Annotated in this window: 52 protein-coding genes (2 of these 52 cut by a window edge); 26 read left to right on the top strand and 26 right to left on the bottom strand. The window is 60.4% G+C overall.

What is annotated here, in order from left to right:
• The 9 genes from iolD to AC1RAC_RS04420 all read left to right on the top strand — a co-directional run.
• Positions 1–1,249, top strand: partial view of a 3D-(3,5/4)-trihydroxycyclohexane-1,2-dione acylhydrolase (decyclizing) gene (iolD, locus tag AC1RAC_RS04460; RefSeq protein ID WP_294157141.1) — the 3' portion only. The gene continues 683 nt to the left of window position 1, outside the view; the window shows 1,249 of its 1,932 coding nt (coding positions 684–1,932); its start codon lies off the left edge, out of view; it ends in the stop codon at positions 1,247–1,249.
• A 19-nt stretch (positions 1,250–1,268) separates the two neighbouring features.
• Positions 1,269–2,279 (top strand): bifunctional inositol 2-dehydrogenase/D-chiro-inositol 1-dehydrogenase, encoded by a 1,011-nt coding sequence (gene iolG, locus AC1RAC_RS04455; protein WP_072447792.1) that lies wholly within the window; start codon positions 1,269–1,271, stop codon positions 2,277–2,279.
• Positions 2,280–2,429: 150 nt separating this feature from the next.
• Entirely contained in the window at positions 2,430–3,458 is a 1,029-nt protein-coding gene (locus tag AC1RAC_RS04450) for a Gfo/Idh/MocA family protein (protein WP_054897784.1), read from the top strand.
• A 126-nt stretch (positions 3,459–3,584) separates the two neighbouring features.
• The gene (locus AC1RAC_RS04445) at positions 3,585–3,761 is read left to right on the top strand and encodes a hypothetical protein (RefSeq protein WP_003191673.1); all 177 of its coding nucleotides are present in this window, start codon (positions 3,585–3,587) and stop codon (positions 3,759–3,761) included.
• A 49-nt stretch (positions 3,762–3,810) separates the two neighbouring features.
• Positions 3,811–4,746 (top strand): sugar ABC transporter substrate-binding protein, encoded by a 936-nt coding sequence (locus AC1RAC_RS04440; protein WP_057977503.1) that lies wholly within the window; start codon positions 3,811–3,813, stop codon positions 4,744–4,746.
• Between the two features lie 64 nt (positions 4,747–4,810).
• Positions 4,811–6,364 (top strand): sugar ABC transporter ATP-binding protein, encoded by a 1,554-nt coding sequence (locus AC1RAC_RS04435; protein ID WP_057977505.1) that lies wholly within the window; start codon positions 4,811–4,813, stop codon positions 6,362–6,364.
• Between the two features lie 26 nt (positions 6,365–6,390).
• On the top strand, positions 6,391–7,413 hold the full coding sequence (locus AC1RAC_RS04430) for an ABC transporter permease (RefSeq protein ID WP_003191668.1): 1,023 nt from the start codon (positions 6,391–6,393) through the stop codon (positions 7,411–7,413).
• A gap of 433 nt (positions 7,414–7,846) precedes the next feature.
• Positions 7,847–8,251: a TraR/DksA family transcriptional regulator gene (locus AC1RAC_RS04425; protein ID WP_003191666.1), complete on the top strand. Its 405-nt coding sequence runs from the start codon at positions 7,847–7,849 to the stop codon at positions 8,249–8,251.
• Positions 8,252–8,408: 157 nt separating this feature from the next.
• Entirely contained in the window at positions 8,409–8,612 is a 204-nt protein-coding gene (locus AC1RAC_RS04420) for a hypothetical protein (protein ID WP_034125690.1), read from the top strand.
• Here the strand turns inward: AC1RAC_RS04420 and AC1RAC_RS04415 are convergent, their stop codons facing one another.
• The 3 genes from AC1RAC_RS04415 to AC1RAC_RS04405 form a co-directional block, all read right to left on the bottom strand.
• On the bottom strand, positions 8,613–8,855 hold the full coding sequence (locus AC1RAC_RS04415) for a DUF2789 domain-containing protein (RefSeq protein WP_034125689.1): 243 nt from the start codon (positions 8,853–8,855) through the stop codon (positions 8,613–8,615).
• Positions 8,856–8,923: 68 nt separating this feature from the next.
• On the bottom strand, positions 8,924–9,154 hold the full coding sequence (locus tag AC1RAC_RS04410) for a hypothetical protein (RefSeq protein WP_034125688.1): 231 nt from the start codon (positions 9,152–9,154) through the stop codon (positions 8,924–8,926).
• A gap of 110 nt (positions 9,155–9,264) precedes the next feature.
• Complete coding sequence (locus AC1RAC_RS04405; protein ID WP_032872432.1) at positions 9,265–9,540, bottom strand: phospholipase A2 family protein; 276 nt, start codon at positions 9,538–9,540, stop codon at positions 9,265–9,267.
• 394 nt (positions 9,541–9,934) lie between these two features.
• Between AC1RAC_RS04405 and AC1RAC_RS04400 the strand changes: the two genes are divergently transcribed.
• Complete coding sequence (locus AC1RAC_RS04400) at positions 9,935–10,384, top strand: hypothetical protein (protein WP_052199932.1); 450 nt, start codon at positions 9,935–9,937, stop codon at positions 10,382–10,384.
• Positions 10,385–10,515: 131 nt separating this feature from the next.
• Complete coding sequence (locus tag AC1RAC_RS04395; RefSeq protein ID WP_054918511.1) at positions 10,516–11,523, top strand: ABC transporter substrate-binding protein; 1,008 nt, start codon at positions 10,516–10,518, stop codon at positions 11,521–11,523.
• A 156-nt stretch (positions 11,524–11,679) separates the two neighbouring features.
• Here AC1RAC_RS04395 and AC1RAC_RS04390 read toward each other — a convergent pair whose 3' ends face one another.
• Positions 11,680–13,806 (bottom strand): TonB-dependent receptor, encoded by a 2,127-nt coding sequence (locus AC1RAC_RS04390; RefSeq protein ID WP_198791066.1) that lies wholly within the window; start codon positions 13,804–13,806, stop codon positions 11,680–11,682.
• Between the two features lie 91 nt (positions 13,807–13,897).
• Positions 13,898–14,287, bottom strand: coding sequence for a DUF2946 domain-containing protein (locus tag AC1RAC_RS04385; protein ID WP_060763661.1), 390 nt, complete (start codon positions 14,285–14,287; stop codon positions 13,898–13,900).
• Between the two features lie 93 nt (positions 14,288–14,380).
• On the opposite strand from AC1RAC_RS04385, the gene AC1RAC_RS04380 reads away from it, so the two are divergent.
• From AC1RAC_RS04380 to AC1RAC_RS04355, 6 genes are all read left to right on the top strand, one after another.
• Positions 14,381–14,818, top strand: a complete 438-nt coding sequence (locus AC1RAC_RS04380; protein WP_034125683.1) for a DUF3995 domain-containing protein — start codon at positions 14,381–14,383, stop codon at positions 14,816–14,818.
• 317 nt (positions 14,819–15,135) lie between these two features.
• On the top strand, positions 15,136–16,302 hold the full coding sequence (locus AC1RAC_RS04375; RefSeq protein WP_198791065.1) for an efflux RND transporter periplasmic adaptor subunit: 1,167 nt from the start codon (positions 15,136–15,138) through the stop codon (positions 16,300–16,302).
• A complete protein-coding gene (locus tag AC1RAC_RS04370; protein ID WP_034125681.1) occupies positions 16,299–19,475 on the top strand; it encodes an efflux RND transporter permease subunit in 3,177 nt (1,058 codons plus the stop codon). Before AC1RAC_RS04375 ends, AC1RAC_RS04370 begins: the two co-directional genes overlap by 4 nt.
• Positions 19,472–20,923: an efflux transporter outer membrane subunit gene (locus AC1RAC_RS04365; RefSeq protein ID WP_492616291.1), complete on the top strand. Its 1,452-nt coding sequence runs from the start codon at positions 19,472–19,474 to the stop codon at positions 20,921–20,923. Before AC1RAC_RS04370 ends, AC1RAC_RS04365 begins: the two co-directional genes overlap by 4 nt.
• A gap of 503 nt (positions 20,924–21,426) precedes the next feature.
• Entirely contained in the window at positions 21,427–22,533 is a 1,107-nt protein-coding gene (gene zapE / locus AC1RAC_RS04360) for a cell division protein ZapE (protein WP_054897794.1), read from the top strand.
• A gap of 165 nt (positions 22,534–22,698) precedes the next feature.
• Positions 22,699–23,190, top strand: coding sequence for a GNAT family N-acetyltransferase (locus AC1RAC_RS04355; RefSeq protein ID WP_034127723.1), 492 nt, complete (start codon positions 22,699–22,701; stop codon positions 23,188–23,190).
• Between the two features lie 101 nt (positions 23,191–23,291).
• On the opposite strand, the gene AC1RAC_RS04350 is transcribed toward AC1RAC_RS04355, so the two are convergent.
• The 4 genes from AC1RAC_RS04350 to AC1RAC_RS04335 all read right to left on the bottom strand — a co-directional run bounded on the left by AC1RAC_RS04350 (position 23,292) and on the right by AC1RAC_RS04335 (position 28,087).
• Entirely contained in the window at positions 23,292–23,504 is a 213-nt protein-coding gene (locus AC1RAC_RS04350; protein WP_034127722.1) for a hypothetical protein, read from the bottom strand.
• Positions 23,505–23,644: 140 nt separating this feature from the next.
• Positions 23,645–25,882 (bottom strand): TonB-dependent siderophore receptor, encoded by a 2,238-nt coding sequence (locus tag AC1RAC_RS04345; protein WP_492616290.1) that lies wholly within the window; start codon positions 25,880–25,882, stop codon positions 23,645–23,647.
• A gap of 128 nt (positions 25,883–26,010) precedes the next feature.
• Positions 26,011–27,753: a phosphoethanolamine transferase CptA gene (locus AC1RAC_RS04340; RefSeq protein WP_032892095.1), complete on the bottom strand. Its 1,743-nt coding sequence runs from the start codon at positions 27,751–27,753 to the stop codon at positions 26,011–26,013.
• 157 nt (positions 27,754–27,910) lie between these two features.
• The gene (locus AC1RAC_RS04335) at positions 27,911–28,087 is read right to left on the bottom strand and encodes a DUF6026 family protein (RefSeq protein ID WP_198834001.1); all 177 of its coding nucleotides are present in this window, start codon (positions 28,085–28,087) and stop codon (positions 27,911–27,913) included.
• 259 nt (positions 28,088–28,346) lie between these two features.
• Between AC1RAC_RS04335 and gnd the strand changes: the two genes are divergently transcribed.
• From gnd to AC1RAC_RS04320, 3 genes are read left to right on the top strand one after another with little or no spacing between them, the layout of a single operon-like run.
• Positions 28,347–29,330, top strand: coding sequence for a phosphogluconate dehydrogenase (NAD(+)-dependent, decarboxylating) (gene gnd, locus AC1RAC_RS04330; RefSeq protein ID WP_019817573.1), 984 nt, complete (start codon positions 28,347–28,349; stop codon positions 29,328–29,330).
• Positions 29,327–30,850 carry a glucose-6-phosphate dehydrogenase gene (gene zwf / locus AC1RAC_RS04325; protein WP_032892093.1) on the top strand — a complete coding sequence of 508 codons (1,524 nt, stop codon included), beginning with the start codon at positions 29,327–29,329 and terminating at the stop codon, positions 30,848–30,850. The genes gnd and zwf overlap by 4 nt, the downstream gene beginning before the upstream one ends.
• The gene (locus AC1RAC_RS04320; protein WP_034127719.1) at positions 30,847–31,671 is read left to right on the top strand and encodes a Cof-type HAD-IIB family hydrolase; all 825 of its coding nucleotides are present in this window, start codon (positions 30,847–30,849) and stop codon (positions 31,669–31,671) included. The genes zwf and AC1RAC_RS04320 overlap by 4 nt, the downstream gene beginning before the upstream one ends.
• Before the next feature lie 66 nt (positions 31,672–31,737).
• Here AC1RAC_RS04320 and AC1RAC_RS04315 read toward each other — a convergent pair whose 3' ends face one another.
• On the bottom strand, positions 31,738–31,998 hold the full coding sequence (locus AC1RAC_RS04315) for a hypothetical protein (protein WP_034127718.1): 261 nt from the start codon (positions 31,996–31,998) through the stop codon (positions 31,738–31,740).
• A 344-nt stretch (positions 31,999–32,342) separates the two neighbouring features.
• On the opposite strand from AC1RAC_RS04315, the gene AC1RAC_RS04310 reads away from it, so the two are divergent.
• Positions 32,343–33,665, top strand: coding sequence for a sigma-54 dependent transcriptional regulator (locus tag AC1RAC_RS04310; protein ID WP_034127717.1), 1,323 nt, complete (start codon positions 32,343–32,345; stop codon positions 33,663–33,665).
• Positions 33,666–34,027: 362 nt separating this feature from the next.
• Here the strand turns inward: AC1RAC_RS04310 and fapF are convergent, their stop codons facing one another.
• The 7 genes from fapF to AC1RAC_RS04275 form a co-directional block, all read right to left on the bottom strand.
• Positions 34,028–35,335, bottom strand: a complete 1,308-nt coding sequence (fapF, locus tag AC1RAC_RS04305; RefSeq protein ID WP_034127716.1) for a fibril amyloid transporter FapF — start codon at positions 35,333–35,335, stop codon at positions 34,028–34,030.
• Positions 35,336–35,384: 49 nt separating this feature from the next.
• The gene (gene fapE, locus AC1RAC_RS04300) at positions 35,385–36,128 is read right to left on the bottom strand and encodes a fibril amyloid subunit FapE (protein WP_034127715.1); all 744 of its coding nucleotides are present in this window, start codon (positions 36,126–36,128) and stop codon (positions 35,385–35,387) included.
• Positions 36,129–36,165: 37 nt separating this feature from the next.
• Positions 36,166–36,846 (bottom strand): fibril amyloid maturation endopeptidase FapD, encoded by a 681-nt coding sequence (gene fapD / locus AC1RAC_RS04295; protein ID WP_019817800.1) that lies wholly within the window; start codon positions 36,844–36,846, stop codon positions 36,166–36,168.
• Positions 36,847–36,906: 60 nt separating this feature from the next.
• A complete protein-coding gene (gene fapC / locus AC1RAC_RS04290) occupies positions 36,907–37,641 on the bottom strand; it encodes an amyloid-like fimbrin subunit FapC (protein WP_003190893.1) in 735 nt (244 codons plus the stop codon).
• 68 nt (positions 37,642–37,709) lie between these two features.
• A complete protein-coding gene (gene fapB / locus AC1RAC_RS04285; protein WP_054897483.1) occupies positions 37,710–38,261 on the bottom strand; it encodes a fibril amyloid subunit FapB in 552 nt (183 codons plus the stop codon).
• A complete protein-coding gene (fapA, locus tag AC1RAC_RS04280) occupies positions 38,261–38,719 on the bottom strand; it encodes a fibril amyloid chaperone protein FapA (protein WP_054897482.1) in 459 nt (152 codons plus the stop codon). Before fapA ends, fapB begins: the two co-directional genes overlap by 1 nt.
• Positions 38,720–39,033: 314 nt before the next feature.
• A complete protein-coding gene (locus tag AC1RAC_RS04275) occupies positions 39,034–40,032 on the bottom strand; it encodes a FecR family protein (RefSeq protein WP_259284172.1) in 999 nt (332 codons plus the stop codon).
• A gap of 148 nt (positions 40,033–40,180) precedes the next feature.
• Between AC1RAC_RS04275 and AC1RAC_RS04270 the strand changes: the two genes are divergently transcribed.
• Positions 40,181–40,450, top strand: a complete 270-nt coding sequence (locus AC1RAC_RS04270) for a PepSY domain-containing protein (protein ID WP_014718736.1) — start codon at positions 40,181–40,183, stop codon at positions 40,448–40,450.
• 19 nt (positions 40,451–40,469) lie between these two features.
• Here AC1RAC_RS04270 and AC1RAC_RS04265 read toward each other — a convergent pair whose 3' ends face one another.
• Both AC1RAC_RS04265 and AC1RAC_RS04260 read right to left on the bottom strand, forming a co-directional pair.
• On the bottom strand, positions 40,470–40,832 hold the full coding sequence (locus tag AC1RAC_RS04265) for a hypothetical protein (protein ID WP_492616289.1): 363 nt from the start codon (positions 40,830–40,832) through the stop codon (positions 40,470–40,472).
• A 24-nt stretch (positions 40,833–40,856) separates the two neighbouring features.
• Positions 40,857–45,611, bottom strand: a complete 4,755-nt coding sequence (locus AC1RAC_RS04260; RefSeq protein WP_492616288.1) for a dermonecrotic toxin domain-containing protein — start codon at positions 45,609–45,611, stop codon at positions 40,857–40,859.
• A 170-nt stretch (positions 45,612–45,781) separates the two neighbouring features.
• Between AC1RAC_RS04260 and AC1RAC_RS04255 the strand changes: the two genes are divergently transcribed.
• The gene (locus tag AC1RAC_RS04255) at positions 45,782–46,816 is read left to right on the top strand and encodes an Ldh family oxidoreductase (RefSeq protein ID WP_034127709.1); all 1,035 of its coding nucleotides are present in this window, start codon (positions 45,782–45,784) and stop codon (positions 46,814–46,816) included.
• Positions 46,817–46,847: 31 nt separating this feature from the next.
• Here AC1RAC_RS04255 and AC1RAC_RS04250 read toward each other — a convergent pair whose 3' ends face one another.
• Positions 46,848–47,168: an ElaB/YgaM/YqjD family protein gene (locus AC1RAC_RS04250; protein WP_019817806.1), complete on the bottom strand. Its 321-nt coding sequence runs from the start codon at positions 47,166–47,168 to the stop codon at positions 46,848–46,850.
• A 164-nt stretch (positions 47,169–47,332) separates the two neighbouring features.
• Here AC1RAC_RS04250 and AC1RAC_RS04245 point away from each other — a divergent pair, with 164 nt between their 5' ends.
• Positions 47,333–47,587, top strand: coding sequence for a hypothetical protein (locus AC1RAC_RS04245; RefSeq protein ID WP_003190904.1), 255 nt, complete (start codon positions 47,333–47,335; stop codon positions 47,585–47,587).
• On the opposite strand, the gene AC1RAC_RS04240 is transcribed toward AC1RAC_RS04245, so the two are convergent.
• Complete coding sequence (locus tag AC1RAC_RS04240; RefSeq protein WP_054897478.1) at positions 47,559–48,479, bottom strand: LysR family transcriptional regulator; 921 nt, start codon at positions 48,477–48,479, stop codon at positions 47,559–47,561. The two genes, AC1RAC_RS04245 and AC1RAC_RS04240, sit on opposite strands and share 29 nt — an antisense overlap.
• A gap of 91 nt (positions 48,480–48,570) precedes the next feature.
• Here AC1RAC_RS04240 and AC1RAC_RS04235 point away from each other — a divergent pair, with 91 nt between their 5' ends.
• Complete coding sequence (locus AC1RAC_RS04235) at positions 48,571–49,497, top strand: carbon-nitrogen hydrolase family protein (protein ID WP_057977527.1); 927 nt, start codon at positions 48,571–48,573, stop codon at positions 49,495–49,497.
• Between the two features lie 117 nt (positions 49,498–49,614).
• Here AC1RAC_RS04235 and AC1RAC_RS04230 read toward each other — a convergent pair whose 3' ends face one another.
• Positions 49,615–50,076 carry an LEA/WHy family protein gene (locus tag AC1RAC_RS04230; RefSeq protein ID WP_003190908.1) on the bottom strand — a complete coding sequence of 154 codons (462 nt, stop codon included), beginning with the start codon at positions 50,074–50,076 and terminating at the stop codon, positions 49,615–49,617.
• Between the two features lie 12 nt (positions 50,077–50,088).
• A complete protein-coding gene (locus AC1RAC_RS04225) occupies positions 50,089–51,519 on the bottom strand; it encodes a nucleobase:cation symporter-2 family protein (RefSeq protein WP_032901653.1) in 1,431 nt (476 codons plus the stop codon).
• Positions 51,520–51,719: 200 nt separating this feature from the next.
• Here AC1RAC_RS04225 and AC1RAC_RS04220 point away from each other — a divergent pair, with 200 nt between their 5' ends.
• The gene (locus AC1RAC_RS04220) at positions 51,720–53,378 is read left to right on the top strand and encodes a methyl-accepting chemotaxis protein (protein WP_492616287.1); all 1,659 of its coding nucleotides are present in this window, start codon (positions 51,720–51,722) and stop codon (positions 53,376–53,378) included.
• 534 nt (positions 53,379–53,912) lie between these two features.
• On the opposite strand, the gene AC1RAC_RS04215 is transcribed toward AC1RAC_RS04220, so the two are convergent.
• The 3 genes in view from AC1RAC_RS04215 to AC1RAC_RS04205 are tightly spaced (at most 45 nt apart) and all read right to left on the bottom strand, a layout consistent with a single transcriptional unit that may run on beyond the window.
• Entirely contained in the window at positions 53,913–54,890 is a 978-nt protein-coding gene (locus AC1RAC_RS04215) for a 2-hydroxyacid dehydrogenase (RefSeq protein ID WP_492616286.1), read from the bottom strand.
• A complete protein-coding gene (locus AC1RAC_RS04210) occupies positions 54,887–56,179 on the bottom strand; it encodes an MFS transporter (protein WP_034127684.1) in 1,293 nt (430 codons plus the stop codon). Before AC1RAC_RS04210 ends, AC1RAC_RS04215 begins: the two co-directional genes overlap by 4 nt.
• 45 nt (positions 56,180–56,224) lie before the next feature.
• On the bottom strand, positions 56,225–56,861 hold the 3' portion of the coding sequence (locus AC1RAC_RS04205; RefSeq protein WP_054897473.1) for a sugar kinase. 305 nt of this gene lie beyond the right edge of the window; the window shows 637 of its 942 coding nt (coding positions 306–942); its start codon lies off the right edge, out of view; it ends in the stop codon at positions 56,225–56,227.

Here is a 56,861-nt window from a genome sequence, read left to right as displayed (position 1 = left end):
CAAGCGCAAGCCGCTGATCATTTGCGGCGGCGGGGTCAAATACTCCGGCGCCAACCAGGCACTGCAAGCCTTTGCCGAGCGTTTCGATATTCCTTTCGCGGAAACCCAGGCGGGCAAGAGCGCCGTGGTGTCCAGCCATCCGCTGAACGTCGGCGGCATCGGCGAAACCGGCTGCCTGGCGGCTAACCTGCTGGCGCCTGAGGCGGACTTGATCATCGGTGTCGGCACCCGTTATACCGACTTCACCACCTCCTCAAAATCGCTGTTCAAGCACCCCGAGGTGAAGTTTCTCAACCTCAATATAAGCCCCTGCGATGCGTTGAAGCTGGACGGCGTGCAAGTGCTGGCCGATGCAAAAGTCGCCCTTGAAGCACTGGCCGATGCCCTGGGCGATTACCGTTCGGGCTGGGGCGAGCAGATCGCCGACGCCAAGGCGCAACTCGACGCTGAAGTGGACCGCGTGCATCAGGTGCACTACCAGGGCGATGAGTTTGTCCCCGAAGTCGACGACCACCTGGACCGTGCCGTGCTGCGGGAATTCATCGAGCTGACCGGTTCGTGCCTGACCCAGAGCGCTGTGCTCGGCGTGCTCAATGCACGCCTGGCCGATGACGCAATCATCGTGGCCGCCGCTGGCAGCCTGCCCGGCGATTTGCAGCGTGCCTGGCGCAGCAAGGGCGTCAACACCTACCACGTCGAGTATGGCTATTCATGCATGGGCTACGAGATCAATGCCGCCCTGGGCGTGAAGCTGGCCGAGCCGAGCAAGGAGGTGTACGCCCTGGTCGGCGATGGCTCCTACATGATGCTGCACTCGGAGCTGGCCACTTCGATCCAGGAGCGCCGCAAGATCAACGTGGTGCTGTTGGACAACATGGCGTTCGGTTGCATCAACAACCTGCAGATTGGCAATGGCATGGACAGCTTCGGCACCGAGTTCCGCTACCGCAACCCCGAGAGCGGCAAGCTCGACGGTGGCCTGGTGCCAGTGGACTTCGCCATGAGCGCAGCGGCCTACGGTTGCAAGACCTACAAGGTCAGCACGCTGGAACAGCTGGAAGCGGCGTTGGCGGATGCCCGCACGCAAAGCGTCTCCACGTTGATCGATATCAAGGTGCTGCCCAAGACCATGATCCACGGCTACCTGTCGTGGTGGCGGGTGGGTGTGGCGCAAGTGTCCACCAGTGAACGTACGAATGCAGCGGCAAAAAAACTCAATGAACACCTGGCCCAGGCCCGGCAGTACTAACAACAAGAGGAGTGTTTGCATGTCTTTGAAACTTGGAGTGATTGGTACGGGCGCCATTGGCCGGGACCATATTCGTCGTTGCAGCCAGGCCTTGCTCAACAGCCAGGTGGTGGCCGTCACCGATATCAACCTTGAGCAGGCGGCCCAGGTGGTGGCGGACTTGAAGCTGGACGCCGAGGTGTACCCGGACGGCCATGCATTGATCAACGCGCCAGAGGTCGAAGCGGTACTGGTGACGTCCTGGGGGCCGAGCCACGAAGAGTTTGTGCTGGCCGCGATTGCTGCCGGCAAACCGGTGTTCTGTGAAAAACCGCTGGCGGTGACGGCCGAGGGCTGCCGCAACATTGTCGAGGCCGAAGTGGCACACGGTAAGCGCCTGGTCCAGGTGGGTTTCATGCGCCCGTACGACCAAGGCTATCGTGCCCTCAAGTCGGTGATCGACAGCGGCCAGATTGGCGAGCCGTTAATGCTGCACTGCGCGCACCGTAACCCCACGGTGGGCGAGAACTACAACACCGGCATGGCGATCACCGACACCCTGATCCATGAGTTGGACGTGCTGCGTTGGCTGCTCAACGACGACTACGTGTCCGTGCAGGTGGTGTTCCCGCGCAAGACCAGCAAGGCGCTGGCGCACCTGCGCGACCCGCAGATCGTGCTGCTGGAAACTGCCAAAGGCACGCGTATCGACGTGGAAGTGTTTGTGAACTGCCAATACGGCTACGACATCCAGTGCGAAGTGGTAGGGGAGAGCGGCATCGCCAGGTTGCCGGAACCATCTCAGGTGCAACTGCGCAGCGACGCGAAGCTGTCCAACGCAATCCTGATGGATTGGAAGGATAGGTTTATCGGTGCCTATGACGTGGAGTTGCAGGCGTTTATCGACAGCGTGCTGGCCGGGCAGGTCGGCGGGCCGTCGGCCTGGGATGGGTTTGCGGCGGCGGTGGCGGCGGATGCGTGTATTGAAGCCCAGGGCAGTGGGCAGATTGTGAAAGTCAGCCTGCCGGATCGCCCGCGCTTCTACGGCTAACTCACTGCAGAAAAGTGGTTGACACTGTGGGAGCTGGCTTGCCTGCGATAGCGGTCTATCAGTGACAGATTGATTGCCTGACTCACTGCTATCGCAGGCAAGCCAGCTCCCACAGTTGATTGGGTTTCCAAATCAATTCTGGAGTTGAACATGCGAATCGGACTAGTGGGCTACGGCCACGGCGGACGCTTTTTTCATGCGCCGTTGATCGCCACCCTGCCTGGCGCCACCTTTGTCGGCGTGGTGACGCGTTCACCCGAACGTCGCAAGCAACTGAGTACTGACCTTCCGGGTGTCAAAGCCTTCGACTCCATCGGCCAGATCGTCGAAGCCGGCGTCGATGCCCTGGTGATTTCCACCACCCTCAAAGGTCGCCCGGCCCTGGTGCTGGAAGCCATCGAGCACGGGGTGGCGGTGGTCAGCGATAAACCCTTTGCCGCCAACGCCGAACAAGCCCAGGCCCTGATTACCGCTGCCGAACGTCAGGGCTCGTTGCTCAGTGTTTATCAGAATCGGCGCTGGGATTCGGATTACCTGACCCTGCGCAAACTGATCGACGCTGGCGCCCTGGGCACCATCACCCGCTTTGAATCCCGTGTGGAACGTTACAGTCCGCAGGCCGTGGGCAATGCCAGCGGTGGAGGATGGCTGCGTGACCTGGGCAGCCATCTGGTGGACCAGGCGTTGCAACTGTTCGGCCCGGTGGAGCGGGTGTTCGCTCAATTGCACTACACACCAGAACATCCCACGGTGGACCACGGCTTCTTTGTCTCCCTCACCCATGCCAATGGCGTGATTTCGCACCTGTGGGGCAACGCGTTGCAGAACAGCCAGGCGCCGCGATTTCGCGTCAGTGGCAGCCTGGGCTGCTACACCGTCGACGGATTGGATGGCCAGGAAGAAGCGCTGCTGGCCGGCAAGTCACCGAAAACCGAAGGTGAACACTGGGGCGCCGAGGAGCATCGGCGCTGGGGCTGGTTTGAGCAAGGGCCGGAGCGTGAGCGGGTGCCGTCGGAGAAGGGCTGCTGGCCCCAATTCTATCGGCAGTTGCAAGCGGCCGTGGTGGGGCAGGGACCGCTGCCGGTCAATGCCTATGACGCCCTGGAAACCACCCGTATATTGGACGCCGCGCGCCTGAGTGCCGAGCGCCAGCAGGTGGTTTCGACGAAAATAGAATAAAATTCTAAAACAGGTTGATATGGAAATTATTTTCTAATACAGTCTTTTCCAGGTTGCATAAAGTACGTCCCGGAACCTACGGGCGACTCAACAAAAACAAGATCAAAAACAACCAGGTACCGTCAGATGAAAATCTTCAACGCTGTACTGCGAGTTTTACGCCCCCTCCAAGCGCCACGCGGACTGCCCCGCGCCCGGCCGTTCTACTTCTCCTTCCTGAATGTGCTGTGCGTCGAAAACCAGGGCGCGCTGGTGTGCTGCATTCCAGGCGCGCCGGTGGTGCGACTGACAGCCGAGTCCTGATCAACGCAACGTCGAAAAAAACCAACAAGAAAGTGGAGACAGACCGTTCATGAAGACCCCGATCCGTTTTACCGCCCTGGCCTTGTCCATGCTGCTGGCCAGTGGCGTTGTCGGCGCCGCCGATCTCAAGGTGGGCGTGACGATGTCCGCGTTCGATGACACCTTCCTCACCTACCTGCGCGAGGATATGGATAAGCAAGCCAAGTCCTATCCAAAAGGTGATGGCGTGCAACTGCAATTCGAAGATGCCCGCGCCGATGTGGTCAAGCAATTGAGCCAGGTCGAGAACTTCATCAGCCAGAAGGTCGACGCGATTATCGTCAACCCGGTCGATACCGCGTCGACCAAGAACATCATCAGTGCCGCCACCAAGGCGGGTATACCGCTGGTGTTCGTCAACCGCCGCCCCGACCAGAAAGACTTGCCCAAGGACGTGGTGGCCGTGACCTCCGATGACGTCGAGGCCGGCCGCCTGCAAATGCAATACATCGCCGAAAAACTCGGCGGCAAGGGCAAGGTCGTGATCCTTTTGGGTGACCTGGCGAACAACTCCACCACCAATCGCACCAAGGGCGTGAAGGAAGTGCTGGCCAAGTACCCGGACATCAAGATCGAGCAGGAACAGACCGGCATTTGGTTGCGTGACAGGGGCATGACCCTGGTCAACGACTGGCTGACCCAGGGCCGGGAGTTCAATGCGGTGCTGGCCAACAACGATGAGATGGCGATCGGGGCGTCCATGGCCCTGAGATCGGCCGGCAAGGAAAAAGGCAGCGTGTTGATTGCCGGTGTCGACGGCACGCCCGATGGCTTGAACGCGATCACCAAGGGCGACATGACCGTGTCGGCCTTCCAGGACGCCAAGGGCCAGGCGGTAGGTTCGGTGGAGGCAGCGCGCAAAATGGCCAAGAAGGAGCCGGTCGAGCAGAACGTGGTGATCCCGTTCCAGTTGATCACCCCGGACAACGTCAAAGATTTCAAGTAGCCCCAACATAACAACAAAAGCTGGCAGGGCGGCCACGGCCGCCCTGCAGATGGAGTACCTCCCTATGCTTGCTCAAGCCGCCACGTCTCAGCCCGTCGCCCACCCGGCGCTGGCGCTGGACGAACCCTACCTGCTGGAAATCCTCAACATCAGCAAAGGCTTTCCCGGTGTCGTGGCCCTGGACGATGTGCAGCTGCGGGTGCGCCCCGGCACGGTGCTGGCGTTGATGGGCGAGAACGGTGCGGGCAAGTCGACGCTGATGAAAATCATCGCCGGCATCTACCAGCCCGACGCCGGCGAAATTCGCCTGCGTGGCAAGCCGATCACCTTTGAAACGCCGCTGGCCGCGCAAAAGGCCGGGATCGCGATGATCCATCAGGAACTCAACCTGATGCCCCATATGAGCATCGCCGAGAACATCTGGATAGGCCGCGAACAGCTCAACAGCCTGCACATGGTCAACCACCGCGAAATGCACCGCTGCACCGCCGAGTTGCTGGCGCGCCTGCGCATCAACCTCGACCCCGAAGAACAGGTCGGCAACCTGAGCATTGCCGAACGGCAGATGGTCGAGATTGCCAAGGCAGTGTCCTACGACTCCGACATCCTGATCATGGATGAACCCACCTCGGCCATTACCGACAAGGAAGTGGCCCACCTGTTTTCGATCATTGCCGACCTCAAGTCCCAGGGCAAAGGCATCGTCTATATCACCCACAAGATGAACGAAGTGTTCGCCATCGCCGATGAAGTGGCGGTGTTCCGCGACGGCCAATACATCGGCTTGCAGCGGGCCGACAGCATGAACAGCGACAGCCTCATCTCGATGATGGTCGGGCGTGAATTGAGCCAGCTGTTTCCGGTGCGCGAAACGCCTATTGGTGAACTGCTGCTGTCGGTGCGCGACCTGAGCCTGGACGGCGTATTCAAGGATGTATCGTTCGACCTGCACGCCGGGGAGATCCTCGGTATCGCCGGGCTGATGGGCTCCGGGCGCACCAACGTGGCGGAAACCATTTTTGGCATCACCCCAAGTTCCAGCGGGCAAATCACCCTGGACGGCAAGGCGGTGCGCATTACCGACCCGCATATGGCCATTGAGAAGGGCTTTGCGCTGTTGACCGAGGACCGCAAGCTCAGCGGCCTGTTCCCGTGCCTGTCGGTGCTGGAGAACATGGAGATGGCGGTGTTGCCGCACTATTCGGGCAACGGTTTTATCCAGCAGAAAGCCTTGCGTGCCTTGTGTGAAGACATGTGCAAGAAGCTGCGGGTGAAAACCCCGTCACTGGAGCAATGCATCGACACCTTGTCCGGCGGTAATCAGCAAAAGGCCTTGCTGGCGCGCTGGCTGATGACCAACCCACGCTTGCTGATCCTGGATGAGCCGACGCGTGGTATCGATGTGGGCGCCAAGGCTGAGATCTATCGCTTGATCGCCTTCCTCGCCAGCGAGGGCATGGCGGTGATCATGATTTCTTCCGAACTGCCCGAAGTGCTCGGCATGAGCGACCGGGTGATGGTGATGCACGAAGGTGAACTGATGGGCACCCTGGATCGCGCCGAGGCGACCCAGGAAAAAGTCATGCAGTTGGCTTCCGGGATGACCGCAGTCCACTGATCTATAGAATAAGAAGGTGATGGGTTATGAACGCAATAACAGACAACAAGCCGGCAACCGCGCCGGTCAAGAACCGTCGACGCATGCCCACCGAGCTGAGTATCTTCCTGGTGCTGATCGGTATCGGCCTGGTGTTTGAATTGTTCGGTTGGATCGTGCGAGACCAGAGCTTTCTGATGAACTCCCAGCGTCTGGTGCTGATGATCCTGCAGGTGTCGATCATCGGCCTGCTGGCCATCGGTGTGACCCAGGTGATCATCACCACGGGCATCGACTTGTCGTCCGGCTCGGTGCTGGCCTTGTCAGCGATGATCGCCGCCAGCCTGGCGCAGACCTCCGACTTTTCCCGGGCGGTGTTTCCGTCCCTCACCGACTTGCCGGTGTGGATCCCGGTGGCGATGGGTTTGGGCGTAGGGCTTTTAGCGGGGGCAATCAACGGCAGCATTATCGCGGTCACCGGCATCCCGCCGTTTATCGCAACCCTGGGCATGATGGTCTCGGCCCGTGGCCTGGCACGCTATTACACCGAAGGCCAGCCGGTGAGCATGCTCTCGGACTCCTACACAGCGATCGGCCATGGCGCGATGCCGGTGATTATCTTCCTGGTGGTGGCGGTAATCTTCCACATTGCCCTGCGTTACACCAAGTATGGCAAGTACACCTATGCCATCGGCGGCAATATGCAGGCGGCGCGTACTTCGGGGATTAACGTCAAGCGTCACCTGATCATCGTCTATAGCATCGCCGGTCTCCTGGCGGGCCTGGCCGGCGTGGTGGCCTCGGCACGTGCAGCGACGGGGCAGGCCGGCATGGGCATGTCCTACGAGCTGGACGCGATTGCCGCCGCAGTGATCGGCGGCACCAGCCTGGCCGGTGGAGTAGGGCGCATCACCGGCACGGTGATCGGCGCGCTGATCCTCGGCGTCATGGCCAGCGGGTTTACCTTTGTCGGGGTGGATGCGTATATCCAGGACATCATCAAGGGCCTGATCATTGTGGTGGCGGTGGTGATCGATCAATACCGCAACAAGCGCAAGCTCAAGCGCTGAGTACCTGCCCTTGTAGGAGCGAGCTTGTGTGGCGAGCAAGCTTGCTTGCGGCGGGCGAAGCCCCCCCAAAAAGCCGGAGACTGCTGCGCAGTCGGCGGGAGCAAGCTCCCTCGCCACAGCAAGCTCGCGCCTACAGGGGATCAGGCACTTTCAACCGTTTGTCTTCTATATAGCTCCACAACACTGAATTTCTTGCTATAAACGCACTCCGATGACCGTTCGCCAAGCCCGTCCTGGTGCTTTTGGGGGTTGATCGGGAAAAAATGCCTGTCTTTTCAGTTGCTGCGCCCTCAAGTCGGCCTTAGACTGCCGCCCCTCGTAAATTGAGTGCCGGGTGGCGCTTGGAATGGATGGCGCCCTTCCGAGACCTGCACAGGTCGGCCGGAACGCTCCCTAATTCGCCTTAATGCACGTATTTTTTATAGAGAAATCAATGACAAAGGAAAAGTTGCTGGCCATGCCGGCGGATGACTACATGAATGCCGAACAGCACGCTTTTTTCGAGAAGTTGCTGCAAGACATGAAGGTGGAGCACCACGAGCGCATTGAGCAGAACCGTATCGCCATTGAGAGCCTGGACACCCCGGCCGACCCGGCTGACGCGGCTTCTGTCGAAGAAGAGCGCACCTGGCTGGTAAACGCCATTGACCGCGACCAGCGCATGCTGCCGCAACTTGAGCGTGCTCTGGAACGCATCAAGGAAGATTCCTTTGGCTGGTGTGACGACAGCGGCGAGCCTATCGGCCTCAAGCGCCTGCTGATCAGTCCTACCACCAAGTACTGCATCGAAGCGCAAGAGCGCCACGAGCAGATCGACAAGCACCAGCGTCAAGCCTGATGCGGTGAAGGGGGCGGCTCTCTAGCTGGCCGCCCTGGATCGGCATTGTTGCTGTTTATGCAATGAAGCTATTCCGTGGATAGCTTTTTCCAACTGGAATAAAGCCGTAGCATGGCCAACATTGTTAGCCAGCTAACTAATGCTGCGGAGAAGCTCCATGCAAAACAAAGTCGATGTGGCCGTAATGATCGGCAGTGGCGTACCCCAAACCCTGCGAGCCCTGGGCCAGCGAGCTTGCTGGGTGGTGTTGCTCAACGGTGAGCAGCGCGGCACTGCATTCGCCAGCCGGGACGAGGCGCAGGAATGCCAGGCTGCCTGGCAAGCGCTATTGCGCAGGGAAGCGTCAGACAGCCTGCATTGATCAAGCGCGGGGAGGCTCATGCAGCAACGCATTGAGGTCATCCACTGCGGGAGCCCATTCTGCGTCGACCTGCAATTGTTCCCTGAGGAAGTTCGCCTGCTGTTCGCTCCAGAATGGCGCGTCGATGAGTTTTACATCATCGGGCAGTCGATGTTCGGCGGTAAAACGTTCGATGGCTTCCTGGCTGGAATCCAGCCCCAGTTGTTCGAACAGGGTTTCAAGGGTTGGGGTGGTGGTGTCCATAGCGTTCTCCATGCGGGCTTATCGTCATGCATGTGAGGGGCAGGGCACGCCAGAGTTCTATCGGATTGTCAGGTATTGAGCGCGCCGCAATCCACGGCGGTTTTCAGTGCCTTGGCCGCCTCTTTGCCAGCCACGGCCGCTGCGTCGGCGGTTTTGAACCAGCGGTCTTTCTCCACCTGGTGCGCGGTGACCTTGTTCAGCGGTGGTTTTGCTCGCATGATGATGACCGCTTGAAACTCACCGTCTACTTCCCTCGCATCGCCGTGGATAATAAATTCGCCAATATCAAATTCCGTCACGTATGGCTTTCCCTTCAAGGTAACTGCGTTGATGAAACCTGACCCGCGGGGGGCAAACTTCCATGGACAGGCCAGTATGGCAGTTGTTGAGGGGCAGTGGCGCGGTAAAGTCATCCAGGCGACGAAACGATCCCGCCGCCTGAGGCGTATAGCTTGGCTTCAAGGGACTTGGCCAGTTCGCAGGCTTTGATGTGATCGCTGCGAAACCCCTTGATCTTGCCGCTGGGCACTTCAAGAATATGAAAAAAGTTCTTTCCTGCGGGTACAACTTGGTAAAGCACCGAATTGGAGTACCCATTCAGGTTCAGCAGGCAGTAGTATTGCTGTTCGTCGGGACATGGTGAACGAGTGTGGAAAGACGTAGCGTCGTGTTGACGTCGTTGCATGCTCAGCTCCTGTCGATCGATCCTGATAGCTTGTCTGCGTTGTTTCGGGTGGTTTTCACCCTGGTTGCTGTTCTAGTATTGTCGTCGGTAGTTCGTGACTGGTTCCATGCCCAGATGTTTTTTTGTGTTGGGGTGTCGGAAAACTGCATTTTTAATTGGGTTATTCTCTGAAGTCGGCAGACCCGTATTCTCGGGTCGTTGAACCTGTGATTTGCTGTATCGCGGTTGACTTCCCATGAGGTCCGCCGTTGAGGTTTGTACTAGCCTTACGAGTTCTCTTCAGTTTTTTAATGACTCTGTATCGTGTCGTAACGGCCATTTTTTGTGCTGTTCGCTTTGGCGGTCAGTGCTTTTTTGATGTGGGGGCGTTTCCTTGGCAGTCAGTAATCTGGATATGCACGCGTTATTCGTGCTGGGTGATTTGCGCGCAAAGTTGGTCAAGCAGTTTCAATCTCGGTTTGTCTACGTCACTGAACAGACGCCGGAAGGTATTTATATCGCCGAAATCGATACCGAAACGGCGCTGGTCGTGGACGACAAGCCACGTCTGGAACTCAAAGTAGGTGACCATTTTCGCGCAGCGGTATTACCCAGCCGCGAAGGTGGCAAGTTCGAATTGAGGTTTCGCGATATCAAGTTGACCGTCTACGGCCTCGGCGACTATGCCTTTGTGTCGTCGAACGAAGGCCAGGGTATTGTGTTCAAGGAAGGCCACAGCGTGATGCTGGTATTCGCCGCCCATGAGCAATTGCAGGAAGGGTTGACCAAGACCCTGAAGGCCGTGACTGGCAAAGCCGCCAAATGGCGCAAGGGTGAACTGGTGACCTTCAAGGCCAGCGAGTAGGCGATAAATACGCTGTGCATCTTTGTCTTTTGGAACCTCTACTACAGTTGAGTTGACTTAACTATTCAGAGGCTTCGCGCATTCGCAGCAAAGCCGTTCGCCATGACTGCGAAAACGCGAGGTGCACAGGCATGAAAGGATTGAAGTCACTGCTGGCGGCGGGCCTGACGACCCTGAGTCTGTCATTGCCGGTATCGGCTGCCCAGGCACCGGTGCATTTTGCCGACCTGAACTGGGAAAGCGGCAGCCTGATCACTGAAGTACTGCGTTTTATCGTCGAGAAGGGCTATGACCTGCCCACTGACACCTTGCCTGGTACCACCATTACCCTGGAAACCGCCCTGGCCAAGAATGACATCCAGGTGATCGGCGAGGAATGGGCAGGCCGCAGCCCGGTATGGGTCAAGGCTGAAGCCGAAGGCAAGGTGGCGGGCCTTGGCGATACCGTCAAAGGCGCGACCGAAGGCTGGTGGGTGCCGGAATACGTGGTCAAGGGTGACCCCTCCAAAGGGCTAAAACCCCTGGCTCCAGACCTCAAAAGCGTGCAGGACCTGGCGCGCTACAAGGACGTGTTCAAGGACCCTGAATCTCCGGGCAAGGGGCGTTTTCTGAACAGCCCCATTGGCTGGACCTCCGAAGTGGTCAACAAACAGAAGCTCAAGGCTTATGGCCTGGACGACAGCTATGTGAACTTCCGCAGCGGTTCGGGGGCGGCGCTGGATGCGGAGATTGCCTCGTCGATTCGCCGGGGCAAGCCCGTGCTGTTCTATTACTGGTCGCCGACCCCGTTGATGGGGCGCTATAAATTGATCCAGCTGGAAGAACCGCCATTTGATGCAGATGCGTGGAAGACCCTGACTGACGCAGACAATCCGAACCCGAAGCCGACACGCTCATTGGCTTCCAAGCTGAGCATTGGCGTGTCGACGCCGTTCCAGCAGGAACATCCACAGATTGCCCAGTTCTTCGAGAAGGTCGAGTTTCCCATCGAGCCGCTTAACAAAGCCTTGGCGACGATGAGCGAGCACCACACGCCGCCTCGGGAGGTGGCCCAGGCGTTTCTCAAGGAACATCCGCAGGTGTGGAAGGCATGGTTGACGGAAGATGTGGTGCAGAAGGTCGAGGCGAGCCTCAAGTAACCGGGGTCTTTGTATCGAGTGAAGATCAAGATGTGGGAGCTGGCTTGCCTGCGATGACTGAGTGTCAGACAACATATTTTTATGCTGACCCACCGCTATCGCAGGCAAGCCAGCTCCCACATTCAATTGCATTTCAAGTCAACGGTCGTTGCAGCGTTAGAACTTGGTCTGTACGGCCAGCTCAAAGGTCCTCGGTGATCCCAGATAATACGCCGGCGACACATGGGCAAACTCGGCATACACCTCGTTAGTCAGGTTACGTACGCGCCCGGTTACCGAGGTATGCGCATCCACCTTATAGCGCAGGAAGGTGCCGAACAGCGTATAGGCCGGTACGGTCTGGGTGTTGGCATTGTCCGCATACACCTGAGCGACATAACGCGCATCCACCCCGCCTTGCCAATTCTCGGCAAAGTCATAGGTCAGCCACAGGTTACCCACGCGCTTGGGCACGTTGGTTGGCGTATTGCCCTTGCGCGACACCACGGCGCCGCTGGCGATTTTCTCGTTGAACTCATCGTACTGCGCGTCCACCCAGGCGAAGTTGCCTTCGGCCAATAGCCTCGGCGTGATGCGCAACGAACTGGCCAGTTCGATGCCCTTGGACGACTGCGCGCCCACCGGGATGCTGCTGGTCGGGTCCAGCGGGTCGGTGACGGCGAAGTCCTTGCGTTCGATCCTGTACGCGGCGACCGTGGCGGAACCGCGGCCCTCCAGGTAATCGAACTTGCTGCCGATTTCCCATTGCTTGCCGGTGGACACGTCGAACACCTGGGTAGTGGTGTTGGGCTGTTCGACGGCGGTGCTGTATTGCACATAGACGTTGGCGGAGGGGATGAACTGATAGGTCAGGCCCACCCGGCCCGTTACCGGCTCCCAACTGCGCTTGAAGTGTCGCGGGTTGGTGGCGGTGATCGTACGATGGTTGGTCACGTCCAGATCGATGGCGTCATAGCGCAGGCCAGTCAGCAGCGAGAGCTTATCCGTCAGTCCCAGACGGTTTTCCACGAACAGTGCCTTGGTCGTCACCTGGTTGGTCTTGTCCTTGACGAAACCTGGCCGGGTACCGGGAATATCATAGAAGTGCCCCGGGTCGTAGTGGTTCGGGTCTACGGTACTTTTGCCCGGCACGTTCAACGGGCTGTTAGTGGTGCTGTTGATCTTGTACTCAAAACCGCCGGACCAAGTGGTGGCGAGGCCGAAGACGCTCGTGTCATGGCGCAGTTCGAACTGGTTGCCGTTCTGCTCGCCCTGATGCCGCACCTGATAGGCCGTCGAGCGGTTCACCGCGCTGTTGTCGGCGTTGTATTGGTAGGTCTCCAGGTTGCGGTAGTCGCGCTGGCTGTCGAGGTGGTAGAGGGTATTTTTCAGTGTGGTGCTGTCGTTGATCCGGTAGTCGATGATCGAGCGTGCCCAGATCGTGCGTTGCTCATAACGGCCGTCGGCTACGTTGTAGTTATTGAAGCGGTTGTGCTTGTCGATCTTCAGCTCACCGGCCTTGGGGTTGAGCACCGGCGTGCCCCAGTACGGGCTGTCTTCATGTTCGTCCTGATACTCCAGGGCCAGGGTGTGGGACAGGTTCGGGGTGAGGTCGCTGAGCAGGGAAAACGCCACGCTCCAGGCATCGCGCTGGTCGCGGTCGATGTAGCTGTGATTGGTGTTGCGGCTCACATCCAGGCGGGCGTAGTGCTGCACCTCGGCGCCGGGTTCGGTCAGCGCATGGTTGAGGCCGAACGCCATACCGGCGGTGTCGTAACTGCCATAGCTCAGTTGGCCCTCGATGGCCTGTTCCTCGCGGCTTGCCAGCTTGGTCACGTAGTTCAGCGAGCCACCCACTGAGCCTGCGCCGTTGATCAGGGAGGAGGGGCCGCCTACCAGTTCGACGCGGTCATAGATCCACGCATCCACCGGTCGCGCCAGGCCCGAGGCGACATTGATGCCGTTGAACATCTGGGTGATCTGGCTGCTGGTAAACCCTCGGTAGGAGACAAACCCGCCAAACCCAGGCGGCGCGCTGGCGTTGACGCCGGGCAGGGTATTGGCCGCATCACGGAAGGTCTTGGCGCCGTGGCGCTCGATATCGTTGCGGTTAGCAATGGCCACCGACGCCGGCGTTTCCCGCACGCTCAGGCCCAGGCGCGAGGCCATGCCGCTGGATTGGTCCAGGGCCAGCCCAGGCTCGGCACTTTGCTCGCCGTCAATGGTGGTTGGCGCCAACTCAAGGGCCGAGGCGCAAACAGGCAGGCAGCCGAACAGGCCCGCCAACAGGGGTAAATGTTTCATGGTTGAATCCTGAAAACTTGGCTCGAAAACAACGCACTGCTCCCCGTACTCCTTACGGAAACGAAGCGGTGCAGATCAGAACGCGCAGGGATCAGGCGAAGGCAGGTGGCGCGCGCGGATTAGCCGCAGGCCAGGTGAAGCGGGCGGGAATGTCGGCGGCGAGCACCACCGCTGCGGGCGGCGCATGGGGTTGCGGCAGGACTGCCACATTCAGGTGGGAGTTGAGCGCCGGGCCCATGCCGCCGGTAGAGCAAAGCGGGCAACCAAACGCCTTCGACAGCGTTGGCAGGCTCTCATCCGTAGAATTGCTGGGCAGGGGCGCCTGGGTACGTGGGTCCACCGTACAGAACTGGCCGCTGATGCCGTTGAGCTGCATCCCCACGATTTGCCCATGACCAATGCTGCAGGCGAACACATTGAACAGGACGCAGCAGTAGAGCGTCCAGGCAATGAGTGAGCGGTCGGCACGGGCGAGTTTCATGGGGCGGCACTTTATCATCAGCGACCGACGAAATGCCTGCAAAAAAACTCAGGGCGGCTATCCTCATGCGCACATTTTTGTGGAGCGCCGACCATGAGCTTTGTGATTGCGCGGTGGATCGTCGGGGTATTTACCTTCATCAGCATGGTGCACCTGTATTGGGCTGCGGGTGGCAAGCTCGGCAGCCTGGCCGCTATCCCGCAACTGCCCGGAGAGTTTGCCAGCGGGCCGCGACCGGCGTTCAAGCCGTCGGCTCTGGGTACTTTTCTGGTGGCGATGGGGCTGGTGGCGATTGCCTTGCTCGTGTGTCTGCGCGCCGGGCTGTATTTCTCGCCGGTGTCCCACGGGGCGTTGCAGTGGGGTATCAGCGCGATTGCCGTGCTGATGTTTGCCCGGGCGATTGGGGATTCGGAACTGGTGGGGTTTTTCAAGAAGGTCGGCGGGTCGAGGTTTGCTCGCCTGGATACCTATTTCTATTCGCCGTTGTGCCTGGTGTTGGGCGCCGGCTTGCTGGTGGTGGCGTGGAGCTGAGCCTGAGCCCACAGATACCTGGCTGACACCGCGCAATCCAAATGTGGGGGCTGGCTTGCCTGCGATGCAGACACCTCGGTCTACCAGCCAAACCGGGTTGATCCCTTCGCAGGCAAGCCAGCTCCCACCTTCAACCACGCTCGACAGGTAAGCCCGAGCGCCACCAAGCCCCTGTGGCCGCCATTTGATTCACCTCCAAGTATTTCCCAGACAAAAACACACCCCCCGGTTTTATAGCGCTTGACCTTCCCAGTATGGCAAGCCGGATAAAAACCCCACGTGTCGGTTTGTCTTGAAAATTCCAAGGAGGGTGAACGATGTGCACCAAACCAGTAAGCCTCATTACCGGGGCGTTGGCCGTAGCATTGATGCTCGGCGGATGCTCGGACAATGCGCCGCCAGCTGCAGCAGCCAAGCCACCCGGCGTGCCGGTCGCCCAGGTGGTGGCGCGTGCGGTGACGCCGTTTGTGGAGTACACCGGTTCGTTGACCGCCATCGACCAGGTTCAATTGCGCCCGCGAGTCAGTGGCTATCTGCAAAGTGTCAGCGTGCCCGAAGGGCAGTTCGTGGCCAAGGGCAGTCCACTGTTTGTGATCGATCCGCGCATGTTCCAGGCGGCAGTGAACGCAGCCAAGGCACGTCTGCGCGAGGCCGAAGCCAATGCGTTGCTGGCCCAGGCCGAGCATGGCCGTGCCGAGCAGTTATATGCCAAGAAGGTGGTGGCACGTGATCGTCTCGACACCGCCGTTGCTTCGTTGAACGCCGGCAGAGCGCAGGTGGAGGCCGCCAGGGCTGCGTTGGATACGGCCCAACTGGACCTGAGTTACACCCGCGTCACCGCGCCTATCAGCGGGCGCATCGACCGCGCATTGGTGACGGAAGGCAACTATGTGACCCGCGGGGAAACACCCCTGACCACGATTGTCTCCATCGACCCCTTGCATGTGTATTTCGATGTGGATGAACGCACCTACCTGCATTCGCTGGCGGCGACGCGGCAGCACGCAGGGTCCAAGGGCGAGCAAGCTGCCAAGGTCATGGTGGCGATGCTCAATGACACCACCTATGCACGGGCAGGGCGCGTGGACTTCCTGGCCAACTCGGCCGACCGCAAGACCGGCACGGTGCGCGTGCGTGCGGTGGTGGAGAACCCGGATGGGCGCTTGACGCCGGGGCTGTTCGCCAAGGTCAAGCTGGATACCGGCTCGGCGCAACCCCGGGTGTTGATTGCCGACCATTCCATCGGCACCGACCAGGGCCGCCGTTATGTGCTGGTTGTCGGTGAGGGCGACAAGACCGAGTACCGCCCGGTGGAACTGGGCCCGGTGGTCGACGGCCTGCGGGTCATCGAACAGGGCCTGCAACCGGGCGAGCGCATTGTCGTCAAAGGCCTGGTGCGCCCCGGCATGCAGGTAACACCACTGGCTGCCAGCATCGAGGGCAAGCCGCTTGAAGCACCGCTGGCGGTGGGGGGCGTGCAATGAGCTTCCCACGCTTTTTCATTGACCGACCGATCTTCGCCATTGTCCTGTCGGTGTTGATGATGATCGGCGGCATCGTGGCCTTCTTCCACCTGCCGTTGAGCGAATACCCGGCCGTCACGCCGCCCACCGTGCAAGTGACTGCGTCGTATCCGGGGGCCAACCCGCAGGTGATTGCCGAGACGGTGGCCGCGCCGCTGGAACAGGTGATCACCGGGGTTGAGGGCATGCTTTACATGACCTCGCAGTCGGCCACCGATGGCCGCATGATCCTGACCGCAACGTTCGCCCAGGGCACCAATGCGGACATGGCGCAAATCCAGGTGCAGAACCGTGTTTCGCGGGCTTTGCCGCGCTTGCCCGAAGAGGTGCAGCGCCTGGGCGTGGTCACGCAGAAAACCTCGCCGGACATCCTCATGGTGGTCCACCTGCTGTCCCCCGACCAACGTTATGACCCGCTCTATATCTCCAACTATGCCTACCTGCAGGTGCGCGATGAGTTGTCGCGCCTGCCGGGGATCAACGATGTGCTGGTGTGGGGCGCGGGTGAATACAGCATGCGCCTGTGGCTCGACCCGGACCTGATCGCCGCCCGTGGCTTGACCGCCGGCGATGTCATCACCGCCGTGCGCGAGCAGAACGTGCAAGTGGCGGCCGGCTCGGTCGGCCAGGCACCGGATTCCACTGCGGCGTTCCAAGTCACGGTCAATACCCTCGGGCGCCTGACGGATGAAGAGCAGTTCGGCGATATCATTATTCGCACCGGCGATAACGGCCAGGTCACGCGCTTGCGCGATGTGGCACGTATCGAGATGGGGGCCGATGCCTACGCGCTGCGCAGCCTGTTGGACGGCGAGCCTGCGGTGGCCTTGCAAATCATCCAGAGCCCGGGGGCAAACGCGCTGGATGTGGCGCAGTCGGTGCGCGATACCATGCAGCGTCTGCAAACCAACTTCCCCGAGGGGTTGGTGTCGCGGATTGCCTATGACCCCACCGTGTTTGTGCGCGCTTCGCTGGAGTCGGTGGCCATCACGCTGATGGAAGCGATCCTGCTGGTGGTGATCGTGGTGGTGGTGTTCCTGCGCAACTGGCGCGCGTCGCTGATTCCCTTGATGGCCGTGCCGGTATCGATCATCGGCACCTTTGCGGTCATGCACCTGATGGGCTTCTCCCTCAATACGTTGTCGCTGTTCGGCCTGGTGTTGTCGATCGGCATCGTGGTCGACGATGCAATCGTGGTGGTGGAGAACGTCGAGCGGCATATCGAGAACGGCGAGGAGCCGATGCAGGCTGCGCGACGGGCGATGAGCGAGGTCACCGGCCCTATCATTGCGATCACCTCGGTGCTGGCGGCCGTGTTCATTCCCACCGCGTTTCTCAGTGGCCTGCAAGGCGAGTTCTATCGGCAGTTTGCGCTGACCATCGCGATTTCCACCATCCTCTCGGCGGTCAACTCGTTGACCCTCAGCCCGGCGCTGGCCGGCCTGTTGCTGCGGCCACGGCATGCCGCTGTGGTGCATGACCCGCGCAGCCTGCGTGGTCGTGCCGCACGGCTGTTGGAGGTACTGGGCCGGCCGTTTCAGCGTGCGCCGCAAGCCTATGGCAACACTGTGCGCAAGGTCGTCGGCCGTCGTGGCGTGGCGCTGTTGGCTTACGGCGGCTTGCTCGCATTGACCTGGTTCGGCTTCAACGCGGTACCGGCCGGCTTCGTGCCGATGCAAGACAAGTACTACCTGGTCGGTATCGCCCAACTGCCGAACGCGGCCTCGTTGGAGCGTACCGATGCGGTGGTGCGGCAAATGTCGAAAATCGCCCTGGATGAGCCGGGGGTCGAGAGTGTCGTGGCGTTCCCGGGACTGTCGGTCAACGGCTTCGTCAACGTTCCGAATGCGGCGGTGATGTTCGTCATGCTTGATCCGTTCAAAGAGCGCACCTCGCCGGATATGGCGGCGGTCGCCATCGCCGGGCGTCTGCAGGCCAAGTTTGCGAGCATCCCCGACGGCTTCCTCGGCGTGTTCCCGCCGCCACCGGTGCCGGGGCTCGGGGTAACCGGGGGCTTCAAGCTGCAGGTCGAGGACCGTGGCGGCGTCGGGCTGGAGGCGCTGGTGCAGCAGACCCAGGTACTGATGACCAAAGCCACTGAGTCAGGCCAGGTAGCCGGGCTGATGACCAGCCTGGACGTCAATGCGCCGCAACTGAATGTCGACATCGACCGCACCCAGGTCAAGAGCCAGGGCGTGCGCCTGGCGGATGTGTTCGAGTCGCTGCAGGTCTATCTGGGGTCGCTGTACGTCAACGACTTCAACCGGTTTGGCCGCACCTACAAAGTCACGGCCCAGGCCGACGCGGACCATCGCATGCAGGCCGAAGCCATTGGCCGCCTGCAGGTGCGCAATGCCGCCGGGGACATGCTGCCGTTATCAGCGTTTGTCACGGTCACGCCGAGCTCCGGGCCTGACCGGGTGATTCACTACAACGGCTATCCCTCGGCGGATATCTCTGGCGGCGCGATGCCAGGGGTCAGCTCCGGGCAGGCGGTTGCGCTCATGGAGCGCCTGGCCCAGGAGGTACTGCCCGAGGGCGTGACCTATGAATGGACAGATTTGACCTACCAGCAAAAGCTCGCCGGGTCATCGGCCCTGTTTATTTTCCCGCTGTGTGTGCTGCTGGCTTATCTGATCCTTGCCGCGCAGTACAACAGTTGGCTGCTGCCGTTGGCGGTGTTGCTGATCGTGCCCATGTGCCTGCTCAGCGCAATCCTCGGCGTGTGGCTGGTGGAGGGCGACAACAACGTGTTCGTGCAGATCGGGTTGGTGGTGCTGGTGGGCCTGGCTGCGAAGAACGCCATCCTGATCGTCGAGTTTGCCCGCAGCCTTGAAGCCGAAGGCGCCAGCCCATTGGAAGCGGTGATCCACGCCTGCCAATTGCGCCTGCGCCCTATTTTGATGACGTCCCTGGCGTTTATCGCCGGCGTAGTCCCGTTGGTGTTTGCCAGTGGCGCCGGGGCCGAGATGCGCCATGCCATGGGGGTTGCGGTGTTTGCCGGGATGTTGGGCGTGACGCTGTTCGGTCTGTTCCTGACGCCCGTTTTCTATGTGGTGATGCGCAGCCTGGCGCTGCGCGTGCAGCGTCAGGGGGCGAGTCCGACGGTGCAGCTAAAGGAGAGCGCATCATGAAACAGGCGTATCCAGCTTTTCTGTTGTCGTTGACCCTGTTGGCCGGTTGCGGCTCGGTGGGGCCGGATTATTCCGCGCCAGTGCTGCCCGCTGCGCAGCGGGCGACGAGCTTCGGCGCGCCCATCGCCGGGCTTGGTCCGGGCGAGGTCGAAGTGCAGTGGTGGCAAGTGTTTGACGAGCCGGCATTGAGCCAATTGATCCAACAGGCACTGGCGGCCAACCACGACATCGGCATCGCCGCCGCACGCCTGGACGAAGCCAAGGCGCTGTTGCGCGAAAGCCGTCAAGGCTTCCTGCCCAGCGGCGGCGCCGCCCTGGGCTACGAGCACCGCCAGCGCAGCGAGGTCGAGACTCCCTTCGGCGAGCAGCGCTCTATTGAAACCACCCGTGCGGCGGTGGATGCAGCCTGGGAAATCGACTTGTTTGGGCGCGTGCGTCGCTCGGTGGAGGCGGCCCAGGCCCAGGCGGGGTCGCGTCAGGCGTTGCTGCGCAGCGTGCAAGCGAGCGTCGCGGCGACGGTCGCGGCAACCTGGTTCGAGCTACAAGGGATCGAAGCCGAACAGGCGGTGGTCGCGGATATCAGCCAGAGCCAGCGCGACAGCCTGGGCCTGGTGGGGCAGATGGTCAGCGTCGGCGCCGCCACCGAATTCGACCGGCTGCGTGCCGAGGCCTTGTTGCGCAATGTGGAGGCGGTAGCGCCTGACCTGGAGCGACGTCGCGCCAAGTCAACCAACGCGCTGGCGGTGCTGCTGGGGCAAGCGCCCCAGGGGTTCAAGCCACCGCTGGCCCGGCCTGGGCGTGAAACCTTGAACCTGCGCACGTTGCAGGTGGGAGACCCGGCCGGCTTGCTGGCGCGCCGTGCCGATATTGCCGCGGCCGAACGCACGCTGGCGGCTGCGACCGCGCAGATTGGCGTGGAAACCGCTGGCTTGTATCCGGATATCCAGGTGCAGGGTTCCATCGGTTTGCTGGCCGGAAGTCTCAGCGCCCTGGGCGATGCGGGCATGCAGTCGAACTTTATCGCGCCGGTGATTCACTGGTCACTGCTGGACACCGGGCGCGTACGAGCGCGGATTGCCGCCAGCGAGGCACGCACCCAGGCGGCATTGATCGCTTATGACCAGACCGTGTTGCGGGCCCTGCAGGAAACCGATGATGCGTTCCAGGCCAACCGTACGGCCGGCAACGCCCTGGGCTTGCGGCTGTTGGAGGCGGCCGCCAACCGTGAGGCAGCCAGCTTTGCGCGCGAGCGGTTTGCGCAAGGCGAGGGCGTGTACCTGGATGTGCTTGAGGCCGAGCGCGCGGACTTCACCAGCCGCCGGGCGTTGACGGCGGCGCGCACGGAACAGCGCTTGGCGGTGGTGGGGATCTATAAGGCGCTGGGTGGTGGGTGGGAGATCTGTGAGAGGGCGGGGCAGGCGTGCAAGGGGGCCACGGTGTTGCGCTAACGTGGACCTGTGGGAGCTGGCTTGCCTGCGAAGGCGGCCCGCCAGCCGACGCCTATCTACCCGACACCCCAACGATCCAACTGTGGGAGCTGGCTTGCTCGCGAAGGCGGCCTGGCAGTCAACACAGCTGGATTGCGTACATATCCATTCCTGCGGTAACGCCCACTTAGGGTTCCGCCCTGACGGCGGCTCACTTTTGAAAAGAGCCCAAAAGTAAGCAAAAGGCTCTTGCCCCACCACTCGGCACCTCGCTTAGGCTCGGTGTGCCCGTAATCCGCCAGTGATTTGGGGGGCCGCCGCCACGCGCCATCCATGGCGCGGGGCGGCTAAACCGGCATCCCTGCCGGTTTACCCCCCAAATCCCTGTCGAATTCCGGCCAGCGTGGTTTAACGGGGCGCTTAAGATCAAAAGCAGATCAAGAGCGGCTCGCTTCGCATCGTGGTTACCGTTGGCAGGCAAGATTTCGCGCCTGGACAGCTCTGCGTCCGTCATACTGGCAAGCATGACTTTCGACTCGCCTCTCGCCGCTTATCAACATGCCATCGCCCAGCCAGGTTTCGTCGCCGACGACGCCCAGCGCCGGGCGGTACAAGCCTTGCAAGCCTGTCACGAGGCCTTGCATCAAGGGCGTTCGTCGATTGCCGGCGTTTACCTGTGGGGCCCGGTGGGGCGTGGCAAGACCTGGTTGATGGACCAGTTCTACCAAAGCTTGCGCGTGCCTGCGCGGCGCCAGCATTTTCACCACTTCATGGCGTGGGTGCACCAGCGCTTATTCCAGCTCACGGGCACCCAGGACCCCTTGCAGGCGTTGGCCAGGGAGCTGAGCCAGGCGGTGCGCGTGCTGTGCTTCGATGAATTGTTTGTGAATGATATCGGTGACGCGATCATTCTCGGCCGCCTGTTCCAAGTGATGTTCGAAGAGGGTGTGGTGATGGTGTGCACGTCCAACCAGCCGCCCGACCAGTTGTATGCCGGTGGCTTCAACCGTGAGCGTTTCCTGCCGGGTATCGACGCGCTCAAGCAGCATATGCAGGTGGTGGCCGTGGACGGTGGCGAAGATCATCGCTTGCATCCCGGCGTGGGCATGCAGCGCTATTGGGTGAATCAGCCCGAGGCACTGGCGGCGGTGTTCCGACAGTTGAGCCAAGGCCAAACCGTGACCAGCGGGGTGGTAAGCGTAGGGTACCGCACCATCATGACGGTGCAGGCCAGTGACACCGTGCTTTGGTGTCGCTATGCCGACCTGTGTGAGCAGCCCCTGGCCGCGATGGATTTCATGCTGTTATGTGATCGCTTCCACGCCATCCTGCTAGGAAACGTCCCCAACCTCAGTGCACAGAAACGCCCGGGCCGGATTGCGCGTGGCACTGAGGACAGCGCCGAGCGCGTAGTAGCCGGGGATCGAGAGTTGCCACAGTTGTCGGTGCATGACGACAGCGTACGGCGTTTTATCGCGTTAGTGGACGAATGCTACGACCGCAAAGTGCCACTCTTTATCGACGCCGAGGTGCCGTTGCACAGCCTGTACACCGAAGGCTACCTGGAGTTTCCTTTCCGCCGCACCCTGAGCCGTCTGCAAGAGATGCAGTTGGAACGCTTCGCCACCTAGGAAAAATCGCCGCTCCAAAGCTCTTTGCACGCTTTGATGCGCGCAACCTTCGCATTTTCTGTCAGCGATTTGTCGCTTATCTCCTTCATCTACTGCCGACTCCACGCTTACAATCGCAGCTCTCAAAGGGAAACGATTCCCTGGTTGTCGCTATCGAGGAAGGAAATGGACACCCCAGACATCCTGGTGCTGCAAGCCAGCTATACCAACGCCGTGCACGCCGACGCCATTGGCCTGTTGCTCAACCATTACGCTGAAGATCCGATGGGCGGCGGCCACAGCCTGCCAGCCGATCTCTTGCAGCAGTTGCCAGCCGAACTGGCCAAGCGCCCACACGCGTTCAGTGTGCTGGCGTTCGTCGGGGGGGAGCCAGCGGGATTGGTCAATTGTTTCGAGGGCTTTTCGACCTTCGCCTGCCGGCCCTTGGTCAATGTCCATGATGTGGTGGTGAAAGAGCAGTTTCGGGGGTTGGGGTTGAGCCAGAAGATGCTGCAAAAGGTCGAGGAAATCGCCCGGCAGCGCGGTTGCTGCAAGATTACCCTCGAAGTGCTGGAAGGCAATACTCTGGCGCAGGCGGCGTACCGCAAGTTTGGTTTTGACGACTCAGTGTTTGATCCGGCCCATGGGCGGATGTTGTTCTGGAATAAACCGTTGTAATAAATAACCGGCAAAAAAAAGGCGCCATTAAATGGCGCCCAATAAACCTTTGCCAACGGAGCAGAATGGCGCAGGGTGCTACGGATTAAGTAAGCATTAACTCAGCTGTTCGGTTGCGCCTGTTCAACCGTGTCGGCCTTGACCGACTTGCCATCGGCGCTGGCAACTTGTTGCTCAGCCTTGCCGTGGGTTTTTTCCTGAATGAAGCTGAAGTTGTTGTAGAACTCCTTGGAGCGCTCTGCGCCGCCCTCTGCAAAGGCAGCGGCAGAGGTCAGGGTCATCAGGCTGGCCAGCATCAAGGTCGAGAGTTTCATAGTGGTATCCCCATTAAAGTGATAGGTGTCTGGTCGCTTCGTGATCAGATCATGGGGCGACTATGGCGTTATCTTATTAAGTGGGAATTAACGGGAGATGCCGTTGAAGTTAACAGTTTTGTTAACTTCAATGTGCGAGGCTATAACTTCCAATCCAACGCCAGCGTGACGGAACGCGGCTCGCCCCAATACACCCCGTTATAAAAACCCACGCGCTCGTAATATTTCTTATCAAAGAGATTATTCACGTTGACCGACGCCGAAACCTGTTCGTCGAACTGGTAGCGCGACATCAGGTTGACCACGGTGTAGCCCTGTTGCGTGATTTTCGCCCGGGTGGTTATTGGCCGGCCTTCGCTGTTGCGCTGCCCGGTCGGGCGGTTGCTGAAGTCGTAGGTTTCGCTCTGCCAGTTCACGGCGCCGCCCACCGTCAGTTTGCGCCAGGCGCCCGGCAGGCGATAGGCGCTGGAGATCTTCACCAGGTTCAAGGGTTGGCTGGTGTTGTTGCGTTTGTCAGAGCCATTGACCGAATGGGTGTAGGTGTAGCCGGCGGACAGGTTCCAGTCCGGCGTGATTTCACCGGCGGCTTCCAGCTCGAAGCCGTTGACCTTGTTACCTTTGCCGCCGGATTTGTAGTACTCCTCTCCCGTGACTGGGTTGGGCGGGACTGAGTCATCCCGCTCGGCGACGTTGTCCTGGGTACTCCAGAAGTACGCGGCGGCCAGGTTCAAACGCTCGTTCAGCACACTGCCCTTGAGGCCCACTTCGTAGTTACTGCCGACCACGGGCTCCAGGTACTTCTTGTTGGCATCACGGTAGTCCTGGGGTTTGAAGATGTCGGTATAGCTGGCGTAGACGGTGTACTGCGGCGTGATGTCGTAGAGCAGGCCGGCGTAGGGCGTCCACATATCATTGTGGGTCTGGCTGGTTTTGCCCGAAGCGGTCAGTTGGTCGTTGGCATCGTATTTGGGCTCTGCGCTTTCCAGCTCCCAACTGCCGTAACGGCTGCCCAGTACGGCGTGCAAGCGGTCCGTGAGGCTCAGCCTTGTGGCCAGGTAACCGGCTTTCTGTTGTTTCTTGCTGTGCTCGCCTTTCAGATCGGTCACCTGGTCGGTGAACTTGCTGATGCCGCCCATGTGCTTCCAGTCCTGAATGGGGTAGTAGCTGGCTGGCAGGTCGCTGCGCATGAAGGGCGAGACATCCCGTTGTGCGGCTTCGCCATAGCCCATCATCAGCGCGTGTTCGCGGCCCAGCAGCGTGTAGCTGCCGGCCAGGTTGAGGTCGATGGCCTCCATGCGCGAAGTGCCGCGCATATGGCTGGCCCAAGCCGTCATGCCGCTGCGGTCGGGGTTGGGGAAACCGGCGCCGCCGTAATACACCTTGCCATCGGTGTCGCTCTGGCGATGGGTATAGGCGGCCTTCAGGTGCCAGTCGCCGCCGAGCCGATGGTCGAGGGTGGCGAAGGTGGTCTTGTCGGTCAGCGGCCAGGAACTCCAGTGCGCCGCCATGTTGGTGGAGTGGGGTAGCCTGGCCTTGCCGCCCTGGCTGTTCCAGTAGGGCACGGTGCCCCAAGACGTGCCTTGCACCTGTTTGTCCTGGTAATCAAAGCCTGCGGCCAGCACGGTATCGTCGGAAAGGTCAGCCTCGAGAATGCCGTAGCCCACCGCCCGCTGCAGCCCATAGTTGTCACGAAAAGACTTGCTGTCGCGGTAAGCCAGCACGCTACGCCCGCGCAGTTTGCCGTCGAACGCCAGCGGGCCGCCCACGTCAACGTAGCTGTAGTAGTTGTCATGGCTGGCGCCACTGATGCCGGTCTTGGCCTGCCACTGGGCGGTAGGGCGCTTGCGCACCATGTTGACGGTGGCCGAAGGGTCGCCTGCGCCCGTGGTCAGGCCCGTCGCGCCGCGCACTACTTCGATGCGGTCGTAGATGATGGTGTCGGCGTCGGTCTTCATGTAGCCGAAAGTGTTGAGCATCCCGTCAACCTGGAAGTTGCTGATGCCATAGCCTCGGGCGGAGTAGTAGACACGATCGGAGTCGTAATGCTGAACGTTGACGCCCGTGGTCTGGCGCAACACATCCGTCAGGGTATTGAGATTGAAGTCGTCCATCTGCTGGCGTGTGATCACCGAGATCGATTGCGGGGTTTCCTTGACGGAGAGGTTCAGCCGCGTGGCGGTGCTCATCGAGCCAGTAGTGTAGGCGCCGGTGTGCTCGGTGGTGGCGCCCAGGCCGTCGGCGCTGATGGTGGTCGCGCCCAGTTCCAGGGCTTTGGCGGGGGCTGTATCGGGGGCGGGGTCGGCCCGCGAATCCGGGCTCAGCGCCAGGCTGAACAGGCCGAGGGTGAAGGTCATGGAACGGGTGAAGGGCGCAAACATCGCTGCAGACTCCTTGTCGTCTTTGATACCTCCCCAGGCGGGGAGGGCTTGGTTCAAAGACGAAAGGAACTGCGGAACTTTAGGCTCAAACGAGAATGATTGTTATCTTTCTGTTACAAGGCCCTGGCTTACTTGGCCACCACTTCGGCGCCGTCGGCCTTCTTGGGCTTGATCAGGCTGAAGTCGATCAGTGCCTTCTGCTTGGTCTCGTAAGGGTTGCCGATCAACAGGGGGCGTGGCTTGAAGCTGTCGCTCACCAGGCTCTTGCTGTGGTCCAGCTCATCGAAACTCAAGCCTGCCATGTCGGCCCAGGTGTGGATCAACTGCGAACTGCTGTAAGGCCGCTGCAAGTCGCCGGCGAAGCTCCAGTCGTGACTTTCGCGCCATTTTGGCGAGGCGTAGGCCATGAACGGGATGGTGTACATCGGCGCGGTCGGCTTGCCTTCGTTACGGCCCAAAGTGTCGTGGCCGGCCGAGTCGAACACGTCTTCGCCGTGGTCCGAGAGGTACAGCAAAAAACCGTTGGGGTCGGTCTTTGCGTAGTCCTTGATCAGGCTGGAGACTACGAAGTCGTTGTACAGCACCGCGTTGTCATAGCTGTTATAGGTCGGCAACTGCGCATCGCTGACACCCGCCGGCACGCCCTGGCGGTCGGTGAACTTGTCGAAGGTCTGCGGGTAGCGGTACTGGTAGCTCATGTGGGTGCCCAGCAGGTGCACCACGATGAACTTGCGTTCGGCGGTATCGGCCAGGGCCTTGGAAAACGGCGCCAGTACATCGCCGTCGTACTGACGGGCGTTCTGGTTGCGGTTGTTGTTCAGGTACACCTGCTCGTCGGCCTGTTCGGAAAAGGTCGTGAGCATGGTGTTGCGTTTGGTCATGGTCTGCTGGTTGGTGATCCAGAAGGTCTTGTAGCCAGCCTGTTTCATCACGCTGACAATCGACGGTGTCTTGAGGTACAGGTCCGGGTTTTCTTCGTCAGCGAAGGTCAGCACCTGTTGCAGCGCTTCAATGGTGTAGGGGCGCGGGGTGATGACGTTATCGAACACGGCCAGTTGGTCGCGCAGCTTGTCCAGCTCCGGCGTGGTGTTGCGCGGGTAGCCGTAGAGGCTCATGCGCTGGCGGTTGGTCGACTCGCCGATGACCAAGACAAGTGTGGACGGCTGGCCGGCCATGCTGTCCTTGAGGTTGTTCAAGGGCGGGATCTTGCTTGCACTGGTGAGCATGCCTTGCATGTTGTCCAACTGCTCGGTGTAGCGACGATAGGCGACGATCATCTGCCAAGGCACGGCAGGCTCGATGCGGGTTTCGAAACGATCGATGGCCAATTCCATGGTTTCGCTGGTGGCGATCTGCTTGACCAGTGGGTAGCCCACCACCGCCAGGACGATGGCAATGGCTGCCACGATGGACTGGCCGCGAGGCAGATACACCGGGCGCAAGCGCGTCCACAGGAAGATGGCGAAGGCGGTGTGGGCAATGAACGCCAGCACGATCCACCAGGCAAAGTATTGGGTGGCGTATTCGCCGGCTTCAGAGATGTTCGACTCGAACATGATGAAGATGACGCTCTGGGAGAATTCCTGCTGGTAAATGAAGAAATAACCCAGGCTCGCCATGGAGCAAGCCCACAGCACCACGCCGATCAAGGCGGCGAGCAGGCGCGTACGACGCGGGAACAGCAGCATCGGCGCCAGCCACAGCGCACTCATGAAGAAGGCCTGGCGGAAGCCACTGAAGCCGGAGGTGCCGGTCAGTTGGATAAGAAGTTGGGTAATACCCGAGAAATACCAGAAAAACAGGAATAACCAGCCAAGGCCGGCCCAATCAAAGCCTTTCGCAGTCGTCGTGCTGCGTTTGAACATCGCCATCCAGCGCCCCATCAGAAAAAGATTGTCGCGCGCAGGCGCGCAACATCGGGCCGCCCAGGAAGTGAGCGGCATCGCGGAACGGGAGTATCAAGAGGGGAATGTGAAAACTTTGTGAGTTTTCTGTAGGTATTGCCTTACAACGCGTTCGGCCAAGACTTCAGCACAGGACTGGCTTGGCATCTGACGGCTGATCGAGCTGGGCTTGAAGGTGCAAGCGCAGGCGCAGGACTTCCTGTTGCAACTGATCGCGCTCGTCTTTCAACTGGCGCAGTTCATCGCGACGGAGGGTGACGTAGAGGGTCTGTGGCGGACGGGTCATCTGTGCTGTGCTCATTGCTTACCTCGCAAATAGCCGGTAGATCGCGGTGCCAAAACTGGTTTCTGGCAACAGTCGGAAGCAAGTTTGAATTCTTTTTCGCAGCAAGGGAACTTTTTTATTTTTGGTGGTCGTGTGACTTTTGCCGGGGTGATGGTGAAACGATGGCAACTTTTTTGCCATGAAACTACACGGATCCGCTCTGGACTAACCCTCATTAGCCTCATTGCGCTATAAACTATGTCACACATTTTTTAGAAGTTAGGAGCATCAGCACATGCAACTGGGGATTATCGGACTAGGCCGCATGGGCGGTAACATTGCGCGGCGCCTGATGCTCAATGGGCATACCACCGTTGTATACGACCGTAACGAAGCCTTCGTCAAAGCCTTGAGCGAGGAGGGCGCCACCGGCGTCGCCGACTTGAAAGCGCTGGTGGCCGGCCTGCAAAAGCCCCGTGCTGTCTGGGTCATGTTGCCGGCGGGCGCGCCCACTGAAGACACTATCAACGCACTGAGCGAACTGCTGGAAGACGGCGATGTGATCATCGACGGCGGCAACACCAACTACAAGGACGACGTGCGTCGCGGCAAGGCCCTGGCTGAAAAGGGCCTGCACTATGTGGACGTGGGCACCTCGGGCGGCGTCTGGGGCCTGGAACGTGGCTATTGCATGATGATCGGTGGCGACACCGAGACCGTGAATCGCCTCGACCCGATCTTCAAAAGCCTCGCGCCGGGCCTGGGTAACATTCCGCGCACCAAGGACCGTTCGGCCTCTGCCGACCCACGTGCCGAGCAGGGCTACATTCACGCCGGCCCAGCGGGTTCCGGGCACTTCGTCAAGATGATCCACAACGGCATCGAGTACGGGATGATGCAGGCGTTTGCCGAAGGTTTTGACATCCTCAAGACCAAGAACTCGGAAAACCTGCCGGAAGACCAGCGCTTTGACCTCAACGTTGGCGACATCGCCGAAGTCTGGCGTCGTGGCAGCGTGGTGTCGTCCTGGCTGTTGGACCTGACCGCCGACGCCCTGGCCACCGACCCGAAACTCGACGGCTACTCGGGCTCCGTGGCCGACAGCGGTGAAGGCCGTTGGACCATCGAAGCAGCCATGGAGCAGGCGGTGCCGGTTCCGGTGTTGTCGACCTCGCTGTTCGCGCGTTTCCGTTCCCGCCAGCAGAGCACCTACGGTGACAAAATGCTGTCTGCCATGCGCTTCGGCTTTGGCGGCCATGTGGAGACTTCCAAAAAATGACCGCCAACGGCAAGAAACCCAAGGCCGAACCTGCTCCACCCACCACATTGTTTCTGTTTGGCGCCCATGGCGACCTGGTCAAGCGCTTGCTCATGCCGGCGCTGTACAACCTCAGCCGTGACGGGTTGCTCGGTGATGGCCTGCGTATCGTCGGCGTTGATCACAACGCCATCAGCGATGCGGACTTTGCCAAGAAACTCGAGGACTTCATTCGTACCGAAGCCTCCAGCAAAGTCAGGGGCAATGCCGAGAACGCCCTCGACCCCGCGTTGTGGGCGCAACTGGCCAAGGGCATCAGCTACGTCGAGGGCGATTTCCTCGACGACAGCACCTATGCCGATATCGCCAGCAAGATCGCTGACAGCGGCACCGGCAATGCGGTGTTCTATCTCGCCACTGCACCGCGCTTCTTCAGTGAAGTGGTGCAGCGCCTGGGCAGTGCCGGTTTGTTGAATGAAACGGACGAGGGCTTTCGGCGCGTGGTTATCGAGAAGCCGTTCGGCTCCGACCTGGCCACCGCCGAGGCGCTCAACGCCTGCCTGCTCAAAGTGATGAGCGAGAAGCAGATCTACCGCATTGACCATTACCTGGGCAAGGAGACGGTGCAGAACATCCTGGTCAGCCGTTTCTCCAACGTGCTGTTCGAAGCGTTCTGGAACAACCACTACATCGATCACGTGCAAATTACTGCCGCTGAAACCGTCGGCGTTGAAACCCGGGGCAACTTCTTCGAGAAGACCGGCACACTGCGGGACATGGTGCCCAACCATCTGTTCCAACTGCTGGCAATGGTCGCCATGGAGCCGCCGGCAGCCTTTGGTGCCGACGCGGTTAGGGGTGAGAAGGCCAAAGTGGTCGGTGCGATCCGCCCCTGGTCGCTGGAAGATGCGCGGGCCAACTCCGTGCGCGGCCAATACACCGCCGGAGAAATCGCCGGCAAGCCATTGCCCGGCTATCGCGAAGAAGCCAACGTCGCGCCGGACAGCAGCACCGAGACGTTCGTCGCGCTAAAAGTGATGATTGATAACTGGCGTTGGGTCGGTGTGCCGTTTTACCTGCGTACCGGCAAGCGCATGAGCATCCGCGACACCGAGATCGTGATCTGCTTCAAGCAGGCGCCTTATGCACAATTTCGCGATACCGAAGTCGATGAACTCAAGCCCACTTACCTGAAAATCCAGATCCAGCCTAACGAAGGCATGTGGTTCGACCTGTTGGCCAAGCAGCCTGGGCCGACCCTGGAGATGGCCAATATCGAATTGGGCTTTGACTACAAGGACTTCTTCGAGATGCAGCCGTCGACGGGTTACGAAACCCTGATCTACGACTGCATGACCGGCGATCAGACCCTGTTCCAGCGCGCCGACAACATCGAGAACGGTTGGCGTGCGGTGCAGCCGTTCCTGGATGCGTGGAAGCAAGATGATGGTATCCAGGCCTACAAGGCCGGTGAAGATGGCCCAGCGGCGGCCGATGCCTTGCTGGCCCGCGATGGCCGCGCCTGGCATAGCCTCGGATGAGTGACGTGACGATTCATCCCATCCGGTTTGTCCTCAGTGATGTGGACGGGACGCTATTGCATCCCGACCACAGCCTCAGCCAACGCACCGCCGATGCCATTCGCGCTATGCGCGAGGCTGGGGTGATTTTCAGCCTGGCCAGCGGGCGTCCGCCCAAGGCCATGCGGCATTTGATCGAGACCTTTGGCATCGATGTGCCGGTGGCTGGCTTTAATGGCGGTACGTTGGTCAACCCGGATGGCAGCATCCTGGTTGCTCATCATCTGCCGGCGGAAGCTGCACTCATCACCCTGGCGCTGTTTTCCGCCGAGCCGGACGTGGAAGTCTGGGTGTTTGCCGATGGCGACTGGCTGCGCCGTGATCCGCCCGGGCCCATGGTGCAGCGCGAAGCCGATGGCTTGGGCTATGGGCCGGTAGTGGTGGAGAGTTTCGAGCCTTACCTGGACAGGGTCGACAAGATCGTCGCCGCCAGCAACAACACCCAGTTGTTGGTGGAGCTGGAAGCGCAATTGCAGCCGAAAGTGCAGGGGTTGGCCCAGGTGTCGCGTTCGCAGCCGGTGTATCTGGACGTGACCGCGATGCTGGCCAACAAAGGCGAAGCCTTGAAAACCCTGGCTGAACACCTGGGCGTACCGCTTGCACAAACGGCTGCGATTGGAGACGGTGGCAATGACCCGGCGATGTTTCATGTGGCGGGGTTGTCGATCGCCATGGGCCAGGCCGAAGAAACCGTCAAGCGCCAGGCCAATGTGGTCACGGGCAGCAATGTCGAAGACGGCGCTGCCGAGGCGTTCGAACGCTTTATTCTCGCCGCACGTTAAGCGTGCAAGTATGACTGTACAACTTCCAGCTCAAGTTTTACTTGGGCTGGAAGTTGCTGCATTGCATTACTTTGGCATCGCCCAGTGTTGCAACTGGTGGCCATCTTTATCGAGCTCGGCACGGGCCTGCAATAGCAGGTTTTCAAGTTGGGCCGGGTCGGTATAGGCAGTCGACGGCAACTGTTTGCTGCCGATACGGGTGTTGGTGCGGTCGATGACGCTCAGGCTGAGGGCGCCAACGCCATCGTGCCAGGCCACGCATTGAAAAGGCTGGAAGGCACGGTCTGCAATCAAAAGAGCTTCGTTGATGCGCAGCGGAGCGTTCATTTGGGTCTTCTCTCTGTATGCCCATTCAAGTGAGTACCGGCGGTTGGGCGGACCGTGCGGTGGGTTACTTGTACTGATGCACGATGGTGGGGTGCGGGTCACATGCTAGGGCAAGAAATTTTAACGTTCCCTGATTGACGTCATGTAAGCGGCTGTTTTGAAAGCGCAATAAACCTTTGACTGGCGAGCAACTTCTGGCGCGCTACGAAACAGGCATGGCTTTTTGCCCACGCTTATAGCGAAAGGGTACAAGGTAAGCGTCAAGATCTTGCTAGGGTTACCAACAGTCGACACAAACTCTTGTTTCTAAATAACTTTAACAATATTGGCGCCAAGGAACAGTCATGGTTGCGACACCCGCCCAACGCCGCTTACTGGTGGTCGACCCCTGTGACGATTGCCACGGGTTATTACCCGGCTTACGCACCGCCGGCTGGGAAGTGGACAGCTGTGCCTTGGAGGCGGTAGGTGAGCGCTCCTGCGATGTGGGCCTGCTGCGTTTGCAACGCGATCACCTGGAACGCCCTGAAGCAGTCAAGGAGTTGATTGGTCGCAGCGGCACCGAGTGGATCGCCGTGCTCAGCCAGGATGTACTGCGTTTGCAGAACGTCGGCGATTTTGTCTGCGAATGGTTTTTCGACTTTCACACCTTGCCCTTCGATGTATCCCGGGTGCAGGTGACCCTGGGCCGTGCGTTCGGCATGGCGCGCCTGCGTGGCAAGGGCTACGCCCCGGTGGATGAGCCCCATGAATTGCTGGGCGAAAGCCGTCCCATCCGAGAGTTGCGCAAGTTGTTGTCCAAGTTGGCGCCTACTGAGTCCCCGGTGTTGATCCGCGGTGACAGCGGTACGGGCAAAGAGTTAGTGGCCAAGACTTTGCACCGCCAATCCCAGCGGCACGCCAAGCCGTTTGTCGCGATCAATTGCGGCGCCATCCCTGAACACCTGATCCAGTCCGAGTTGTTCGGCCACGAAAAAGGCGCGTTCACCGGCGCCCACCAGCGCAAGATCGGACGTATTGAAGCGGCCAACGGCGGCACCCTGTTCCTCGATGAAATTGGCGATCTGCCGATGGAGCTGCAAGCCAACCTGTTGCGCTTTCTTCAGGAAAAACACATCGAACGCGTTGGCGGCAGCCAGCCGATCCCGGTGGATGTACGCGTGTTGGCTGCCACCCACGTCAACCTCGAGGCCGCGGTGGAGAAGGGCGCTTTTCGCGAAGACCTGTATTACCGCCTGAATGTGCTGCAAGTGGTCACCGCGCCGTTGCGCGAACGCCATGGCGACGTGGCGATGCTGGCCAACCACTTTTCACGTTTCTACAGCCAGGAAACCGGACGGCGCCCGCGCAGTTTCAGCGAAGAGGCTTTGGTGGCGATGGGGCAACACCCGTGGCCGGGCAATGTGCGTGAACTGGCCAACCGCGTGCGGCGCGGCCTGGTGCTGGCCGAAGGGCGGCAGATCGAAGCGGTTGACCTGGGGCTGCAAGGCCAGCAAGTCATTTCGGCGCCGATGGCGACATTGGAAGACTACAAGCACCGTGCCGAACGTCAGGCGCTGTGCGATGTGCTCAACCGGCACAGCGACAACCTCAGTGTCGCGGCCCGCGTGCTGGGGATTTCCCGGCCGACGTTCTACCGGTTGCTGCACAAACACCAGATCCGCTAGGGCGGGTAAACCTAATGTGGGAACTGGCTTGCCTGCGAAGGCGGTGGTTCAGCTAGAGATTCAGTGACTGACACTCCGCTTTCGCGGGCAAGCCCGCTCCTACAGGTGATCTGTGCCAGGCGTTGATTCTGTGGGCAATACAGGGCCAATGTGGGAGCTGGCTTGCCTGGGAAAGCGGTGGTTCAGTTAGAGATTCAGTGACTGACACACCGCCTTCGCGGGCAAGCCCGCTCCCACAGGTGATCTGTGCCAGGCGTTGATTCTGTGGGCAATACAGGGCCAATGTGGGAGCTGGCTTGCCTGCGAAGGCGGGAGTGCAGTCACCGATGCAGCAACTGACATACCGCCCGCAGGCAAACCAATCAGAAGTAATACGGGAATTTCAGGCTGAACGTAAAGTCCGGTGCATCATCGGTCATCCCAATCGCCAGGTTCGGCACGATGGTCAGGTTATCCGAGGCGGCAATCGTCATACCCACGTTGAAGTAGCCCGCGTTGGCATCGCTGGACACCACCGATTGCCAGTCGCCGCCATCCGGCTTGAGTTTGCTCTTGCGCTGCACCAGGTCGGAAACCGAGAACGACATGCTCATCTTCTCGTTCAGGGCAAAGGCGACGCCGACCCCGAATTGGAAGCTGTCGCCCAGGCGCACCTTGCCTCCCACCTTCTGATTGACTTGACTGCTGATGTCATCGAACGAGTCTTCAAAGTTGTGGGTGTACGACAACGAACCGAACAGCACGGCCGGGTCGAAGGTCTTGACCAGGGAAATGCCCGGTGTGACCGACCAGACCCCGTTGCCCGTGGGCAGGCTTTCGGGCACGTAGAGGTTGTCGTTGTTCGGTTGCTGGACCAGTTTGATACCAAAAGGCTCCTTGCCCGTCGGTGCCTTGACGCGCACGGATACCACCGCGTCCGGCAAGGTCGAGGTTTCGTCGAGGAACTTGTACGCCACGCCAAAGTTGACATCGCCGATGGTCGGGTCACGGGTCACGGAACCTTCGGAGGTGGCGGTGGCGTCGTTGCCGGCGCCGCCCGACTGGTAGGTGGACTCGCGGTACACCACCGGCACGTTCAGGTCGAACTGCCAGCGGTTGTCGACGTTGTAGCGCCCGGTAAGGTCCAGGGTCCAGCTGTCGGATTTGATCCGGTCCAGGTTGATGTTGCCGAGAAAAATCGAGTCCAGCGCCAGGAAACCATTGAGCGTCAACTGGCGCGCGTCATAACGGGCATAGGTGATGCCGGTTTCCACGCTGAACTTGCCATTGCCGAAAAAGCCGCTGGCCTCGTTGTACAGGTTGCTCACACTTTGCGCAGGGGCCGAGTCGTCCTTGAGGGACTGGCCGTAGGAGCTGCCACCCCCGCCAGCGCCACCGGATGCCGCGGCTGCGCCCGTACCACTAGCCGCGACAGTGTTAGCGCCGTTCTTGAAGTCAGCCGGTGATTTGGCCAGGCGTCTGGGGGCGGGCGTTGCCGGTTGGTCCTCGACCTGGCGCACACGCTGCTCCAGCACAGCCAAGGCTTTTTGCTGCACGTCGTAGCGTTGCTTGAGTTCCAGGAGTTCCTTCTTCAGGGTTTCGATGTCAGCGTCTGGCGCGGCATACAGCACGGATGCGGGCAAGAGCGTACTCAAACAAACCACCGCACGTAGCGATAACGATCGATGCATGAAATAAGCCGTCCTTTTCTAATGCGTAAGTGTCGAGGGTCAGCGTAGTTCAATAACCGAGCGTGCGTAGGCCTTTGAGTTGATCCAGATTGCAGTTCAACGCGGCGTTGTTCAGCCCGTTATTGTTCATCACGACATTGATCTGGGTGATGTTTCTGACAAGGTTGCTATCGCCGGTCAATACCGTGCCCTGCAGCACATTCCCCGCGCCGATCTGTTGCAGGCTGTTGCCCTGGTTGTGATTGGCCTGGATGGCCATCTGCACGCCGCCACTGTTGGCCGATACGCTGACACGGCCCGCGGCGCTGTCCCCGGTCACTGTGCCGCCCGCCACCAGCACCTGGCCGGACTGCAGGTTATTGGCGGGGCTAACCCCATTTTCGACGTTGATGCCCACATTGTTGTAGGCGGCGTTGCCATCGCCGGCGGCGCGTACACTTTGGGTCACGCCCTGGCCGCTGCCGAGGCCGGCACCACCGACCACATTTCCGGTGCCCGTGTTGGGGCGCGTGCCTGTACCGGTCGAGCCGGTGGTTTGCACGTAGAACTGTGGGGTAATGGTGGTCTTGTCGATGTGCATGTTGGCCGTGCCCGTGATGTTGTCACCGACGGCATTGGTCCAGGTGCTGCTCATGACAATGCCAAAGCTGATGATGCGCCCCGGCATCACGTAACGGCCACGCAGCTCGGCCATTTCGGCGTCCTTGAGTTCGATGGGTTTGAACCCCGAGGACGCATAAGCAGGCATTGAGGCGGCCAGACACAAGACCGTCAGCCAACGGGAAGTGTTCATCTGCTGCTCCTGGGGCGTCCTGCCCCTTATTGCGCTTCTAGAAGAAGTCGCTCTGGATAAAACCGAAATCCATCAGCTCGGCATCGCCCACAGGCCGGAACTCATTCATCTGGCTCTTGGCGGTCAGCGGCAGGGGCGGGTCGAGCAAGACGTTGGCCTTGTCGTAACCCTCGCCCAGTACGGCGAAGACAATGCCATTCCAGCCTTTGACGAAATCGTCATGGGAATAGCGCTTGTGGCCCAATACGGGGTCACCGATGTACACCCAGTCCTTGTCGGCCCGTTGCAACACCACGAAGTGCTTGTAGCCGCGGATTTCCAGCAGCACCACCACGGGGATTTTCACGGTCAGCAGGGTCTCGGGCGCGATCTTGTAGCCCCGGGCACGCATGCCGATGCTTTCGAGGTAGCGCTTCATGTCCAGCATGGAAAAGCCCTGGGTTCGTACCAGATCCTGGTCGGCAGTGACCAGCATGCCTTTGATGATGTGTGCTTCGTCGACGTCCAGCCAATAGGCCTGGCGCAGGATGGTGGCGAGTGCCGCGGCACCGCAGCTGAAATCGGTTTTCTGTTCCACCAGATTGGCGAACCGGCGCTCGCGAATGCTCTCCACCTTCTTGAAAATCACCGCACCGCCGGGCATGGCGGAGATTGCCATGGTGCCTGCCCAGGTCGTGCCGGTGAGTAACATCAGGAGGGTGAGGGTCGCGATACGCATGATCGAATGACCTGTTGGACACTGGAATAAAAAGGGCCTTGTCGCCAAGGCCCCGTTGGATCAGAAGCGCACGCCGCTGGCGCAGACGCTGCAACCTTGGCCGATCGACAGGCTGTTGCTGCCTTGGTTGCCCGCACCGGATTGCAGGTTGACACCTACGTTGCCGGAGTTGCGGTTAACCGAGTTGTCGAGGCTTGCGTTGTTGGACACGTACTGAGGCTTGCCATAACCATGGCTGCTGGCGGCCGTGTTCAGGTAGCTGTTGTTGAGCGAGTTCTGCTCGGTGTTGGAGGCCGCTGCGATGTTCTTGCCGTCAGCGGTGGTGATGGCCAGGTTGTTTTTACCCTGGTTGCCCTGGCCGGCCTGGCCGTTGTAACCCACGTTGCCGGAGTTGCCGGTGATGGAGCCGTCCAGAGAGGCGTTATTTTGCGTGCCTTTGTTGACGAAGTTGTTATGCGAGCTGCCTTGGTCGACATCAATCACGGCAAACACGGTGGCGAAGTCGCCTTTGGCACTGGAGATGGCGCCGGCGTTGTCAGCCTGGTTTCCGGAACCTGATTGTGCGTTGACCCCGACATTACCGCTGTTGCTATTTACCGAGTTGTCGGCTGATGCATTGTTCTCGGTGTTGGTGTCATCGAATTTGTTGTGTTCGCTTTTTTGCACATCGGTGACGACAGCGGCCACGGTACCGGTGGGTTGTGGGGTTGGATGCCAGCCACCCGCTTGAGCAGCAGCAGCCATGAGTGCGGCGAGAGCGAAAACCATTGGTTTCAGAGCCATTTGAGGTTTCATGGTGTTTCTCCTTGCTTCTAATTAGTTGGTTAAGTGTTGGTACGGTCTAACGAACGTCTACCAAGCGATTACTTGATAGTGATGCCCAGGGTGTTAGCCACTCGGTTCCCCACCCCGGCACTCTGGTTCACCTGTGTTACTCCTCGGCTGCCGGTGAAGGCCTGGTCGCTGGTCACGACCTGGCGGCTGCCAGTGGTGGGGGTGAGCCCTGAGTCGGTTGCCAGCGTCGTCGTGTTCTGTTGCAACAGGACGCTGTCATCGATGCTCTGCGGGCCAGGGTTGAGGCTGATCCGCACTGCGTTGATGGATTGATTATTGGCCCCGGCAGACTGGTTGATGCCCAGCACACCGTTGCCACTGCTGAATGAGTTGCCCTGGATCGCGGCCTTGGCGTTCAGGGACGGGTCGACCTTGCCGTCGACGCGCTGGATGTCGAGGTTGGTGGCCTGGCCACCGAGCGCGATGGCGCGGCTGTTGGACATTTGCTGCCCCGTGCCGGCGGCCTGGTTGATCGACAGCACACCGTCGTACTGCTGGCCGCTGTGGTTGATCACCGCGCTGTTATCGGCCATTGCCGAGGCGCTGCCCAGCAGGGCGAATATCAACAGGGCGCGCTTCATCACTTGCCCCCCATCATGCTGCCGAGGTTGTTGAGCGGCGCCATGCCACGCTGGACCGAGTCGCTGATCTGCCCGCCCATGCTGCCGCCGCTGCCCGCACCGTGGCCGGCCGCTGCGCCAGCGCCAAGTGTCGACATGCTGTTTTGGGTGGCACCCAGGCCCGACAAGCTGCCATTGGGCTGAAGGGAGCGGGCGAGGCTGGAACCACTGCTGATGCCGCCGATGTCTCTGTCACTGAGTTCGCCGGTCAGGGCGCTGTTGATCTCTTTGCTGGGGTTGGCGTTGGCGGTATTGGGGTAGGGGTCGGGCAGGGAGGTGCGCCCGTACATGTGGCCCTGCACCGTACGCCCGGTCACGATCACACCGTCACCCGCCTGGCTCGTCAGGCTGACACCTGCACTGAGCACGCAACCGATCAGCAGTACGTTTATCGACGAGGTGTGTGTGAGTGTGTTCACGGCGGCAGTCCTTATTCTTAACGCTGACCCTAAACAGCGTTGTCAGGGAAAGAGCAGAAGGCGTGCCGCTTTTTATTAGATGTTGATATTCAAGGGGTTGGGATTAAGTCGGGGCAAAGTGATGGCAACTCTGTTTCAGGGTTGAAACAGTCCTGAGCGCTTGAGATATGCCTGTGCTCGCCTCACGCCGTCTCAGCCATGTAACACTGCCTGTGACAGAACCATGAATCCGCACACGGCGGGCGATGCAGGTGAGGGAGGTGTTTCAAAAATGGACACCCGCGGCCCGAACGTACCGCTTCGTGCGAGCGGGCTCAGCCCTTGGGGGTTTTACGCGGAATGGAATTGAGCACAGGGTTGCCGTCCTGGTTTTGGGTCAGGTAAACCGGCAACACCTTGGGCAGGGAGGGCACGAGGTTGTTGACCTCGTTGATGTTATAGATACCGCCGACGCGAATCGCACCGGTACTGGCGTCTGCGAGCATCACCGGCTTTTTCAGGTAGCGGTTGATCAGGGGCAAGGCGTCCGTGAGGGTCAGGTTGTCGAGCACCAGCTTGCCCTGGCGCCATGCCAGCGCGGTGTCATCGGGGTGGATAGCGGCGACCTGTGGGGTGGCGTCACCCTGGCGGAAACTGGCTTGCATGCCTGGGCTAAGCGGCACACTGGCATGCTCGCCGTCGCTGGAGATCTGCACCGAGCCCTCCAGTAACATCACCCGCACCTGATCTTCATATTCCCAGACATTGAACTGCGTGCCGGTCACTCGCACCTGGCCTTCGCCGGCCCGCACGATAAACGGGTGGTTGCTGTCGTGCGTGACGTTGAAGAACGCTTCGCCCTTTTTCAGGGTGACACGGCGCTGGTCCTTGTAATGGCTGTAGACCAACTCGGTGCCCAGGTTCAACTCTACTTGGCTGCCATCGCCCAGGGTGACTTTCTTCAAGCCATTGGCTGCTTCGAACCGTTCATATGAGCTGGGCAACCAGCCCGCTTCCCAGCCGGTGAAGGCGGCAAGCGGCAATGCCGCCAGGCACACCGCTGCGGCCACCGCGTAGGTGCGCAAGCGGCTGGGCGGCTTCTTGATTGGGACCACCACCGCCTCAGGCTTGTCGCGGGGCAGATGGTCGGCCACGTCCCAGATCTCGAGCATGGCTGCATATTCGAAGGCGTGCAGCGGATGGGCATCGTGCCATTGGGTAAAAGCCTGACGTTCACCCGCCGTGCAATCTGCAGCATGCAGGCGCATGCACCAATGCGCGGCGGCGTCGGTGATGGCGTCATATTCGGTTTCTGAAAGGGGCTTTTCGCTCATTAACTCATCCTGATTTCCCACATTCTAACCTCCCAAGGTGGACGGCGAGAACCGCATCATGGCGATTGCACATCAATTGGAACTTATTCTTGTTTGTGTGCGCCTAAAAAATCAGGAATTAACCTGTCGTCCACTATGGAGTACGAAAATGTTGAAGAAAACCTTGATCGCCCTGTGTGCTACTTCCGCGCTGTTGAGCGCTGGCGCCGCCATGGCCGACAAGCCGGGTGCAGGCTGGATCACCATTGAGAAAGCCATCGAGGTGGCGAAAACCAAGGCCGGCTACATTGAGGTCTACGCCGCTGAAGCGGATGACAATGGCTATTGGGAAGTCAAAGGTCGCAAGTCCGATGGCATCGTGTATGAGGCGCGCATCGACGGCGCTTCCGGTAACGTGCTGCGTGACCAGAAAGACTGATGCACTCGCCGGGGGCCGTTCAGGCCCCCGGCTCCAGTTGGCGGCCAAGATGGGTGATCAGGTACGTCACCGAGTCGGCGTTGGCCAGGATGGTGTCAATACGCTTATCAGGGACTGACATGAAAATGATCCTCGCGTCCTGCAGGGTCTTGGCGCCAGTAGCCTTGAAAATTTTCTTTTCAATTGCAGAACCAGGCTTAAAGTCTTCCCACAATTCGGTGAGGCTGTCTTGAGTCTTGAACAACATCGTTGCAGGCGTCATCGTCGATAACGCGGTGCTGCGCAAATCTTCCAGGGTGGTTTTAAGCACTTCGGCGCCGGGCCTTGCGACATTGATCAAGTCTGGGAAGGGTCGCATGCTGTCCAGGTAGGCAATGTCCACGGTGTCGAGCTTCAAGTGCGATAATTAGTGAATCAGCGTGCTGGCCCTGGCGTGCGTCGATATGTTGAACGCCACATTCTCCAGCAGACGGTTCTGGTAGACGTCCAGATTGGGGTCGAAGAATCGGCTCAGCAGATACAGCTTGCGTTCTCTGTCGGCGGGAATCATGAATGCATAATCCGACGCCGGATCCTGTCGGCTGGTGCCCGCGACAAAGCGCATGGAGTTCGGACCGGTCAAGCTGGGGTCGGTGAGTTCATCGATGATCTCGCCGATTATTTTTGTGACTCTCAAGACCTGGTCCGGGGTCAGTGTGACGACACCAAACATTTCCCCTAAAAATCGCCCAACCCGGCTGTCGGGGTCGCGTTGTACAGCAAATTGCGCAACGTTGCGGCGGCAGTTCAGCGCGTAATAAGTCGCAAAGTTCAACGCTTCAGTGATGGCTTGGGCTTTCCAATAGGTCAACGCGCCAATATCGCGGATACCGACCGCTTCAATGTTGATATCCCGTACTTCATTGCGCCACGTCTTGAGGTACGACTGAGCCCTGCCGAAGCGCGGCTCCTGGCCGCCCAGCTCCAGTACCCATATGCCCTGCGCATTACGGCCGATGTACGGCCCCACCTGCTCGTCGTTGGCGAGGCGCCAGTGTTGTGCGGCTTTCTTGACGCTATACACCTTGCCGGCCAGCGGAACATAGTATTTCGAGTTTTCCTGGTCTTCATACACCTGGCTGAGCGTGCTCTTTTTCAGGTCTTGCAACGCCACATCCTGTGCCTCGAACGGCTGCAGCCGGGTGCGCGAAGGGCAGGTGATATGCCAGGTGGCGAGGGTGGTGGCTGCGGGCAGTGACTCATCTGTCAGCTCGGCCAGCGAGCGCTCCTTTTCAGTGGGTGGGGCAATGGCGGTGCCGTCCAGCGCACTGCGCAGGGCGGCCATTTGCGCCACGCCCCTGACGAAATCCTTGAATGCAGCCTTCCACTGGTGTAGCTGCAAGGCTTCGGCCGAGCGCTTGAACAAGGTGTAGCTGCGCCATACCGCCAGCGGGTAGGCGAGTTTGCCGGCCATGAACTGCACCGCCGTCGGGATGTCCTTGCCGAACAGACGCGTTGCGTGATCCCACAGGGTCTTGGCGCCTTCTTCGAATTGGCTGCCCAGCACCTTGAGCAACATCAATGTGTTTTCACTGAACAGGTAATGCAGCACATTGCCCGTCACTGCCGAAGCGGCCAGGCGGATATCGGGCGGGCTATGCTGGTTGTTTTTCAGCAAGTGGCGGTAAGTGGCCTGATGCGGATCTTCCAGGTGCATAAGCACCCAGTCCTGCAGGGCGCCTGGCCCTTGTATCTCATCCAGTAAGCCCGTTTCATCCGCGTATTCCTTGAACACATGCTGTTCGCTGTACGGCGCGTAGAGCACCCATGGACCCTCGCCGGGAAACTGCGGGCCGATCAGGTACACACCCAGCACCTTGGCGGTACTGGCGCCTTCTGTGGCGATCAGTTCCAGCGGTCGAATCGTCGCCGTGGACCCGCTGAGTGAAGCTCGGGCCACGGCGTCCGGCATATCGAAAATCTGCTGGACCAGGCTCAAGGCTCGCGTGGAAAGCTGCTCCTGCAACCTTTGCTCGTGGGCGTGTTGCAGCGCTTGCCACGGCAACTGACGGCAAAACAGACGCCTGCGTTGGCGTGCATCATCGGTTTGCGCCTCAAGGTGGCTTCGCACCTGTTGCTGATAAGCGCTTTTGAGATCCAGCTGGCGCACCATTTGTATCACGGCACTTGCGTCCAGGGCTTGCGGTAATGGCTTTGCCGTGCGTGAACGCGGGCGGATGTGTTGAACGGTCAGATCTGGCCAGTGCCGCAACGCAAAGTCGGTCAGGTTGTCGACATTCACATCGAGCACTGCATCGGTGGGGATCAGGATGTGATCGGGGTTGAGCGCCTGGCCGGGAAAGCGCGCCTCAAGCAGCGCCATCAGCGTGGTGAAGGCATAAGCACGCAGGGGTTGGATGTCATGCAGGTAGTCGTGTTCATCGTCGGCGTTGTTGCAGTATTGCTCCAGAAGCTCGGCCTGATGGATTTGGTCCTGGACCGGCGCCATCCCCAGCCACAGTGGCAGTGCCTGCTGGTTGACCATGGCATCGGCCAGTGTGATTGCCCTGCCAAGGTTAGTGGGCGGAGGCTGTTCGATGACGGCGTCCAACCGGTCCTGCAAGGCACGGGCGCGCAGGCCCATGGATTGCAGGTGATCCACGCCTTCCATGACCGCGTCGTTGTAGCTGTCTACTCGGTCATTCAACAGGTCCTGATCAATACGTTGCAGCGGGCCCTGGCTAAATGCCTGATGGGGCTCGCGCAAGCAGAACGGCAGATTCTCCAGCAGGCTCAAGCTGTTGAGTGGGTGCGCCAGGCGCTGGGTGATTTCATCGCGCAGGGCGTTGATCGAGGCAAAGACTTCGTAGCCCAGGCGCGGGGTCCAGAGCAGCGCCTGGCCCGAGCGCTGCGGGTCGATACCGCCGCGCTCAGTGATCACGAACGTATTGGCCAGCGGTTGTGGCGTATCGACGGCGTTCAAGTCCAACGTCAAGCCATAGGCATCCGGCAAAAATCCGTTAAGGCCATGGCGTGTCAAGCGCGACAGACTGTCGGGCTGAAATAGCGTGTCGAGAATGGCCTGGCTTGTGGGCGCCAGGGTTTTATCCAGCGACCTCAGCTCGGCTTCGCTGCGTAACCCCACCAGCATCGAGTGGGCGTGTTTGGCGTGAGTCTTGACGAGAAACTCATGGGGTTGCTGGCGCATGGCGTGCTTGGAAAACAGCAGCAGGACGCGCTCGATGACGGTGTTGAACGTCTTGAGCGTCATGCTTGGCAATTGCATGAAGACATTGCCTTCGCCCCGTGTATAGAACTTCGTCCTGGACGAGAAGGGCACCGCAGGCGCCTCTTGGGCCAGGCGTTCAATGAAGTGCTCAAGCATGCTCAATGACTGCACTGCCGGACGCTCTTCACGCTCCTGGGCACGCGTGGGGTAGGTATTGATATACACCTCCTCGGCTTTGACTGGCTGTTGCTGCAGTTGCAGTTCAGCGTTGAGCGTGTCAGCGACGATGCTACGTAAGGTCGGGTGATGCGCGCGCTCCATCGCCAGCGCACGCTCAATCGCCCGCAGGTTCTGAAGCTGCAGCCGGGCGCGCTCGGCCTTGACGGTCGAAGGGCGGCCATTACCGCGGGTGACCGGATGCAAGGTCCAGCGCCCGTTGGTCTCCAGTGTGGCCAGTTGATTGTCGAGCAAGGCACGTACGTCCAGGGCACTGTCGAGCAGGGCTGCGAGGTCCACTTGGCCATCGCTGCGCCGGTAGATTTCCAGGGCGTGGTTAAGGTTCTCCGTTTGCTTGCGCGCAATGTCTTGTACCAAGGTCACGAACACATTGCCGGGTATCGGCCTTGCCGCGACGGCGATCGGGTCCAGGCCGAGCAGCGTGTCGCGCTCATCCAATGAGAGGAAGTTGAGCCATTCGTCCTCGTAGCCTTCGGCCTTGAGCATGCTCAATAACAGGTCTTTGAGGTCGTCGAGGTTTTCCAGCACCTGTAACCCGCGCGATTGGGTGTAGAGGTACGCGTGGTGCTCGGTGATCATCAAGGTGCTCGCCGGTTCAACGTAATGTTGATGGGGGGCATAAAGGCGCACCTTTTCCACGCTGAGGTTTTCGGCATGGGCGCTGCGGGCGCTTTGGTCGCTGAGGAGCAGGGCCTGAAATGCGTGGCTTTCCTCGGCGGTAATTATCTCGGCCTGGCGCTTGAGCAACACATCGAGGCGAAACTTCTGCGCCACGACCTGGGCAAAAAAATCCACGCGCGAGGTGCCGCTGTCGATATCTTCATTCCAGTAGGTCTGCAGCAGGCTTTCCAACAGCTTCGAGAAAGTACTGGAGCTTTGTTCGATCAAGGCTTCCCAACGCTGGTGATCTTCTTCCCGTTCGGAGGCGGTGAAGCCAGTGGTGTCATGTTTTGGGTTCGAGTATTCGCGTGTCTGCCCTTTGGGCCACCCATGGCGCACATAAAATTGCAGCAGCGCTTCGCTCAAGGTCAGCGAGTTGACCCAACGTGGCGTTGCTTGCTCAGCTTCGCGGGTGAAGACATTGACCCGTGTGTCCCGTTGATCCAGGTGTTTGAAATGGGGGCGGGCCATGACGCTCAGCAGCGTGTCGAGCATGTCAGGCAAGGTCGGGGTTTTTTGCAGGTGGTCGAGCATGGCCTTGACGTTATCCAGCTGGCAGGCCTGGAGCATGCGTGCTTGCTCCGGCATGACTTCACCCTCGATGAGCTGAGTGGTCAACACCATGGGCGTGTCAGCGCCCAGCGCATTGCGTTGGTCCATCGACAGGTAGCTCAGCAAAGGGGCGCTCTGCAGTGGGTCTTCCAATTGCTCGATCAACTCGCTCAGCAGGGCGGCGTGGCTGTCATAGACCTGTATGCCGTTATCCGGGGTGTAGAGCAACGCCTTGGCGGCGTCGGGTGTCGGGCTGATCGCGAACGCGCCGGCAAGGGGGATGGGGGGCTTGCCGGAAATGTTGATCAGGACCTTTTCAACGCGCATGGGGTGATCGTGCCGGCTTGTGTCCTGCCGAGACTCGTCGGTAGCCAGGTAAAGGTTGTACAGCCAATCAAGGTCTTTGGCGGTGAGCCCTAGCGTGCGTTCACGAGCGGTGGGCGAGGCTTTGCCTTGGGGTTTGAGAAACTCAGGGAAGAAATACGGGGGGGTTAAGCGAACCACAGCCTGTCTCCGGCGTGCCAGGAAAAGCACAGGGTAGGCAGGCGCCCGTGGTGCAAGGCGGTAAATATTCAGCGCTGCGCACGTTGACAACGCAGAGAGTGCGTGGTGTTTAATCGAGGGTCTGGATGTCCCATTCGTTGCCCCTTCCAATCATAAAAACGGAGCTTCAAATGTCTGCGCAGTCGACAGTTGCCACCGCTTGTGCCTCGATCCGCTTCGCTGAACTGGTGGAGTTACTTCAACAGGTCTTCGTCCGGCACGGCACATCGCCGCAGGTTGCTGCGATTCTTGCGCACAACTGCGCAAGTGCCGAGCGTGACGGTGCCCACAGTCACGGTATTTTTCGCATCCCCGGTTACCTTTCGACGCTGGCCAGTGGATGGGTCAACGGCACCGCCGTCCCCAGCGTGACCGATGTGGCCTCAGGCTTTTTGCGCGTCGACGCGGGCAATGGTTTTGCCCAGCCGGCCCTGGCAGCGGCGCGCCCGTTGCTGGTGGAGAAGGCACGCAGCGCCGGCATCGCGTTGCTGGCGATCCATAACTCCCATCACTTTGCAGCCCTGTGGCCGGACGTCGAGCCGTTTGCCGAGGAGGGGCTGGTGGCACTCAGCGTGGTCAACAGCATGACCTGTGTGGTGCCCCACGGCGCGGATCGCCCGTTGTTCGGCACCAACCCCATCGCGTTTGCGGCACCACGGGCCGACGGTGCGCCGATTGTGTTTGACCTGGCCACCAGTGCCATCGCCCATGGCGACGTGCAAATCGCCGCACGCAAAGGCGAGCGGTTGCCACCGGGCATGGGCGTCGATAGCCTCGGTCAGCCGACCCAGGACCCTAAAGCCATTCTGGAAGGCGGCGCACTGTTGCCATTTGGCGGGCACAAGGGGTCGGCACTGTCGATGATGGTCGAGTTGCTGGCGGCAGCGTTGACGGGCGGCAACTTCTCTTTTGAATTCGATTGGACGGACCACCCCGGCGCGCGTACGCCGTGGACAGGCCAGCTCCTGATCTTGATCGACCCGAGTAAAACCGCAGGGCAAAGCTTCGCCCAACGCAGCCAGGAGCTGGTGCGGCAGATGCATGCGGCGGGGCTGCGTCGATTGCCGGGGGACCGACGCCATCGCACGCGGGCGAAGTCGCAGGAAACCGGGATCGAACTGGACGCGCAGGCGTTGCGCGAGTTGAGGGCGTTGGCGGCGGGGTGAAACAGGCTGCGCGATGCGCAGCCTGAATGGATCAGTTACGGCGACCCAGCAACAGGCCGACCACCAGGCCAAAGCCTGCGGAAATGGCCACGGTCTGCCATGGGTGCCCACCGATGTAAGTCTCGGTGGCATCCACAACCGGCTTGCTGCGTTCACGCACGTTGGACACCGATTCCAGGGCTTGCTTGAGTTTGATGGCAACCTGCTCGCGCAGGGTTTCACCTTCCTCGCCCACCAGGGATGCGCTGCTTTTAAGCAGTTTGTCCGACTCTTCGATCAATGCGCTCAGTTCGCTGAACGCTTGGTCCTTGATTTGATCTTCGACAGCTTGGGCGGCGGTTTTGCGGGCCATTGAGTGACTCCTTGCAGGTGGATGTGGCAGTGAACAATGGAGTATCGGTCGGTGGCAAAAGTTGCAGTTTTTTTGCCGGCGCGCTCATCCGAGGCAAAATCCGGATCGGGAACTTTGGGCCTACAGTGTAAGATGTCACCTATTTGTGCAGCAGGTAATTCAACATGAGCTTCAATCTCGCCAACAAGACCCTCGCCGAACGCGCCGAGCTGGAAGATGAAAAGTCGCGCCTCTACGACCTTTGGCAAACCAACCTGGGCAAGGCCAAGGGCGAAGCCGCGCGCTTGTTCGGTGAGCGCGCCAAACGCAAGGGCAAGTGGGCCGAATGGGTACGTGCCGAACTCGATGGCATGTCGCCGCCGGAGTTTTCCAACATGGTGCGCAGTGAAGTCAACAAGCTGATGGCGGCGGCAAAGTAAAGCACGCCACAATCGCTTCGCGCACCTTGAGCAGCAACGGGTCCAACTGAGCCTGGGTGCGCCAGCCCAACTCCACCGGGTAATGCGGTAGCGCCAGCGGGCAGGGCAGCACGCGCAGGCCGGTCATTTGCGCAATGGCGTGGGCCGCATGCCCGGGAATGGTTGCTACTGCGGTGCTGCCTTTGAGCAGATACGGCAACGCGGCAAAGTGGCTGGTGGACGCGCACACGTGGCGGCGCAGCCCGTGCGCCGCCAAGCCTTCATCGGTAATGCCGATAAACCCGCCTGACGACACCAATACATGTTCCCGTGTGACAAACCCTTGCAGGTCGATAGTCTCCTCGCCCGGCGCCAGGCTATGGGGGTCTACCAGGCAACGATAGTCACCTTCCCCCAGCACCTGTCGGCTCAGCCTGCGCTCGGTAAAACCGCCGGCGGTAATGGCCAGGTCCAGCGTGCGGTCGAGCAGGGCGGCGGCGACGATCTGGCTGTAGGTCTGGCGAAAGATCACCCGTAGCTTGGGCAGGCGCAGTGCGATGGCCTCCATCAGGCTTCGGCCATAGGCAATCTCGAAGTCATCTGACAGCCCCAGCACCACCGAGCGGCCCTCGTAGTGCAGGTTTTGCGGGCTGATCATCGCCAGGCTCTGGCGGCAGCGATCCAATGCCTCACTGATCACCGGTTTCAACTGGTTGGCACGCAATGTGGGCGCCAGGCCGCGTCCGGTGCGCACGAACAAAGGGTCACCATACAGCTCGCGCAAACGCCGCAAGCCCGCGCTGATCGCCGACTGCGTCACGCCCAAACGCAGCGCCGCACGGCTGGCACTGGACTCGTCGTGCAGGGCTTCGAAGGTTTTGAGCAGGTTCAGGTCAACCTGGGCGATATTCATTTGGCTCATATCATTTAGCACTGAGGTGGGCTTTATTCATGATCGAGTCTGGCCGGAGAATGGGCAACCCCTATCTATCGGAGTGAGCCGGATGCCCGTATCGACTGTCGCAGCCCTGCAAATCGGCGCCTTGCCTGGCGGCAAGGCTGAAACCCTGGCGCAGATCCTGGCCTATGAGGATCAAATCCAGCGCAGTGGCGCGCACTTGGTGGTCATGCCCGAGGCGTTGCTGGGCGGCTATCCCAAGGGCGAAAGCTTTGGCACGCAATTGGGTTATCGCCTGCCCGAGGGCCGGGAAGCCTTTGCACGGTATTTTGCCAATGCCATTGACGTGCCGGGGCCAGAAACCGAGGCGCTGGCCGGGATGTCGGCGCGTACCGGTGCCAGCCTGGTGCTGGGCGTGATCGAACGCAGTGGCAGCACGCTGTACTGCACGGTGTTGTATTTCGAACCCTCGGGCGGCCTGGTGGCCAAGCACCGCAAGCTGATGCCGACCGGCACCGAGCGGCTTATCTGGGGCAAGGGCGACGGCTCGACCCTGCCGGTGATCGACACCGCGGTGGGGCGTATCGGCGGCGCGGTGTGCTGGGAAAACATGATGCCGTTGCTGCGCACCGCGATGTATGCCAAGGGCGTTCAGGTGTGGTGTGCACCCACCGTGGACGAGCGCGACATGTGGCAGGTGAGCATGCGCCATATTGCCCATGAAGGGCGTTGCTTTGTGGTCAGCGCCTGCCAGGTGCAGGCATCGCCCGAGGCCTTGGGTGTGGAGGTTGCCAACTGGCCGGTGGACCGTCCGTTGATTGCCGGCGGCAGCGTTATCGTCGGGCCCATGGGCGATATTTTGGCGGGGCCGTTAGTGGGCGAGGCGGGGTTGTTGACGGCGCAGATCGATACTGATCAGTTGGTGCGGGCCCGCTACGACTACGACGTAGTGGGGCATTACGCCCGGCCGGATATTTTTGAATTAGTGGTGGACGAGCGCGCCAAGCCAGGCGTTCGCTGTATCACTGACTAAACGCAATCAACCTGTGGGAGCTGACTTGCCTGCGATAGCGGCGTGTCATTCAATTCATCAGTTACTGACGCACCGCCATCGCAGGCAAGCCAGCTCCCACATTTGGTTTTCAGCCACTTACCAGGTGGCGGTGTTCGGCAAGTCCAGGGTGCCACGCTCTACAAAGCGCATGGTGCCAAACAGTCCGCCCGCCAGTTTGCCGCGCAGCACGTAGGGCAGGTTGTTCAGGCTTTGGGTCTGGCTCAGGCCCAGGGTCTGGCGCAACACCGAAAACGCCGAAACGCTGACCGGCACCATCAATACGGTTTCAGAAAAGCGTGGGATGCTGCCAGCCTGATCGCTGACGCCAGAAGCGAGTGGCCGGCCATTGACCTCCAGGTCCAGGGCCACGCCGTTGTAGTCGATTGCCGCTTCATTGGGGTTTTGCACCCGCAGTTTCACGGCAAAACGCACTTCCAGGTCCTGGCTTTGCAGCGGCTCGATGCCCACCACATTGATGTTCACCGGGTCGCGGTTGGGAAACAGTGCACAGGCGCTCAAGGTCAGCAGCAACAGCGATAGAACCATGAGCTTGCGCATAAAGAAATGCTCCTACTTTTGGGTGACGTCCGGGTCCTGCATGACCTTGAGGGTAGAGGACTCCGGCTCGAATTCATCTTCTTCCAGCTCTATGAACTCTTCGGGCAGGAAAATGTTCAGCAGGATTGCACAGAATGCACCCACGGTGATCGGCGATTCGAAGATGTTGTGCAGCGCCTTGGGCAGCTCGCGCAGCACTTCGGGCACCGCGGCGACGCCCAGGCCCATGCCTAGGGAAATTGCCACGATCAGCACATTACGCCGATGCAGGCCCGCTTCGGCGAGGATCTTGATCCCGGCCACGGCCACGGTGCCGAACATGATCAGGGTCGCACCGCCGAGTACGGGTTTGGGCATCAGTTGCAGCACCGCGCCGATCATCGGGAACAACCCCAGCAGCACCAGCAGGCCAGCAATGAAGTACGCCACGTAGCGGCTGGCCACGCCGGTCAATTGGATCACGCCGTTGTTCTGGGCAAAGGTCACCATCGGCAGGCTGTTGAAGGTGGCGGCCATCGCGGAGTTGAGGCCGTCGGCCAGCAGGCCGGACTTGATGCGTTTGATATACAGCGGGCCCTTGACCGGTTGCTGGGAAATCATCGAGTTGGCGGTCAGGTCGCCGGCGGCTTCCAGGGGCGAAATCAGGAAGATCACCGCCACCGGGATAAACGCCACCCAGTCGAACGAGAAACCGTACTTGAACGGCACCGGCACGCTGATCAGCGGCACCTGGGGCAGGGCGGCCATGTCGACGCGGCCCAGCAGCCACGCCACTACGAAGCCCAGGGTCAGGCCGATCACGATCGAACCCAGGCGCAGGAACGGGTTGTTGAAGCGGTTGAGTACCACGATGGTCAGCAGCACCAAGGCCGCCAGGCCCATGTTGCCTGCGGCGCCCAAGTCGCTGGCGCCATAGCCGCCAGCCATGTCGGTGACGGCCACCTTGATAAGTGACAAGCCCATCAAAGTGATGATGGTGCCGGTCACCACCGGGGTGATCAGTTTGCGCAGTTTGCCGATGAACTGGCTGAGCACCACTTCGATAAACGCCGCGAAAAAGCAGATGCCAAAGATCGTCGAGAGGATTTCATCGGTGCCGCCGCCCCGGGCCTTGACCATGAACCCAGCGCTCAAGATCACGCTGATAAAGGAAAAACTGGTGCCTTGCAGGCACAACAGCCCCGAACCCACCGGCCCGAAAGTGCGCGCCTGCACAAAGGTGCCAAGCCCCGAGACAAACAGCGCCATGCTCACCAGGTACGGCACTTCGCTTTCCAGCCCCAATACGCCGCCGACGATCAGGGTGGGCGTGATGATGCCGACAAAACTCGCCAACACATGCTGCAACGCGGCAAAAATCGCGGCGGTGAAGTGCGGGCGGTCTTCGAGGCCGTACATGAGGTCAGATTTATAGCGCGGGCGGGGGGCTTGAGCGTCAGACAAAATGATGGCTCGGGTCAGAAAATGGAGGCGCAGGATGCCAGAAAGTGCCAGGCGTCTGAAGTGTAAAAAAATATTTATAAAAACCCTGCGCTAAAGCCGTGGCCCAGCCGATATCAAGCATAGGCCCACACTACAACGACAACAGTGGTGACCAAGGTCTGGGCAGCGCGTTGACGCTGACGGATCGTTTCGCGGCAAGGATGCACGCAAACACTACTTCTGAGAGCAGCCCTATGTCCCTCCGTCACCTGAATATTGCCCCTCGCGCGTTTATCGGTTTTGCCTTCATTGCGGTTCTAGTGGTGCTGTTGGGCGTGTTTGCGGTCAACCGTATGACGCAGATGCGCCAATCCTCCCAGGACATGAGCGCGAACCAGCTGCCCAGCATGGCTCACCTGGGTACCATCACCGAAAACGTGCTGCGCATGCGCATCCTGTCGTTTCGCGTGCTGGTCAACCGCGAGCCTGCCGCCCTGCAGGAAGCCGAGACGCGCATTGGCGTGCTGGCTGACAAGGTCAAGACCGCCCAGGCCAAATACGCCACGCTGCCTGCAGGCGCGGAGGAGGCTGCGCTGTACAAAGCCTTCGGCGTCACCCTGGACAACTACCTCAAAGCCCAGGCCGAGATGGTGGCATTGTCCAAGCAGGGCAAGGTCGATGAGATGCGCGCCCTGATCAACAGCCGTATCAAGGACGGCACTGACCAGATGGGCGAGCAACTGAACAAGCTGATCGCCATCAATGCGGCCGACGCCAAGCAGGCCGACGAGGATGCCGGGCAAAGCTACGAGGGCGCGATCACCGGTGTGGTGGCGGTCTCCGTGGTAGCGGCATTGCTCACCGTGCTGCTGGCCTGGTTGCTGACCCGCAGCATCGTGACCCCGCTGCGCAAGGCCGTGGAAGTGGCCGAGACCATCGCCGCCGGCAACCTCAGCAAAACCATCGAGGACGATGGCAAGGACGAACCGGCGCGGTTGCTCAGTGCGCTGTCGACCATGCAAGCCAGCCTGCGCCAGACTATCCAGCACATCGCGGGTTCGGCCACGCAACTGGCTTCGGCGGCGGAAGAGTTGAGCGCGGTCACCGAGGAGGCCTCCCGTGGCCTGCAACAGCAGAACAATGAAATCGACCAGGCCGCCACGGCCGTCAATGAGATGACGGCGGCAGTGGAGGAGGTGGCGCGTAACGCGGTTTCCACCTCCGAGGCGTCCGGGCAGTCCAACCAGGCGGCGCGGGAAGGCCGTGATCGAGTGATGGAAACCGTCGGCGCGATCCAGACCATGACCCAGGACGTGCAGAACACCTCCGCGATGATCGAGGGCCTGGCCGCTCAGGGCCGGGATATCGGCAAGGTGCTGGATGTGATTCGCGCGATTGCCGAGCAAACCAACCTGCTGGCGCTCAACGCAGCGATTGAAGCCGCCCGTGCCGGCGAGGCCGGAAGGGGCTTTGCGGTGGTCGCCGATGAAGTGCGCGCCCTGGCCCATCGCACCGCGCAGTCGACCCAGGAAATCGAGAAAATGGTCGCCGGCATCCAGAACGGTACTGGTGAGGCGGTGCAGTCCATGCAACAGAGCAACCAGCGCAGCCAGACCACCCTGGAAATGGCACGTGCAGCCGGCGCCTCACTGGAGCAGATCACTGCGTCTATCAGCCTGATCAACGAACGCAACCTGGTGATTGCCAGCGCTTCGGAAGAACAGGCCCAGGTCTCCCGCGAGGTGGACCGCAACCTGGTCAACATCCGCGACCTGGCCACCCAGTCGGCGGCGGGCGCCAACCAGACCAGCGCGGCCAGCCATGAGCTGTCGAGGTTGGCGGTTGATTTGAATGGGATGGTGGCCAGGTTCGTCGTCTAACTGCTGCCACAACACTCTGTGGGAGCTGGCTTGCCTGCGATAGCAATCTTACAGTCGGCACATCATGGGTTGGCTTACCGCTATCGCAGCATAGGGATCTACACAACTTGGGCCGGTGCTGAACCTGTGGCGAGGGCGCTTGCTCCCGTGACGGACTGACAGCCGACGCTGATCTAACTGACGCGCCGCAATCCAAATGTGGGAGCTGGCTTGCCTGCGATGGCGGCCTTACAGCCGACCAGGATGTTGGATCTGACCGCGGACATATCCGCTCCTGCGGTAACGGCCACCGATGGTTCCGCTCTTACAGCGGGTCACTTTTGGAAAGGCCCAAAAGTAACCAAAAGGCCTTCGCCCCACCACTCGGCACCTCGCCTGCGTTCGGCCAGCGTGGTTTGACGGGGCGCTTCAGATCAAAAGCCAGATCAAGAGCGGCTCGCTTAGCATCGTGGTTACCGTCGATCGCTTCAGAGTTGTGTAGATACCTATGGCTATCGCAGGCAAGCCAGCTTCCACCTTTGCTCTTGTGTTGTGTCAGTGCCGCCATGCCCCTGGATTCACCAGGTTTACCGGCTTTTCGCCAGCCAATGCCGCCAGGAGATTCTCCACCGCACACTTGGCCATCGCCTCCCGCGTCTCATGGGTGGCCGAACCAATATGCGGCGTGGCTACCACATTGTTCAACCGCAACAACGGTGACGCGTGATCCAGCGGCTCCTTCTCAAACACATCCAACCCCGCCGCGCGGATGGTGCGTTGCTGCAACGCCTGCACCAGCGCCGCCTCGTCCACCACCTTGCCTCGGGAGATATTGATAAAAATCGTCTCCGGCCCCATCAGCGCGAATTCTACGGCGCCAATCAACTTCTCGGTCTCAGCGGTCAATGGCAGGGTCAGGCAGACAAAATCAGCCTCTTTGAGCAAGTCCTGCAAGCTGCGGTACTGCGCGCCAAAGCGCGCTTCAACCGCCGGCTTGGGTGAGTGGCTGTGGTAGATCACTGGCATGCCGAAGCCACAATGCCCGCGTTGGGCCAGGGCTTCGCCGATGCGGCCCATGCCGATAATGCCCAGGGTCTTGCCATGTACATCGCTGCCAAAATGCGCCGGGCCGATGTTTTTGTTCCATTGGCCGGCGCGCACCATGTCGGCCAGCTCGACCACGCGCCGGGCGGTGGCCAGGATCAGCGCAAAGCCGGTGTCGGCGGTGGTTTCGGTAAGCACGTCCGGGGTGTTGCTGAGCAGGATGCCGCGTTGGGTCAGGTAATCGATATCGTAGTTGTCGACGCCCACCGAGACGCTGGCCACTGCTTCCAGCTTGGGTGCCAGGTCGAGCAACTGGGCATCCAGGCGCAGGCTTGCACCCAGCAGGCCGTGGGCGGTGGGGAGGGCATCGCGCAGCTTGGCCAGGCCGGTTTCATCCAGAGCGTCAATCAGCGTGACGTCGACCTGCTCGTGCAGGCGAGCCATGAGCGGCGCGGACAGTTTTTTGTACAGCACGACAGATTTTTTCATGAGGTTTTTACCTTCAACTCCAGGGTTGGCGTCGGCGAGCGGTCACTGGCGCCGGGCTTGAGGAAAATCGTCAACACCACGGAAAGCAGCAGCGCTCCGCTCATCAGCAGGTACGAAGCGCCGGGCGAGCCGGTGCTGCTGTTGAGGTAGCCCACCAGGTACGAGCCACCGAACGATCCCAGGGCGCCCATGCTGTTGATCAGCGCCATGGCGCCACCGGCGACGTTGGCCGGGAGGATTTCCGGGACGATGGCGAAAAACGGGCCGTAGGGTGCATACATGCAGGCCCCGGCGATCACCAGCAGTGTGTAGGACCACCAGAAGTGTTCGGCGCCCAGCACGTAGGACGCGTAGAAGGCAATCGACGCAATCAATAGCGGCGGCCAGACAAAACGCTTACGTTTCTGCAGCTTGTCCGAACCCCAGGACACCACGAGCATGCCAATCACCGCCGCCAGATAGGGCAGGGCCGAGAGCCAGCCGGCTTCGACCATGTCCATCTGCAAACCGGCCTTGAGGATTGATGGCAACCACAGCACGAAGCCGTACACGCCAATGCTCCAGCAGAAAAACTGCAACGCGAGAATGATCACCTTGGGCGAACGGAACGCCTCGGCGTAGTTTTTCACGGCCTTGATCCCCACCTGCTCGGCGGCGAGGGCGGTTTCCAGGCTGTGCTTTTCGGCGTCGCTCAGCCACTTGGCATCCTTGGGGCGCTCATCGGCCAGCTTCCACCAGATAAACGCCCACAACACCGCCGGCAGGCCCTCGATGATGAACATCCAGCGCCAGCTGAAATGCTGCACCAGGTAGCCTGACACCACCGACATCCACAGCATGGTGACCGGGTTGCCGAGGATCAGGAACGTGTTGGCCCGTGAGCGTTCGGCACGGGTGAACCAGTGGCACAGGTACACCAGCATGGCCGGCATCACGGCGGCCTCGACCACCCCGAGCATGAAGCGGATGACGATCAGCATGTAGGCGTTGGACACCACGCCAGTCAGCGTCGCCAAGCCGCCCCAGAGGATCAGGCTGACGAAGATCAGTTTCTTGACGCTGCGCTTTTGCGCGTAGATCGCCCCCGGCACCTGGAAGAAAAAGTAGCCAAGGAAAAACAGCGCACCGAGCAGCGAAGACATGCCTGGCGTGATCATCAGGTCTTCGGCCATGCCGGACGCGGCGGCGAAGCCGTAGTTGGCGCGGTCGAGGTAGGCCAGGCTGTAGGTGATAAACACGATAGGCATGATGTACCACCAGCGACGGGTGGCGAGTTTCACGGTTTCCATGGGGTTGCTCCTGAGCTTGTTGTAGTTGTGGCAACAGGTAATGGGTCACGCAACGGATCGAGTGGGTAATTCAGCGCGGGTCGGCAAACCTTCCATATCGCCACGGCTCTGCACGGCGCGGCTGCCGATCCAGTTACCGCGCTGTACGGCCTCGGGGAAGCTCAAGTTTTCCAGCAGGGCGCTGATCATGCCCACGGCAAAGCCATCGCCGGCGCCCACGGTATCCACGACCTTGGCCACCGGTACGGCGGCGACAAAACCCTGGTCCATATGGGTGCGGTAATAGGCGCCCTCGGCGCCGAGCTTGATCGCCACGGCTTCGGCGCCCTGGTCGAGATAGAACGCGGCGATGTCTTCCGGGTCGTCAAAACCGGTCAGCAGGCGACCTTCGCCCAGGCCCGGCAGGACCCAGTCGGCCAAAGCAGCCAGCGCATTGATTTCGCGGATCATCTGCGCCTGGCTGGCCCACAGGGACGGGCGCAGGTTCGGGTCGAACGACACACTGCGTCCGGCCTTGCGCATTTGGGTCATCAGCTCGAACGACAGTGCGCGAGTGGCATCGGACAGCGCTGGCGGAATGCCGGTGGCGTGCAGATGGCGGGCTTGCAGCAGCGTCGGATGGATGGCATCGATGGACAAGTGGCTGGCCGCCGAGCCTCTGCGAAAGTACTCCACTTGAGGG

It is taken from the genome of Pseudomonas sp. GW823-FHT02F05 (assembly GCF_058797315.1).
The sequence above is the reverse complement of the archived record's forward strand: the minus strand, read 5'-3'. Positions and strand labels throughout refer to the sequence as shown.

Bases quoted from the DNA above. Each gene is read 5' to 3' on its own strand.
- iolG (WP_072447792.1), top strand. From the start codon at position 1,269: ATGTCTTTGAAACTTGGAGTGATTGGTACGGGCGCCATTGGCCGGGAC.
- AC1RAC_RS04450 (WP_054897784.1), top strand. From the start codon at position 2,430: ATGCGAATCGGACTAGTGGGCTACGGCCACGGCGGACGCTTTTTTCAT.
- AC1RAC_RS04445 (WP_003191673.1), top strand. From the start codon at position 3,585: ATGAAAATCTTCAACGCTGTACTGCGAGTTTTACGCCCCCTCCAAGCG.
- AC1RAC_RS04440 (WP_057977503.1), top strand. From the start codon at position 3,811: ATGAAGACCCCGATCCGTTTTACCGCCCTGGCCTTGTCCATGCTGCTG.
- AC1RAC_RS04435 (WP_057977505.1), top strand. From the start codon at position 4,811: ATGCTTGCTCAAGCCGCCACGTCTCAGCCCGTCGCCCACCCGGCGCTG.
- AC1RAC_RS04430 (WP_003191668.1), top strand. From the start codon at position 6,391: ATGAACGCAATAACAGACAACAAGCCGGCAACCGCGCCGGTCAAGAAC.
- AC1RAC_RS04425 (WP_003191666.1), top strand. From the start codon at position 7,847: ATGACAAAGGAAAAGTTGCTGGCCATGCCGGCGGATGACTACATGAAT.
- AC1RAC_RS04420 (WP_034125690.1), top strand. From the start codon at position 8,409: ATGCAAAACAAAGTCGATGTGGCCGTAATGATCGGCAGTGGCGTACCC.
- AC1RAC_RS04415 (WP_034125689.1), bottom strand. From the start codon at position 8,855: ATGGACACCACCACCCCAACCCTTGAAACCCTGTTCGAACAACTGGGG.
- AC1RAC_RS04405 (WP_032872432.1), bottom strand. From the start codon at position 9,540: ATGCAACGACGTCAACACGACGCTACGTCTTTCCACACTCGTTCACCA.
- AC1RAC_RS04400 (WP_052199932.1), top strand. From the start codon at position 9,935: ATGCACGCGTTATTCGTGCTGGGTGATTTGCGCGCAAAGTTGGTCAAG.
- AC1RAC_RS04395 (WP_054918511.1), top strand. From the start codon at position 10,516: ATGAAAGGATTGAAGTCACTGCTGGCGGCGGGCCTGACGACCCTGAGT.
- AC1RAC_RS04390 (WP_198791066.1), bottom strand. From the start codon at position 13,806: ATGAAACATTTACCCCTGTTGGCGGGCCTGTTCGGCTGCCTGCCTGTT.
- AC1RAC_RS04385 (WP_060763661.1), bottom strand. From the start codon at position 14,287: ATGAAACTCGCCCGTGCCGACCGCTCACTCATTGCCTGGACGCTCTAC.
- AC1RAC_RS04380 (WP_034125683.1), top strand. From the start codon at position 14,381: ATGAGCTTTGTGATTGCGCGGTGGATCGTCGGGGTATTTACCTTCATC.
- AC1RAC_RS04375 (WP_198791065.1), top strand. From the start codon at position 15,136: ATGTGCACCAAACCAGTAAGCCTCATTACCGGGGCGTTGGCCGTAGCA.
- AC1RAC_RS04370 (WP_034125681.1), top strand. From the start codon at position 16,299: ATGAGCTTCCCACGCTTTTTCATTGACCGACCGATCTTCGCCATTGTC.
- AC1RAC_RS04365 (WP_492616291.1), top strand. From the start codon at position 19,472: ATGAAACAGGCGTATCCAGCTTTTCTGTTGTCGTTGACCCTGTTGGCC.
- zapE (WP_054897794.1), top strand. From the start codon at position 21,427: ATGACTTTCGACTCGCCTCTCGCCGCTTATCAACATGCCATCGCCCAG.
- AC1RAC_RS04355 (WP_034127723.1), top strand. From the start codon at position 22,699: ATGGACACCCCAGACATCCTGGTGCTGCAAGCCAGCTATACCAACGCC.
- AC1RAC_RS04350 (WP_034127722.1), bottom strand. From the start codon at position 23,504: ATGAAACTCTCGACCTTGATGCTGGCCAGCCTGATGACCCTGACCTCT.
- AC1RAC_RS04345 (WP_492616290.1), bottom strand. From the start codon at position 25,882: ATGTTTGCGCCCTTCACCCGTTCCATGACCTTCACCCTCGGCCTGTTC.
- AC1RAC_RS04340 (WP_032892095.1), bottom strand. From the start codon at position 27,753: ATGGCGATGTTCAAACGCAGCACGACGACTGCGAAAGGCTTTGATTGG.
- AC1RAC_RS04335 (WP_198834001.1), bottom strand. From the start codon at position 28,087: ATGAGCACAGCACAGATGACCCGTCCGCCACAGACCCTCTACGTCACC.
- gnd (WP_019817573.1), top strand. From the start codon at position 28,347: ATGCAACTGGGGATTATCGGACTAGGCCGCATGGGCGGTAACATTGCG.
- zwf (WP_032892093.1), top strand. From the start codon at position 29,327: ATGACCGCCAACGGCAAGAAACCCAAGGCCGAACCTGCTCCACCCACC.
- AC1RAC_RS04320 (WP_034127719.1), top strand. From the start codon at position 30,847: ATGAGTGACGTGACGATTCATCCCATCCGGTTTGTCCTCAGTGATGTG.
- AC1RAC_RS04315 (WP_034127718.1), bottom strand. From the start codon at position 31,998: ATGAACGCTCCGCTGCGCATCAACGAAGCTCTTTTGATTGCAGACCGT.
- AC1RAC_RS04310 (WP_034127717.1), top strand. From the start codon at position 32,343: ATGGTTGCGACACCCGCCCAACGCCGCTTACTGGTGGTCGACCCCTGT.
- fapF (WP_034127716.1), bottom strand. From the start codon at position 35,335: ATGCATCGATCGTTATCGCTACGTGCGGTGGTTTGTTTGAGTACGCTC.
- fapE (WP_034127715.1), bottom strand. From the start codon at position 36,128: ATGAACACTTCCCGTTGGCTGACGGTCTTGTGTCTGGCCGCCTCAATG.
- fapD (WP_019817800.1), bottom strand. From the start codon at position 36,846: ATGCGTATCGCGACCCTCACCCTCCTGATGTTACTCACCGGCACGACC.
- fapC (WP_003190893.1), bottom strand. From the start codon at position 37,641: ATGAAACCTCAAATGGCTCTGAAACCAATGGTTTTCGCTCTCGCCGCA.
- fapB (WP_054897483.1), bottom strand. From the start codon at position 38,261: ATGAAGCGCGCCCTGTTGATATTCGCCCTGCTGGGCAGCGCCTCGGCA.
- AC1RAC_RS04275 (WP_259284172.1), bottom strand. From the start codon at position 40,032: ATGAGCGAAAAGCCCCTTTCAGAAACCGAATATGACGCCATCACCGAC.
- AC1RAC_RS04270 (WP_014718736.1), top strand. From the start codon at position 40,181: ATGTTGAAGAAAACCTTGATCGCCCTGTGTGCTACTTCCGCGCTGTTG.
- AC1RAC_RS04255 (WP_034127709.1), top strand. From the start codon at position 45,782: ATGTCTGCGCAGTCGACAGTTGCCACCGCTTGTGCCTCGATCCGCTTC.
- AC1RAC_RS04250 (WP_019817806.1), bottom strand. From the start codon at position 47,168: ATGGCCCGCAAAACCGCCGCCCAAGCTGTCGAAGATCAAATCAAGGAC.
- AC1RAC_RS04245 (WP_003190904.1), top strand. From the start codon at position 47,333: ATGAGCTTCAATCTCGCCAACAAGACCCTCGCCGAACGCGCCGAGCTG.
- AC1RAC_RS04240 (WP_054897478.1), bottom strand. From the start codon at position 48,479: ATGAATATCGCCCAGGTTGACCTGAACCTGCTCAAAACCTTCGAAGCC.
- AC1RAC_RS04235 (WP_057977527.1), top strand. From the start codon at position 48,571: ATGCCCGTATCGACTGTCGCAGCCCTGCAAATCGGCGCCTTGCCTGGC.
- AC1RAC_RS04230 (WP_003190908.1), bottom strand. From the start codon at position 50,076: ATGCGCAAGCTCATGGTTCTATCGCTGTTGCTGCTGACCTTGAGCGCC.
- AC1RAC_RS04220 (WP_492616287.1), top strand. From the start codon at position 51,720: ATGCACGCAAACACTACTTCTGAGAGCAGCCCTATGTCCCTCCGTCAC.
- AC1RAC_RS04215 (WP_492616286.1), bottom strand. From the start codon at position 54,890: ATGAAAAAATCTGTCGTGCTGTACAAAAAACTGTCCGCGCCGCTCATG.
- AC1RAC_RS04210 (WP_034127684.1), bottom strand. From the start codon at position 56,179: ATGGAAACCGTGAAACTCGCCACCCGTCGCTGGTGGTACATCATGCCT.